This window comes from Actinomadura terrae (assembly GCF_022751215.1).
Lineage (GTDB): Bacteria > Actinomycetota > Actinomycetes > Streptosporangiales > Streptosporangiaceae > Spirillospora > Spirillospora terrae.
The window spans coordinates 226,767-283,220 of the sequence record NZ_JAICDG010000006.1 but is presented as its reverse complement, the minus strand read 5'-3'; the positions used below and the strand labels follow the sequence as shown (position 1 = coordinate 283,220).

General features: G+C 75.1%; 51 protein-coding genes (2 of these 51 running past the window's edge). 28 read left to right on the top strand and 23 right to left on the bottom strand.

The annotated features are described in order from the left end of the window. The 4 genes from K2F47_RS33240 to K2F47_RS33225 all read right to left on the bottom strand — a co-directional run. A protein-coding gene (locus tag K2F47_RS33240; protein ID WP_242910051.1) for a hypothetical protein crosses the window boundary here: on the bottom strand, positions 1–899 show its 5' portion. It extends 874 nt beyond the left edge of the window; only the first 899 of its 1,773 coding nucleotides appear in the window; it begins with the start codon at positions 897–899; the stop codon falls past the left edge of the window. Next, complete coding sequence (locus tag K2F47_RS33235) at positions 896–1,699, bottom strand: dolichyl-phosphate beta-glucosyltransferase (protein ID WP_242910049.1); 804 nt, start codon at positions 1,697–1,699, stop codon at positions 896–898. The genes K2F47_RS33240 and K2F47_RS33235 overlap by 4 nt, the downstream gene beginning before the upstream one ends. A 62-nt stretch (positions 1,700–1,761) precedes the next feature. Beyond that, a complete protein-coding gene (gene mctP / locus K2F47_RS33230; RefSeq protein WP_242910047.1) occupies positions 1,762–3,372 on the bottom strand; it encodes a monocarboxylate uptake permease MctP in 1,611 nt (536 codons plus the stop codon). Between the two features lie 5 nt (positions 3,373–3,377). Further along, complete coding sequence (locus tag K2F47_RS33225) at positions 3,378–3,620, bottom strand: DUF3311 domain-containing protein (RefSeq protein ID WP_242910045.1); 243 nt, start codon at positions 3,618–3,620, stop codon at positions 3,378–3,380. Between the two features lie 291 nt (positions 3,621–3,911). On the opposite strand from K2F47_RS33225, the gene K2F47_RS33220 reads away from it, so the two are divergent. The 3 genes from K2F47_RS33220 to K2F47_RS33210 all read left to right on the top strand — a co-directional run bounded on the left by K2F47_RS33220 (position 3,912) and on the right by K2F47_RS33210 (position 7,558). Then, positions 3,912–6,134, top strand: a complete 2,223-nt coding sequence (locus tag K2F47_RS33220) for an anthranilate synthase component I (RefSeq protein WP_272497807.1) — start codon at positions 3,912–3,914, stop codon at positions 6,132–6,134. Between the two features lie 278 nt (positions 6,135–6,412). Continuing rightward, entirely contained in the window at positions 6,413–6,559 is a 147-nt protein-coding gene (locus tag K2F47_RS33215; RefSeq protein WP_173390966.1) for a GPGG-motif small membrane protein, read from the top strand. Between the two features lie 81 nt (positions 6,560–6,640). Further along, positions 6,641–7,558 carry an SDR family oxidoreductase gene (locus K2F47_RS33210; protein WP_242910043.1) on the top strand — a complete coding sequence of 306 codons (918 nt, stop codon included), beginning with the start codon at positions 6,641–6,643 and terminating at the stop codon, positions 7,556–7,558. Here K2F47_RS33210 and K2F47_RS33205 read toward each other — a convergent pair. Continuing rightward, on the bottom strand, positions 7,542–8,549 hold the full coding sequence (locus K2F47_RS33205; RefSeq protein WP_242910041.1) for a helix-turn-helix transcriptional regulator: 1,008 nt from the start codon (positions 8,547–8,549) through the stop codon (positions 7,542–7,544). The two genes, K2F47_RS33210 and K2F47_RS33205, sit on opposite strands and share 17 nt — an antisense overlap. Positions 8,550–8,659: 110 nt before the next feature. On the opposite strand from K2F47_RS33205, the gene add reads away from it, so the two are divergent. Next, entirely contained in the window at positions 8,660–9,682 is a 1,023-nt protein-coding gene (gene add / locus K2F47_RS33200; protein WP_242910039.1) for an adenosine deaminase, read from the top strand. A gap of 15 nt (positions 9,683–9,697) precedes the next feature. On the opposite strand, the gene K2F47_RS33195 is transcribed toward add, so the two are convergent. From K2F47_RS33195 to K2F47_RS33185, 3 genes are all read right to left on the bottom strand, one after another. Beyond that, the gene (locus K2F47_RS33195; protein WP_242910037.1) at positions 9,698–10,930 is read right to left on the bottom strand and encodes a DUF1266 domain-containing protein; all 1,233 of its coding nucleotides are present in this window, start codon (positions 10,928–10,930) and stop codon (positions 9,698–9,700) included. 62 nt (positions 10,931–10,992) lie between these two features. Next, positions 10,993–11,304, bottom strand: coding sequence for a hypothetical protein (locus K2F47_RS33190; protein WP_242910034.1), 312 nt, complete (start codon positions 11,302–11,304; stop codon positions 10,993–10,995). 133 nt (positions 11,305–11,437) lie between these two features. Continuing rightward, complete coding sequence (locus K2F47_RS33185; protein ID WP_242910032.1) at positions 11,438–13,516, bottom strand: molybdopterin-containing oxidoreductase family protein; 2,079 nt, start codon at positions 13,514–13,516, stop codon at positions 11,438–11,440. 196 nt (positions 13,517–13,712) lie between these two features. Here K2F47_RS33185 and thyX point away from each other — a divergent pair, with 196 nt between their 5' ends. From thyX to K2F47_RS33170, 3 genes are all read left to right on the top strand, one after another. Then, positions 13,713–14,510, top strand: coding sequence for an FAD-dependent thymidylate synthase (thyX, locus tag K2F47_RS33180; protein ID WP_242910030.1), 798 nt, complete (start codon positions 13,713–13,715; stop codon positions 14,508–14,510). Positions 14,511–14,622: 112 nt separating this feature from the next. Then, complete coding sequence (locus tag K2F47_RS33175) at positions 14,623–15,417, top strand: helix-turn-helix domain-containing protein (RefSeq protein WP_272497855.1); 795 nt, start codon at positions 14,623–14,625, stop codon at positions 15,415–15,417. 80 nt (positions 15,418–15,497) lie between these two features. Continuing rightward, positions 15,498–16,580 (top strand): MBL fold metallo-hydrolase, encoded by a 1,083-nt coding sequence (locus K2F47_RS33170; RefSeq protein WP_242910026.1) that lies wholly within the window; start codon positions 15,498–15,500, stop codon positions 16,578–16,580. Between the two features lie 7 nt (positions 16,581–16,587). Here the strand turns inward: K2F47_RS33170 and K2F47_RS33165 are convergent, their stop codons facing one another. Continuing rightward, the gene (locus K2F47_RS33165; protein ID WP_242910024.1) at positions 16,588–17,760 is read right to left on the bottom strand and encodes a globin domain-containing protein; all 1,173 of its coding nucleotides are present in this window, start codon (positions 17,758–17,760) and stop codon (positions 16,588–16,590) included. A gap of 505 nt (positions 17,761–18,265) precedes the next feature. Here K2F47_RS33165 and K2F47_RS33160 point away from each other — a divergent pair. Genes K2F47_RS33160 through K2F47_RS33145 form a run of 4 tightly spaced genes read left to right on the top strand, consistent with a single transcriptional unit; the run spans position 18,266 to position 21,752 of the window. After that, positions 18,266–19,009, top strand: coding sequence for a gamma-glutamyl-gamma-aminobutyrate hydrolase family protein (locus tag K2F47_RS33160; protein WP_242910022.1), 744 nt, complete (start codon positions 18,266–18,268; stop codon positions 19,007–19,009). 16 nt (positions 19,010–19,025) lie between these two features. Further along, positions 19,026–19,988 carry an alpha/beta hydrolase gene (locus K2F47_RS33155; protein ID WP_242910020.1) on the top strand — a complete coding sequence of 321 codons (963 nt, stop codon included), beginning with the start codon at positions 19,026–19,028 and terminating at the stop codon, positions 19,986–19,988. Further along, positions 19,985–20,779, top strand: coding sequence for an enoyl-CoA hydratase/isomerase family protein (locus K2F47_RS33150; protein WP_242910019.1), 795 nt, complete (start codon positions 19,985–19,987; stop codon positions 20,777–20,779). Before K2F47_RS33155 ends, K2F47_RS33150 begins: the two co-directional genes overlap by 4 nt. A 7-nt stretch (positions 20,780–20,786) precedes the next feature. Beyond that, positions 20,787–21,752 carry a TAXI family TRAP transporter solute-binding subunit gene (locus tag K2F47_RS33145; protein ID WP_242910017.1) on the top strand — a complete coding sequence of 322 codons (966 nt, stop codon included), beginning with the start codon at positions 20,787–20,789 and terminating at the stop codon, positions 21,750–21,752. A gap of 7 nt (positions 21,753–21,759) precedes the next feature. Here the strand turns inward: K2F47_RS33145 and K2F47_RS33140 are convergent, their stop codons facing one another. The 6 genes from K2F47_RS33140 to K2F47_RS33115 form a co-directional block, all read right to left on the bottom strand. Beyond that, a complete protein-coding gene (locus K2F47_RS33140) occupies positions 21,760–23,109 on the bottom strand; it encodes a sensor histidine kinase (protein WP_242910015.1) in 1,350 nt (449 codons plus the stop codon). A gap of 16 nt (positions 23,110–23,125) precedes the next feature. Then, complete coding sequence (locus K2F47_RS33135) at positions 23,126–23,791, bottom strand: response regulator transcription factor (RefSeq protein WP_242910013.1); 666 nt, start codon at positions 23,789–23,791, stop codon at positions 23,126–23,128. A gap of 10 nt (positions 23,792–23,801) precedes the next feature. Further along, positions 23,802–25,139, bottom strand: a complete 1,338-nt coding sequence (locus K2F47_RS33130; RefSeq protein WP_242910011.1) for an MFS transporter — start codon at positions 25,137–25,139, stop codon at positions 23,802–23,804. 120 nt (positions 25,140–25,259) lie between these two features. Continuing rightward, on the bottom strand, positions 25,260–25,856 hold the full coding sequence (locus tag K2F47_RS33125; RefSeq protein WP_242910009.1) for a TetR/AcrR family transcriptional regulator: 597 nt from the start codon (positions 25,854–25,856) through the stop codon (positions 25,260–25,262). A gap of 44 nt (positions 25,857–25,900) precedes the next feature. Beyond that, positions 25,901–26,650, bottom strand: coding sequence for an ATP-binding cassette domain-containing protein (locus tag K2F47_RS33120; RefSeq protein ID WP_242910007.1), 750 nt, complete (start codon positions 26,648–26,650; stop codon positions 25,901–25,903). A 51-nt stretch (positions 26,651–26,701) separates the two neighbouring features. Next, positions 26,702–27,532 (bottom strand): SDR family NAD(P)-dependent oxidoreductase, encoded by an 831-nt coding sequence (locus K2F47_RS33115; RefSeq protein WP_242910006.1) that lies wholly within the window; start codon positions 27,530–27,532, stop codon positions 26,702–26,704. A 154-nt stretch (positions 27,533–27,686) separates the two neighbouring features. Between K2F47_RS33115 and K2F47_RS33110 the strand changes: the two genes are divergently transcribed. From K2F47_RS33110 to K2F47_RS33095, 4 genes are all read left to right on the top strand, one after another. Further along, positions 27,687–29,069 carry a M28 family peptidase gene (locus K2F47_RS33110; RefSeq protein ID WP_242910005.1) on the top strand — a complete coding sequence of 461 codons (1,383 nt, stop codon included), beginning with the start codon at positions 27,687–27,689 and terminating at the stop codon, positions 29,067–29,069. Positions 29,070–29,189: 120 nt separating this feature from the next. After that, positions 29,190–33,062, top strand: coding sequence for a Pls/PosA family non-ribosomal peptide synthetase (locus K2F47_RS33105; protein WP_242910004.1), 3,873 nt, complete (start codon positions 29,190–29,192; stop codon positions 33,060–33,062). Between the two features lie 89 nt (positions 33,063–33,151). After that, on the top strand, positions 33,152–34,429 hold the full coding sequence (locus tag K2F47_RS33100) for a M1 family metallopeptidase (RefSeq protein WP_242910003.1): 1,278 nt from the start codon (positions 33,152–33,154) through the stop codon (positions 34,427–34,429). A gap of 55 nt (positions 34,430–34,484) precedes the next feature. Then, a complete protein-coding gene (locus K2F47_RS33095; RefSeq protein WP_242910002.1) occupies positions 34,485–36,494 on the top strand; it encodes a HelD family protein in 2,010 nt (669 codons plus the stop codon). Here the strand turns inward: K2F47_RS33095 and K2F47_RS33090 are convergent. Further along, positions 36,484–37,167, bottom strand: coding sequence for a TetR/AcrR family transcriptional regulator (locus K2F47_RS33090; RefSeq protein ID WP_242910001.1), 684 nt, complete (start codon positions 37,165–37,167; stop codon positions 36,484–36,486). The genes K2F47_RS33095 and K2F47_RS33090 overlap by 11 nt on opposite strands. A gap of 82 nt (positions 37,168–37,249) precedes the next feature. Between K2F47_RS33090 and K2F47_RS33085 the strand changes: the two genes are divergently transcribed. Then, entirely contained in the window at positions 37,250–37,648 is a 399-nt protein-coding gene (locus tag K2F47_RS33085; protein WP_242910000.1) for a nuclear transport factor 2 family protein, read from the top strand. A 10-nt stretch (positions 37,649–37,658) separates the two neighbouring features. On the opposite strand, the gene K2F47_RS33080 is transcribed toward K2F47_RS33085, so the two are convergent. From K2F47_RS33080 to K2F47_RS33060, 5 genes are all read right to left on the bottom strand, one after another. Beyond that, positions 37,659–38,183 (bottom strand): SRPBCC family protein, encoded by a 525-nt coding sequence (locus K2F47_RS33080; protein WP_242909999.1) that lies wholly within the window; start codon positions 38,181–38,183, stop codon positions 37,659–37,661. Positions 38,184–38,207: 24 nt separating this feature from the next. Continuing rightward, positions 38,208–39,119, bottom strand: coding sequence for a 1-aminocyclopropane-1-carboxylate deaminase/D-cysteine desulfhydrase (locus K2F47_RS33075; RefSeq protein WP_242909998.1), 912 nt, complete (start codon positions 39,117–39,119; stop codon positions 38,208–38,210). Then, positions 39,116–39,760 (bottom strand): adenylate kinase family protein, encoded by a 645-nt coding sequence (locus tag K2F47_RS33070; protein WP_242909997.1) that lies wholly within the window; start codon positions 39,758–39,760, stop codon positions 39,116–39,118. Before K2F47_RS33070 ends, K2F47_RS33075 begins: the two co-directional genes overlap by 4 nt. Positions 39,761–39,842: 82 nt before the next feature. Continuing rightward, positions 39,843–40,412, bottom strand: a complete 570-nt coding sequence (locus tag K2F47_RS33065; protein ID WP_242909995.1) for a universal stress protein — start codon at positions 40,410–40,412, stop codon at positions 39,843–39,845. A 206-nt stretch (positions 40,413–40,618) separates the two neighbouring features. Further along, a complete protein-coding gene (locus tag K2F47_RS33060; protein ID WP_242909993.1) occupies positions 40,619–41,992 on the bottom strand; it encodes a B12-binding domain-containing radical SAM protein in 1,374 nt (457 codons plus the stop codon). 188 nt (positions 41,993–42,180) lie between these two features. On the opposite strand from K2F47_RS33060, the gene K2F47_RS33055 reads away from it, so the two are divergent. The 11 genes from K2F47_RS33055 (at position 42,181) to K2F47_RS33010 (ending at position 52,196) form a co-directional block, all read left to right on the top strand. Next, a complete protein-coding gene (locus K2F47_RS33055; RefSeq protein ID WP_242909991.1) occupies positions 42,181–43,158 on the top strand; it encodes a sigma-70 family RNA polymerase sigma factor in 978 nt (325 codons plus the stop codon). Between the two features lie 840 nt (positions 43,159–43,998). Next, positions 43,999–44,751 carry a CoA transferase subunit A gene (locus tag K2F47_RS33050; RefSeq protein WP_242909990.1) on the top strand — a complete coding sequence of 251 codons (753 nt, stop codon included), beginning with the start codon at positions 43,999–44,001 and terminating at the stop codon, positions 44,749–44,751. Then, complete coding sequence (locus K2F47_RS33045) at positions 44,751–45,416, top strand: CoA transferase subunit B (protein ID WP_242909989.1); 666 nt, start codon at positions 44,751–44,753, stop codon at positions 45,414–45,416. The genes K2F47_RS33050 and K2F47_RS33045 overlap by 1 nt, the downstream gene beginning before the upstream one ends. Further along, positions 45,413–46,078 (top strand): protocatechuate 3,4-dioxygenase subunit beta, encoded by a 666-nt coding sequence (pcaH, locus tag K2F47_RS33040; protein WP_242909987.1) that lies wholly within the window; start codon positions 45,413–45,415, stop codon positions 46,076–46,078. Before K2F47_RS33045 ends, pcaH begins: the two co-directional genes overlap by 4 nt. Continuing rightward, complete coding sequence (pcaG, locus tag K2F47_RS33035) at positions 46,078–46,683, top strand: protocatechuate 3,4-dioxygenase subunit alpha (RefSeq protein ID WP_242909985.1); 606 nt, start codon at positions 46,078–46,080, stop codon at positions 46,681–46,683. The genes pcaH and pcaG overlap by 1 nt, the downstream gene beginning before the upstream one ends. Further along, positions 46,673–47,866 (top strand): 3-carboxy-cis,cis-muconate cycloisomerase, encoded by a 1,194-nt coding sequence (gene pcaB, locus K2F47_RS33030; RefSeq protein WP_242909983.1) that lies wholly within the window; start codon positions 46,673–46,675, stop codon positions 47,864–47,866. The genes pcaG and pcaB overlap by 11 nt, the downstream gene beginning before the upstream one ends. Further along, the gene (gene pcaD, locus K2F47_RS33025; protein ID WP_308198508.1) at positions 47,863–48,678 is read left to right on the top strand and encodes a 3-oxoadipate enol-lactonase; all 816 of its coding nucleotides are present in this window, start codon (positions 47,863–47,865) and stop codon (positions 48,676–48,678) included. Before pcaB ends, pcaD begins: the two co-directional genes overlap by 4 nt. Further along, positions 48,675–49,070, top strand: a complete 396-nt coding sequence (gene pcaC / locus K2F47_RS41595; RefSeq protein ID WP_308198507.1) for a 4-carboxymuconolactone decarboxylase — start codon at positions 48,675–48,677, stop codon at positions 49,068–49,070. Before pcaD ends, pcaC begins: the two co-directional genes overlap by 4 nt. Then, positions 49,067–49,903, top strand: a complete 837-nt coding sequence (locus K2F47_RS33020; RefSeq protein ID WP_242909981.1) for an IclR family transcriptional regulator — start codon at positions 49,067–49,069, stop codon at positions 49,901–49,903. The genes pcaC and K2F47_RS33020 overlap by 4 nt, the downstream gene beginning before the upstream one ends. 54 nt (positions 49,904–49,957) lie before the next feature. Further along, positions 49,958–51,115 (top strand): 4-hydroxybenzoate 3-monooxygenase, encoded by a 1,158-nt coding sequence (locus tag K2F47_RS33015; RefSeq protein ID WP_242909980.1) that lies wholly within the window; start codon positions 49,958–49,960, stop codon positions 51,113–51,115. A gap of 271 nt (positions 51,116–51,386) precedes the next feature. Further along, the gene (locus K2F47_RS33010; RefSeq protein ID WP_242909979.1) at positions 51,387–52,196 is read left to right on the top strand and encodes a phosphatase PAP2 family protein; all 810 of its coding nucleotides are present in this window, start codon (positions 51,387–51,389) and stop codon (positions 52,194–52,196) included. Here the strand turns inward: K2F47_RS33010 and cphA are convergent. Together cphA and K2F47_RS33000 are read right to left on the bottom strand one after the other, a co-directional pair. Beyond that, positions 52,193–54,853, bottom strand: a complete 2,661-nt coding sequence (gene cphA, locus K2F47_RS33005; RefSeq protein WP_242909978.1) for a cyanophycin synthetase — start codon at positions 54,851–54,853, stop codon at positions 52,193–52,195. The genes K2F47_RS33010 and cphA overlap by 4 nt on opposite strands. A gap of 3 nt (positions 54,854–54,856) precedes the next feature. Beyond that, positions 54,857–55,690 (bottom strand): cyanophycinase, encoded by an 834-nt coding sequence (locus K2F47_RS33000; protein WP_242909977.1) that lies wholly within the window; start codon positions 55,688–55,690, stop codon positions 54,857–54,859. A 127-nt stretch (positions 55,691–55,817) separates the two neighbouring features. Here K2F47_RS33000 and K2F47_RS32995 point away from each other — a divergent pair, with 127 nt between their 5' ends. After that, positions 55,818–56,454 carry the 5' portion of a QsdR family transcriptional regulator gene (locus tag K2F47_RS32995; RefSeq protein WP_242909976.1) on the top strand. Its footprint extends 35 nt past the window's final position, so the window shows 637 of its 672 coding nt (coding positions 1–637); the start codon lies at positions 55,818–55,820; its stop codon lies beyond the right edge, outside the window.

Genomic DNA, 56,454 nt, shown 5'->3' with positions numbered 1-56,454 from the left:
GCGAGCGACTGGCGCGCGAACGCGGTGAGCGCCGTGACGTCGTTGCCGGACGGGTAGTGCTCCAGCCCGTCATAGCTCTGCCTGCCGAAGAACTGCCACACCAGCGCGTAGGTGGTGAGCGGCAGGAAGACCCCGGCGGCGACGCCGAGCCCGGGCGCGAGCCGCCGCGCCGCCGCCCGCGCCGCCGCCGGGCGCAGCGCCGCGTACGCCGCCGCGAACAGCGCGAGCCCGGTCGCGGCGAGCAGCAGCACCTCCTCGCCCAGGTAGATCTGGTACGCCGCGAGCAGGCCGAGCGGCGCGCCCTCGCGGACGGGCCCGCCCTCGCCCCGGGCCAGCCGGACGAGCCGTCCGATCATGAACGGGATCGCGGCGAGCACCACGAAGTTCGGGTGGGCGTTGGCGTGCGAGACGATCGGCGGCGCGAACCCGCAGAACCCGCCGCCCACCGCCGCGGCGGCCCGGGACGCCCCGAGGTGCCGCTGGAACAGCCGGTACCAGGCGGTGGCGCTCCCGCCGAGGCCGAGCGTCAGCACCAGCGCCCACGTCACCGAGGGCCCGAACGCCAGGGTGACCGGCGCCAGCGGCACCGACAGCCCGAGCATGACGGTGTTGCCCATCAGGTTCACGCCGGCGGGATGGTTCTGGAGCGTGGTGAAGAACGGGTCGTCCAGGTGGGTGACGGCGCGCGCGGTGACGGCGAAGAACCACTCCCACTGGGTCTGGTCCTGCCCGCCGTCGACGAGGTAGCGGCGGCCGGGGTCGGCCCACAGCCGTCCGAGGACGGCGACCGCGGCCAGCAGGAACCCGGCCGTGACCGCGAGGTCGGCCCGCCGCCCGCCGAGCCGCCGCCGGGGCCGCGCGCCGTCCACGCCGGGCCGGGCGCCCACGTCCGCCGTCACGCCGGGACCCGCCCGTCCCGGACCGCGGGGACCGGCGCCGCCTCCCGGGGCGGCGGGTCGACCCGCACCGGCCCGAGCCGCAACCCGATGAGGACGACCTCGGCGAGCACCTTCGCGTAGTCGACCGGACGGACCTTGGACCCCGGACGGTGCGTCCAGCGGACCGGCACCTCCGCGACCGGCCAGCCGAGCCGGGCGAACAGGCAGAGGATCTCGACGTCGAAGCCCCAGCCGTCCACCCGGGCCACGGTGAAGGCGGCCCGGGCCCGGCCGCCGTCGAACAGCTTGAACCCGCACTGGGTGTCCTCGATCCCGCGCACCGCGAGCGCCCGGATCAGCGTCCGGCCGAGCCGCGCGGGCGCCAGCCGCAGCGGATGCCGCCGGACGCGCGCCCGCGAGCCGATCGCCGCCGCGCACCGCGGGCCGAGCGCCGCGCGCAGCCGGTCCAGCTCCTCGACCGGGGTGGCGAGGTCGGCGTCGGTGACCAGCACGAGCCGCCCGCGCGAGGCGAGCACGCCGGTCCGGACGGCGTGCCCCTTGCCCCGGTTGGCGGGCGTGCGCAGCAGCCGGATCCGCGGGTCGCGCCGGGCGGCGGCCCGCACCGGCCGCGCGGTGCCGTCGGTGGAGCCGTCGTCGACGACGATCAGCTCCCAGCGGTCCGCGCCCCGGTCCAGGTGCGCCCGGACGGCGCCGAGCGTGCGCGGCAGGCGCGCCAGCTCGTTGTGGGCCGGGATCACGACCGACAGCTCGACGGGATCGCGTGGTGCGGCGCCCAGAAGGTCGCGCGGTGAGGCGTTCACACCTGGGAGACCCCGCCGGGCCGCCGTCCGGTTGTATGACATGGGTCACATGTCGGCATGGATCAGGTACTGCCGGCGAGCTCGATCGGCTTGACCTTCGGGTCGCTCGCGTCGGCGAGGTAGTCGTCCGGACGGGTCGCGTCCACGCCGTCGGCGAGCCGCGCCGCCCGGCAGACCAGCGTCCCGGCGGCGGCGACCGCCAGGTTGACGGCCAGCGCCAGCATGCCGACGTAGACGGTCATCTTCGTGTCGAGGCCGAGGTCGCCCAGCTTGTAGGCCGAGCCGCCGAAGTGCTCCTTGCCCTTCGCCGGGTTCGGGACCTCGTACAGCATCCACAGGCCCGCCGCCATGCCCGCCGCCCAGCCGGCCAGCAGCGCGCCGCGGTGGAACCAGCGCGTCACCAGGCCGAGCGCCACCGACGGCAGCGTCTGGAGGATGATGACGCCGCCGATCAGCTGGAGGTCGATCGAGAACTCGGGGTCCAGGAGCAGGATGCAGGCCACCGCGCCGACCTTGACCACCAGCGACACGAGCTTGCTGACCGTCGCCTCCTGCTTCTCGGTCGCGTCCGGGCGGAGGTACTCCTTGTAGATGTTGCGGGTGAACAGGTTCGCCGCCGCGATCGACATGATCGCCGCCGGGACCAGCGCGCCGATGCCGACGGCGGCGAACGCCACGCCCGCGAACCAGTCGGGGAACATCTTGTCGAACAGCAGCGGGACGACCGTGTTGGTGTCGGGCTTCCCGTCGGTCACCACCGGCTTCACGCCCGCGTCGATCGCCATCAGGCCGAGCAGCGCGATCAGCCCGAGCACGAGGCTGTAGGCGGGCAGCGCCGCCATGTTCCGCTTGATCACGTCGCGGTTCCGGCTCGCGAGCACGCCGGTGACGCTGTGCGGGTACAGAAACAGCGCGAGCGCCGAGCCGAGCGCCAGCATCGCGTAGTTGAGCTGGTTCGTGCCGTCCAGCAGGATCCCGTCGTTCGGCGCCGGGCTCTTCGCGAACTTCGCCTGCGCCGAGTCGAAGATGTCGCCCCAGCCGCCGAGCTTCGTCGGGATGTACAGCACCGCGACGATGATCACCAGGTAGATCAGCACGTCCTTGACGAAGGCGATCAGCGCGGGCGCCCGCAGCCCCGACTGGTAGGTGTAGGCCGCCAGCACCACGAACGCGATGACGATCGGCCAGTGCCCGTGCACGCCCATCGACTTCAGCACGGCCTCGATGCCGACCAACTGGAGCGCGATGTAGGGCATGGTCGCGACGATGCCGGTGACCGCGACCGCGAGGGCCAGCGTCGGCGACCCGAACCGGGCGCGGACGAAGTCGGCGGGGGTGACGAACCCGTGCACGTGCGACACCGACCACAGCCGGATCAGGACGAGAAAGACGATCGGGTACATCACGATCGTGTACGGGACGGCGTAGAAGCCCGCCGCGCCCGCGCCGAACACCAGCGCCGGGACGGCGACGAACGTGTAGGCGGTGTACAGGTCGCCGCCGAGCAGGAACCAGGTGATCCAGCCGCCGAAGCTGCGGCCGCCGAGCCCCCACTCGTCCAGGCTGTCCATGTCACCCGGCCGGCGCCACCGCGCCGCGACGAAGCCCATTCCGCTGACCAGCAGGAAGAGCGCGCCGAACACGATCATTTCGGTGAGGTGGTCGCTGGACACGCCGCTCAGCCCCGCTTCCGGGTCATGCGGTACACGAGGACCGTGCAGACCACGCCGAGCGGGATGAACGCGAACTGCATCCAGTAGAACGCGGGAAACCCGCCGAGGCGGGGCTCGTCGTCGTTGTACAGGAAGGTCAGCAGCGGCACCGCGGCGGGGACGGCGAGGAGCCAGTTCCAGCGGCTGCGGTCGGAGCGGGCGGGAGGCGGCGGCGGGGTGCGGTCCGTGCCGGGTTCTGTCGAGGCCAAGGGGCCCTCCTCGTCACGTGCGGTCGAGCGCGCGGCCCGCCTCGGGGCACGGGCCGGGCCATGATCGAAGCCGGGTGAGCCTATCCCCGGGCGGTCACGGACCGATCTCGCTTCGTAGGCCCCCTGGTCACGGGCCGGGTTCCCGGGCGTACGCGCCGTCGCGGGCGCGGCCGCCGTGGTAGCCTCGCCGCATGCGAACCGCGACCTTCCAGTGGTGGTGGCGCCGCTGAGGCGGCGCCGGTTCGTGCACGTTCAAGACCAAGGCGACCGCCCTCCCGGCGGTCGTTTCGCATGTCCTCCGCCGGCGCAGGGCCCGAACGACGAGGGGCCACCACGGTGGAGACCGTCTCACAGCAGCCGATGAGCAGCGAGTTCGTCACGGCCGGGGGCATCGGCGTGACCCGTACCGCGACGCCCGTCGATCCCGAGCGGGGGTCGGCGGTGCTCAACGCGCTCGTCGCCGCCGTGGGGGAGCGGCGCGGCGGGGTGCTCAGCTCGGGCATGGAGTACCCCGGACGCTACAGCCGCTGGCACATGGCCTACGTGGACCCCTGCCTGGAGATCGTCGCGCGCGGCCGGACGGTCACGGTGCGCGCGCTCAACGGGCGCGGCCGGGTCGTGCTGCCCGCGCTGGTCCCGGCGCTGCGGGCGACCGGCGAGGTCCGGGCCGACGAGCCGGACGTCTTCGCCGTGTACGTCCCGCCCACCGAGGAGTTCTTCGCCGAGGAGGACCGCAGCCGCCAGCCGACCGTGTTCACCGCCCTGCGCGCCGTCGCCGACGTCTTCCGCTGCGACGACCCCCGCCTCGGCCTGTACGGCGCGTTCGGCTACGACCTGTCGCTCCAGTTCGAGCCGCTCCGGACGCGGCTGGAACGCCCCGCCGACCAGCGCGACCTCGTCCTGCACCTGGCGGACGAGATGGTCGTCGTGGACCGCAAGCGCGAGACCTCGCACCGCCTGGCGTACGAGTTCGAGGTCGGCGGCGCGAGCACCGCCGGGCTGCCGCGCGCCACCGAGCCGACGCCGGTGCCCGAGGCGGCGGCCGACCTGCCCGCGCAGCCGGTGCCCGGCGTGTACGCGCGGATGGTCCGGGAGGCGAAGGAGCGGTTCGTCCGCGGCGACCTGTTCGAGGTGACGCCGGGGCACGCCATGTACGGGCGGTGCGACGCGCCCGCCGTGTTCTTCGAGCGGCTGCGCGAGACCAACCCGGCGCCGTACGAGTTCATGTTCAACCTGGGCGACGGCGAGTACCTGGTGGGCGCCTCGCCGGAGATGTTCGTCCGGGTCACCGGCGACCGGGTGGAGACGTGCCCGATCGCCGGGACGATCCGGCGCGGCGGCGACGCGCTGGAGGACGCCGAGCAGATCCGCGCGATCCTCACCTCCGCCAAGGACGAGTCGGAGCTGACGATGTGCACCGACGTCGACCGCAACGACAAGTCGCGGATCTGCGTCCCCGGGAGCGTGCGGGTGCTCGGCCGCCGGCAGATCGAGCTGTACTCGCGGCTGATCCACACCGTGGACCACATCGAGGGGCGGCTGCGGCCCGGGTTCGACGCGCTCGACGCGTTCCTCACCCACATGTGGGCGGTGACGGTCACCGGCGCCCCGAAGGCGTGGGCGATGCAGTTCATCGAGGACCACGAGGAGTCGCCGCGCCGCTGGTACGGCGGCGCGGTCGGGTTCATCGGGTTCGACGGCTCGATGAACACCGGCCTGACGCTGCGCACCGCGCAGATCCGCGACGGCGTCGCCACCGTCCGGGCCGGGGCGACGCTGCTCTACGACTCCGACCCCGAGGAGGAGGAGCGCGAGACGCACCTCAAGGCCAGCGCCCTGCTGGGGGCGCTCGCGGCGGCGCAGGCGGAGACCGGCGCCGCCCCCGCCCCCGCCGCTGCCGCCGGGGAGGCCGCGCCGGAGCCGGCGCGGCCGGGCGAGGGCCTGAAGGTCCTGCTGGTCGACTACGAGGACTCGTTCGTCAACACGCTCGCCGACTACTTCCGGCAGGAGGGCGCCGAGGTCGTCACGCTGCGGCACGGCTTTCCGGTGCGGATGCTGGACGAGCACGCTCCCGACCTGGTCGTCCTGTCGCCGGGGCCGGGCCGTCCCGAGGACTTCGGCACGGCGGCGCTCATGGACGCGCTGGACGAGCGCGACCTCCCCGTCTTCGGCGTCTGCCTCGGCCTCCAGGCCATGGTGGAGCACGCGGGCGGCGGCCTCGCGCTGCTGCCCGAGCCGTCCCACGGCAAGCCGGGGCAGGTGAAGGTGGCCGGCGGCGGCCTGTTCGAGGGCCTCCCGGACGAGTTCACCGCCGCCCGCTACCACTCCCTGCACACCACGCCCGACCGGCTGCGGGGGTTCCAGGTGACGGCGCTGACCGGCGACGTGGTGATGGGGATCGAGGACCCGCGGCGCCGCCGGTGGGCCGTCCAGTTCCACCCCGAGTCGATCCTCACGGCGGCGGGCGGGGCCGGGCACAAGATCGTCGCCAACGTGCTCCGGCTCTGCCGCTGACCGGGCCCTCATGCCGTTCGGGGGTGTTTCGGGCGGCGGCCCTAGTCCCGAGGCACTAGCCGGACGAGCCGGAAATGGTTCTGTGGTCCCTACCGTGCGGGGTCTGCGGACGGAAGACTCTGTGACGGCAAGAGTGCCACGTTTCCGTGACACGTGTTTGACCGCTGTTATCCCCCACGGAGGGGGGAGGCGTCCCCCCTCCGTACCAAATCCGCGTTTCGGGTGACCGAAATTAAGCCGAGTGTTTTGCCGGTCTTGTTGCGGGGATCCCGCTCCACATGATGACAATCCTGTGGCTCATCGCTGTGATCCTGGTCATCGCGGGGATCTATGTGATCCTCGCGCGGCGCGACCTGATCTGGGGCGCCGTCCTCATCGTGGTCGGCCTGCTGGTCGGCCCGGGCGGCGTCAGCATCTTCACCTGACCGAAAATCCATCCCCAAAACCGGCGACGCCCCGGGAAAGCCTGACGTGGGATGTCAGGTTTCGGTGCCAGCATCGTCTCCATGAACCGTGCACTGACTGGAAAGATCGCACTGGTCGCGGGGGCGACGCGGGGGGCCGGCCGCGGCATCGCCGTCGAGCTGGGCGCCGCCGGCGCGACCGTGTACTGCACCGGACGCTCCACCCGGGGGCGCCGGTCGGAGATGAACCGTCCCGAGACCATCGAGGAGACGGCGGAGCTGGTGACGGCCGCGGGCGGCGAGGGTATCGCCGCCCCGGCCGACCACCTCGACCCCGCCCAGGTCGCCGCGCTGGTCCGGCGCGTGGATAAGGAGCAGGGGCGGCTGGACGTCCTGGTCAACGACGTCTGGGGCGGCGACGGGCTCTTCGAGTTCGGCAAGCCGCTGTGGGAGCAGTCGCTGGAGGACGGCCTGCGCCTGCTCCGGCTGGCCATCGACACCCACGCCATCACCAGCCACCACGCGCTGCCGCTCATGATCCGTGAGCCCGGCGGGCTCGTCGTCGAGGTGACCGACGGGACCGCCGAGTACAACGCGAAGTACCGCAAGGACGTCGGGTTCTTCTACGACCTCGCCAAGAGCGCCGTCATCCGCATGGCGCTCGCCCAGTCCGTGGAGATCGCCCCGTACGGGGCGACGGCGCTCTCGCTGACGCCGGGATGGCTGCGCTCGGAGGCGATGCTCGACCACTACGGCGTCACCGAGGAGACGTGGCGCGACGCCACCGAGAAGATTCCGCACTTCGCGATCTCGGAAACGCCCGCGTTGGTCGGGCGCGCCGTCGCGGCCCTCGCCGCCGACCCCGAGCGGGCCCGCTGGAACGGGGCCTCGCTGTCCAGCGGGGGCCTGGCCAAGGAGTACGGGTTCACCGACGCCGACGGCAGCCGTCCCGACGCCTGGCGCTACATCGCCGAGGTCGTGGAACCGGACCTGCCCGCCGACGTCAGCGGTTACCGGTAGCGTCCGGCCTGCCGGAGGCGTCCGGCGCCCGGTCGTAGAGCGCCGCGAGGCGGGCGGCGGCGTCGGCCATCCGGGCGCGGAGCTCCGGCGGGTCCAGGACCTCCGCCTCCGGCCCGAGCCGGAGCAGCTCCGAGAACGCGACGGGCACCGACTCGACGGGCAGGGTGGTCACGACCCATCCCTTCCCGTCGGGCGGTCCCGCCGCTTCGGCCGCCCGCTCCGCCGCGTACGGCTCGACGGCCCACCGCAGCGCCCGCATCCCGGCGGGGCTGAGCCGCACCGTGACCTCGTCGCCGAGCATCGAGCGCAGGAATGCCGCCGCCTGCTCCCGCCAGTGCGCGGCCAGGTCGAACGACTCGTCGCGCTCGAACCGCTCGCCGGTGGGCCGGACCGCGGTGACCCGGCCCGCCCGGTAGGTGCGCGGCGTGCCGTCCACCCGCGCGACCAGGTACCAGGTGCCGTTCTTCAGCACGAGCCCGTACGGCTCGGCCGTCCGGACGACCTCCCGGTCCTTGCGGTAGCGCAGCTCGACGACCTCGTCCTCCCAGACCGCCCGCGCCAGCTCGCGCAGCAGCTGCGGCGGCTCGGCCTCCCCGAACCAGCCCGGCGCGTCCAGGTGGAACCGCTGCGCGGCCCGGGCGGGCGCGTCCCGCAGCGGCGCGGGGAGCGCCGCGAGCACCTTGAGCTCTGCCGACGCGACGGCGCCGCCGAGGCCCATCTCCCCGGCCGGGCCCGGCAGCCCCGACAGGAACAGCGCCTCGGCCTCCTCGCGGGTGAGCCCGGTGAGCCGCGTCCGGTACCCGCCGACCAGCCGGTACCCGCCGTTGCGGCCCTGGTCGGCGTACACCGGGACGCCCGCCGCCGACAGCGCCTCCACGTCCCGGTAGACGGTCCGCTCCGACACCTCCAGCTCGCGCGCCAGCTCGGCCGCCGTCATCGTCTCCCGCGACTGGAGGAGCAGGACGAGCGAGATCAACCGGGAAGCCCTCACGCTTCCATCCTGGCACCCGGCCCGACCGTCGAGACCATTCTTGACAATCTGATGTGAGGTTCGGCGGTTTCTCCTGTCGGTCGCGGCCCGGCGGCTGTTAGTTTCGCGGCGTGCTGACCGAACACCCCTCCATCGAGGCGTTCATCGACGCCCTCCCGAAGGTCGAGCTGCACGTCCACCTCGTGGGCTCGGCGTCCGTCCCGACCGTCCTGGAGCTGGCCCGCCGCCACCCGGACGGCCCCGTCCCGGTCGGCGAGCGCGAGCTGCGCGACTTCTACCGGTTCCGCGACTTCCCGCACTTCGCCGAGGTGTACGAGTCGGTGTCGAGCCTGGTCCGGACGCCCGAGGACGTCGCGACGCTCGTCCTCGGCACGGCCCGCGACCTCGCCGCGCAGAACGTCCGCCACGTCGAGCTGACCGTCACCCCCTACACCCACCAGCGGGCCGGGATGCCGATGCCGGAGATCACCGAGGCGCTCGACCGCGCCGTGCGGGAGGCGCGGGACGCGCACGGCGTCCGCGTCGCCTACATCTTCGACATCCCCTCCGAGTTCGGCGAGGAGGGCGCGCGCCGCACCCTCGACCACGCGCTCGCCCACCCGCCGGAGGCGCTGGTCGGGTTCGGGCTCGCGGGCATCGAGCAGTGCCGCCCGCCGCACCGCGACACCTACCGCGACGCGTTCGCGGCGGCGCGCGCCGCCGGGCTGCGCAGCGTCCCGCACGGCGGCGAGATGAGCGGGCCCGAGATGATCTGGGAGAACATCGAGGGGCTGCGCGCCGAGCGGATCGGGCACGGCATCAGCTGCCTGGACGACCCGCGCCTCGTCGCGCACCTGCGCGAGACGCAGATCCCGCTGGAGGTGTGCCCGACGTCCAACGTGTGCACCGGGCAGGTCGCGTCCCTGGCGGAGCACCCGCTGCCGCGCATGCTGGAGGCGGGCCTGTTCGTCACGCTCAACAGCGACGACCCGCCCATGTTCGACACCACGCTCACCGGCGAGTACCGGGCGGCGGCCGAGGTGTTCGGCCTGGACCGCGCGGCGCTCGCCGCCCTCGCCCGCAACGCGGTCACGGCCTCGTGCCTGGACGCGGCCGCCCGCCAGGCGATCATCGACGAGATCGACGCGCTCTGACCGTGCCGCCCGGAGCTAGCCCCAGGACATCCGGCGCCAGGGGCTGGCCGGGTCCTCCGCGAGCACGCGGTGGCCGGTGAGCGAACGCTCGTACCACTCGCCGAACTCGCCGTCGTCGAAGCGGAGCATCCGGCCGAGGATGTACCCGGCGGAGAACGACTCCCACGACGGGTATACCTGGTGGGCGCGGTGGCCGGCCGTCAGCACGCACTTCTCGGCCTCCTCCGCGTCGCAGTACCCGCAGTTCAGGCCCCAGCGGGCCATGTTCACCGCGCGGCCGAAGTCGTAGCCGTACACGCTCTCGACCAGGCCGCCCGGGGGCAGCAGGCCGTCGGCGCGGAACCGGGACTCGTACCGCAGGATCGTCGCGGACAGCCCGACGACCTCGCGGACGGTCTGCTCCCCGATGTCGCGCTCCTCGCACCAGGCGACGATCGCCGCCCGCCACGCCCGCGGGTCGGTGCCCCGGCCGCGCCGGTCGAGCACCATCTGGATCGCGGGGTCGCTGTTGTTCGCGTCGAGCAGCCGGTCCATCTGCTCGCGCCAGCTCGCCGAGTCGGTGACGCCCCAGTCGCGCTCCAGCAGCTCCCGGTCGTTGCCGTCGTCGGTGAGAGCGTTCCACGCGACGCCGTTGCCGACGGCCAGGTGCGCGCCGACGGCCAGCGCGGCGGCGAGCCGTCCCCACGGTGCGCCGTCGGGATCGGTGACGAGGATGTCGTGGTCGCGGTCGGGGCGGCGCTCGGCCTCGGCGAGCAGCTCCGCCACCCGCCGGTGCCCGTCCCCGCCGGGCGGCATCTGCGCCAGCAGCTCGCGCAGCGGCAGCAGCGCCTTGCGCGGGCCCGCGTCGCGCACGATGAGCCGCGCCGCGTGGACGCCCGCCGCGTCCGCGCGCCGGTGGTCCTGGAGCGACGCGAACCCGGTCATCGCCGCCCACGCCCGCCGCGCCGCCTCGCCGGTGCGCCCGGCGGCGGCCAGCACGTGCGCGGCCTGCGCGTCCAGGACCGCACGGACCTCCCCGCCCATGGACGCGGCGGCCCGCTCGACGGCGTCGAGGATCCGCTGCGCCTCACCGGTCTGCCCGGCCGCGGCGAGCGCGCGGGCGTGCCGGGCCCGCACCGCGACGGCGGACGTCCAGTCGCCCCGCGCCTCCATCGCCTTCGCCGCTTCCGCGTAGGCCGCAGCGGCCTCCCCGGCCCGCCCCTGCCGCTCGAACTTGCGGGCACGGTCGAGCATGGCCTGATAAGTCATGACTTTCCTCCGCGCCAAACCGTACCGGTTGGCCGCTCAGAGGAGGATCGACTTCGCCGGTGTCAGCGGCGGTCCTCGGGCACGGTGGGCTCGATCTCCAAGGCCCGCTCCAGCGCGGCGATGCGGCGGTCACGGTCCGCCAGGTCGGCGAGCAGCCGCCGACGCGTCGGAGGACGCCTGGCCATGACCGCGAACACCGGCAGCCAGAGCGGCCAGAGCAACGCGGACGTGCACGCGGCCACCGCGCCGGCGAACCTCATCACGAAGTCGTCCTCAGTGCCGTCGTCGTCCTCGTTCAGTTTGAGGTACGCGGCGCGCGCGGCGACGAACCACACCGCCGCATACCCGGCGGTCGCCAGCCAGAACACCACCAAGGAAAGCTCCTTTCCAGAGCGGGGCTCGGACGGCACGCCCCCCCGGCGAGCGGCGCCGAACGTCAGGGCGTGGCCGCACCGCGAACGGTATCGCGCCTTCCTCCGGGGTGACATCGGCGCTGGACGGGTGTGCTCAGTGTGCGTTCTCGGGGTCGTCAGGTATCGCGGTGATCTCGACGCGGGTGTCGTGGAAGACGGGGCCGCCGCCGAGGTCGGTGTCGCGCTCGTCCACGACGGCGTTGGCGTTGGCGCCGCCCGCGAACTTCGGCCAGTGGCCCTTGGAGGTCGCGGCGACGCCCGGCCGGACCTGGTCGGTGACCTCCAGGACGGCCTCGAACGCGCCCCGGTCGTTGGCGACCCGGACGGCCTGCCCCGAGATGAGGCCCCGGGCTTCCGCGTCGTCCGGGTGAAGCCGGACCGACAGCTCGCCCCGGCGCCGCCGCAGCTCGGGGTTGTTGGCGAACTGGGTGTTCAGGGACTCGTGCGACGCCGCCGAGATCAGCGCCAGCGGGTAGCGGGCGGCGCGCGCCGCGTCCGCGACCTCGGCCGGGGGCGTGTAGCCGGCGACCGGGTCGGCACCGGCGGCCGCCGCGAGCGCGGAGCGGAACTCCAGCCGTCCGGACGGCGTCGGGAAACCGTCGGCGTACGGCAGGAACGGGTCCGGCACGGACATCCGCACGAAACCCTCCTTGCGCAACCGGTCGAGCGTGACGCCCGCCAACCAGGGGTGGTCGGAGTCCAGCAGCTGCTCGGCGAGGCTCTCGTCGGAGTCGTAGAGGCTCGGCTCCTCCAGGCCCATCCGCCGCGCCAGCCGCCGGAACGTCTCGGCGGTCGGCAGGCACTCGCCGGGCGGGGCCACGGCGGGCTCGTTCCACGTCAGGTACAGGTGGCCGTAGCCCTCGTGCAGGTCGGCGTGCTCGTGCTGGAACGTCGCGGGCAGGACGATGTCGGCGTAGTCCACGGTGTCGGTGGGGAACTGGTCCAGCACGACGGTGAACAGGTCCTCGCGGGCCAGGCCGCGCCGCACCCGGCCCTGGTGCGGGGTGCTGCCCACCGGGTTCGCGGCGATCACGAACAGGGCCTTGACCGGGGGGTCATGGACGTCCAGCAGGCCCTCGCCGAGGCGGCTCATCGACAGCGTCCGCACCGGGCGCGGCCGCAGGTCGTCGCGGTACAGGGCCGCCTTGTTCAGCTTCACGTGCCCGGACGTGGAGAACGACAGCCCGCCGCCGAGCCGCGCCCAGTCGCCCGTCACGCCCGGGATCGACGCGAGGACGCGCAGCGTCGAGCCGCCGCCGGCGTTGCGCTGGATGCCCTGGGTCGCGCGGATCGCGGTCGGGCGGGTCCGCGCGAGCCGCTCGCCCAGCGCGCGGATCCGGTCCGCCGGGACGCCGGTGATCTCCGCCGCGCGCTCGGGCGGGAACCCGGCGATCCGCGCGCGGAACTCCTCCCAGCCCTGGGTGTGCCGGGCCAGGAACTCCTCGTCCTGCGCGCCGAGGCCCACGACGACGTGCAGGAGGGCCAGCGCGAGCGCGGCGTCGGTGCCGGGCAGGGGGGCGAGGTGCTCGTCGGCCTGCCGCGCCGTCCGCGTCCGGACGGGGTCGATCACGACCAGGTGCGCGCCCTTCCTCCGTGCCGCCTGGACGAACGCCCACAGGTGGTGCCCGCTGGTCAGCGGGTTGGTGCCCCACAGGATCAGCAGCCGGGCGTGCGCGAGGTCCTGCGGGTCCATGCCGCCCGCCGACCCGATCGTCGCCTCCAGCCCGGCGGCGCCCGCCGCCGAGCAGATGTTCGCGTCGTGCGCGGACGCGCCGAGCACGTTGAAGAACCGCCGCCCGGAGTAGCCCTCCAGGCCCTGGAGGTAGCCGAGCGTCCCGGTGCCCCAGTAGGGCCAGACCGCCTCGCCGCCGTGCTCGCGGACGACGCCGTCCAGCCGTTCGGCGATCTCGCCGAGCGCCTCGTCCCAGCTGACGCGCTCGAACCGGCCCTCGCCCTTGCGGCCCGTCCGGCGCATCGGATGGAGGATCCGGTCGGGCTGCTCCGCGCGTTCCAGCCACCGGTTGACCTTCGCGCAGAGGGCGCCGCGCGTGTAGGGGTGGTCGGGGTTGCCGCGCATGCGGACGGCCCTGCCGTCCCGGACGGTGACGACCCACGAGCAGCCGTCCGGGCAGTCCAGCGGGCACGCGCCCAGCACCTTCAGCTCGGCGGGCATCGGGCTCCTCTCCGTTCGGGCGGACCCGTCCAGTCTGCGCCATAGCCCTCATGAGTGTCACCATGGGACGCACATGACAGCGGAGGTCCCCGCCGTTCGGGCGGTGGTTCGCGCGTCCGGGGTGCCGGGTTACCGGCACCCGGACCAGGGTGGTTTCCTATGGGGCGGACCACTCGACCCAAGGGGAGATACGACAGTGAAGAGCGTCGAGCCTGAGGTGTTCCTCGTAGCGCGGCCCGAGCTGGACTACGGCGAGGTGGCCCGCTACCTGCGGGAGGTGGGCGGCGAGAGCTGGCTGGAGCGGCTCGACCGGGGCGACCTCGACGCCGAGCTGAACGACCCGCAGAACCTGGCCGAGTTCGCGGGGCGGCTGTGCTACCGGTCGTGGGAGCCGGGCCTCAACCCCAACGTGGTCAGGGTCCGCACCGACCAGGGGCAGTACCTGGAGAACATCCTCCGCAGCCTGCACGGCTCGGTGCTGGAGCACGTCAGCTTCAGCTTCGTCCTGCACAACGTGAGCCGCGTGCTCACCCACGAGCTGGTCCGGCACCGGCCCGGCGTGGCGATCTCGCAGGAGTCGCTGCGGTTCGTCCGCCTCCAGGACATCCCGTTCTGGTTCCCCGAGTGGGCCCGCGAGGACCCCGAGCTGATGAAGCGCGCGACCGCGATGCTGGAGCAGATGGAGGAGTTCCAGGGCTGGATGGCCGGGCACTTCGGGCTCGACGACGAGGGCGTGCCGTTCAAGGAGAAGAAGCACAAGACCTCGTTCATGCGCCGGTTCGCGCCCGAGGGCGTCGGCACCGGCCTGGTCTGGACGGCCAACGTCCGCACGCTGCGCCACACGCTGGAGAACCGCACCGCGCCCGGGGCCGAGGAGGAGATCCGGCTGCTGTTCGGCAGGATCGGCGAGGTCATGCGCCGGGAGGCGCCCGACCTGTTCGGCGACTACGAGGTCGAGGACGGCGCGTGGGTCCCGCAGTGGCGGAAGGTCTAGAGATCTACAACGTAAAGGCAGCGGCCGGTGCCCGTCCTCGTGCTCACGTCCATTACCTGGGGCGTCATCGCCGCGATGACCCCCGCTCGGTAGCGTCGGCGCGGTGACGACGATGACCTTGGGCGACGCGCGGCCGATCGGCGACCAGCTGCGGGCTTGGCGGCAGCGGCGCAGGCTGAGCCAGCTCGAACTGGCCTCGGAGGCGGACGTCTCGACGCGGCACCTCAGCTTCGTGGAGACCGGGCGGTCCGCGCCCAGCCGGGAGATGGTGCTGCGGCTCGCCGAGCACCTGGACGTGCCGCTGCGCGACCGCAACCTGCTGCTGGTCGCGGCGGGCTACGCGCCGGTGTTCGCCGAGACGCCGATCGAGGAGCCGAGGATGGACTCGGTCCGCGCCGCGCTGAAGCAGGTGCTGCGGGGGCACGAGCCCTACCCGGCGGTGGTCGTGGACCGCTTCTGGAACCTGATCGACGCCAACGAGGCCGCCGGCCTGTTCATGGAGGGCGCCTCGCCGGAGCTGCTGGAGCCGCCGCTGAACGTCCTGCGGCTCAGCATGCACCCGGACGGGTTCGCCAAGCACATCCTGAACCTCGCCGAGTGGCGCGCCCACATGATCGACCGGGTGCGGCGGCACGTGGCGCTGACGGCGGACGCGGCGCTGGAGCGGCTGTACCGGGAGCTGCGGAGCTTCCCGGGCGACGTGGGGGAGGCGATGGCGCCGCCGGCGGGCAACGAGGTGTTCGTCCCGCTGCGGGTCCGCAAGGACGGGCAGGAGCTGTCGTTCTTCGGCACGATCGCGACGTTCGGCACCCCGGTCGACGTCACGCTCGCCGAGCTGGCGATCGAGTCGTTCTATCCGGCCGACGAGCGCACGACCGCGTACCTGCGCGAGCGCGCGGGCTGGTGACCGCGCGGGTCGGGTGATCGCGCCGCTCCGGTGACGTGATAGACAGCTGTGCCGACCGTGCTTCCGTCCCCGGAGAACCGATGAAGATCACCGGCATCCTGCAGCACCAGGCGTGGCAGGAGCGCGTGCTCCCGCCGGTGGAGCAGGTGCGGCCGGGGCTGTGGTCGATCCCGGTGCCGCTGCCCGACAACCCCCTCCGGTACGTGCTGGTGTACGGGTTGGAGGTGCCGGACGGCATCGCGCTCGTGGACGCGGGCTGGGACACCCCCGAGGCGTGGGACGCGCTGTGCGCGGGCCTGGGCGTCGCCGGATACGAGGTCGGCGACGTCAAGGCCGTGCTGGTCACGCACCTGCATCCCGACCACTACGGGCTGGCGGGACGCGTGCGGGAGGCGTCCGGCGCGTGGGTGGCGCTGCACCCGGCCGACGCGGGACTGCTGCGCGACCGGTACCGCGACTTCGACGGGCTGATCGAGGCGATGCGGCGGCAGATGGCGCTGCACGGCGTCCCGGACGAGGAGGCGGGGCCGCTCGCCGAGGCGTCCCGGGCGATCCTGCCGCTCGTCCGGCACACCGACCCGGAGCTGCTGCTGGAGGACGGGGAGCAGGTGCCGATCGCGGGCTGGAACCTGCGGACGGTGTGGACGCCGGGGCACTCGCCCGGGCACGTCTGCTTCTTCGAGCCGGACCGGCGGCTGCTGCTGTCGGGCGACCACGTGCTGCCGCGCATCACCCCGGCGATCGGCGTGCATCCGCAGCAGCGGCACAACCCGCTCGCCGACTTCTACGACTCGCTCGACAAGGTGCGGGGCCTGGACGCCGAGGAGGTCCTGCCCGGGCACGAGTACCGGTTCGCGGGCCTCGCCGACCGGGTCGGGGCGCTCGCCGAGCACCACACGGCGCGGCTGGACGAGATCGCGCTGGAGGTGATCCGCGCGGGCGTGGACGGGGCGACCGCCTGGGACCTCGCCCGGCGGCTCACCTGGTCGCGGCCGTGGGCGGAGATCCGGCCGTTCATGCGCCGCGCGGCGATGCTGGAGACGCTCGCGCACCTGGTCATGCTGGAGGCGCAGGGCCGGGTGGACACGGTGGAGGGCGACGGGGTGGACGGCGGCGCGCCGTGCCGCTGGCGGGCCACGCCCGTCCCGCCCGGCACGTCCTGACCGGGCGCTAGACGCGGGCGTGCGGGCCGTCGGCGGAGGGGACCTCCTCGGCCTGGAGGAGGTCGTGGTGGATGTCGGTCAGCGGTATGCCCAGCCGCTGTAACACGGCCACGGTCTGCCGCACCATCGGAGTCGGCCCGGCGACGTAGGCGTCGTGGCCGTCCCAGCCGCCGAGCCGTTCCAGGACGTCGGGCAGCAGGCCGTGCGGCCGGTGCGGGACGTCCGGGCCGGGGTCCCCCTCCGGGGTCTCCGACAGGACGGGCACGACCTTCAGCCACGGGTGCGCCGACTCCAGCCGGCGCAGGTCGGCGAGGTCGTACAGGTCGCGCGCGGTGCGGGCGCCCATCAGCAGGTGGACGTCGCGCCGGTGCCCCCAGGCGGCGAGCTGCTCGACGAGGGCCTTGGCGGGGGCGAGGCCGGTGCCGCCCGCGACGAGCAGCAGGTCGCGGTCCGAGGCGGGGTCGAGCGTCATCGTGCCCATGGCCGGGCCGAGCAGGACGGTGTCGCCGGGCTTGGTGTGCCGGACGAGGGCGCCGCTCACCCAGCCGGCGGGCAGCGCGCGGACGTGCAGACGCAGCAGCCCGTCCGGGCGCGGGGCGTTGGCGATGGAGTAGGGCCGCCAGACCCGGGGCCAGCGCGCGGTCTGCACGGGCAGGTACTGGCCGGCGGTGTAGGGCAGCGGGTCGTCCGGCCGCAGGGTGAGGACGGCGAGGTCGGCCGCGCGGCGGTCGTGCTCGACGACCTCGGCGACCCACCAGGGCGGCGCGGTCGCGGCGTCCCGCTCGGCGGCGGCGATCATGGTGTCGCACGCGGACCGGTAGGCGGCGCTCCAGGCGGCCTCGGCCTCGGCGCTCCAGACGTCGGCGGCGAACGTCCGCAGGGTGGCGATCAGTGCGGCGCCGACGGCGGGGTAGTGCTCGGGCAGCACCCCGAACCGGCGGTGGTCGCGGCCGAGCCGGGCGAGGTAGGCGCTCAGCTCGTCGGGGCTGTCCTGGCTCCAGACGATCCTGCCGAGCGCGTGGAGGAGGCGGTCGTGCTGGGCGCCCATCGCGGGCGGGAACAGCGCCCGCAGCCGCGGATTCTCGGCGAACAGGCGGCCGTAGAAATAGCGCGCCGCCTTTCCCGGCTCGTTTTCCAGGCGGCTGAAGCTCTCTTTGAGAATGCGGGGATCCAATGACATGTCAGGCTCGCCCTCTTGGGTCATCGGGCGCCGGTTCCGCCCGCGCGCGGCGTCGGGTGCCCGGCTCGGTGAGATTCTCGCATCCGAATCGACCGGTCCTCAAGCGGTTCACGGCAACTCCGAGCCGATATGACGGAGCGTAGCCGCGCGCTGGGCGGGTTTGGTGCGAACTTTTCTGACAAAGAGGACGAATACCGATCAGTACCGAAAGAGCGTGATTGGTCGGTTATGTAGTGCGCGGAAATTCGGTGACATGGCGCCGCGCGGAATTTTCCGCCGCGCCGCCGCGCGCCTCCCGAGAACGGACCGGGCGGCGGCGGGAGAGTAATCTCCACCCCGGTAGAGAAAGGGCGGCGTGATCTGTTCGCTACGGAGTGCGGCCTTGGGGCGGGGCGGAGCGTCACGGGGGGCGGCCGGTGGTGCACGATGATGACGTCACAAAGGTGGCGACTCGCCACATATCGTGACCGAAGCGCGGCCAGCGCCGTGGAGAGGGGAACCACGCATGTCAGAGGCGATCCGAGGAGCACCGGAACCGAGCGCCGGCGCGCCGCCGCTCATCGGCGTCACCACCTACCAGGAACCGGCCCGCTGGGGCGTGTGGGTCCGCGAGGCCGCGCTGCTGCCGGTGTCCTACCCGCGCTCGGTCGAGCGCGCGGGCGGCGTCGCCGTCCTGCTGCCCCCGGCCGCGACGCTGCGCGGCCTCGGCGCCTTGGTCTCGCGTCTGGACGGCATCGTCGTCGCGGGCGGCGGCGACGTCGACCCCGACCTGTACGGCGCGGAGCGGCACGCCGAGACCGGCCCGCCGCAGCCCCAGCGCGACCGGTACGAGCTGGCGCTCGTCCGCGCGGCCGTGGACGCCGACCTGCCGTTCCTGGCGATCTGCCGGGGCATGCACGTGCTGAACGTCGCGCGGGGCGGGGCGCTCGTCCAGCACCTGCCCGAGGCGGTCGGCCACAAGGGCCACTCCCCGGAGACCGGGATCGTCGGCTCGCACCGGGTGCGGATCAGCGCGGGCAGCACGATCGGCAAGATCCTCGGGGACGAGTCGGACGTGCCGACCTACCACCACCAGGCGGTGAGCCGCCTCGGCAAGGGGCTGTCGGCGGTCGCGTGGGCCGAGGACCAGGTCGTCGAGGCCGTCGAGCTCCAGGGGCACCGGTTCGGGCTCGGCGTCCAGTGGCACCCCGAGGAGGGCGACGACCGGCGCCTGTTCGAGGCGCTGGTCGCCGAGGCCGCCGCGGGCTGACCCGGAGGCCGCCGCGATGCCCCTGCACCCGCAGACCGCGGGCTTCCTGGAGCTGCTCGCCTCCTGGACGGACGGCGCCCCGCCGGACGAGCCCCCGATCGAGGAGATGCGCCGCGTGCTCGCCGCCGCGTTCCCGCTCGTGACGCGGGAGCTGCCGCACGTCGCCGACCTGACCGTGCCGGGGCCGGGCGGCCCCGTCCCGGTGCGGCTCTACCGCCCGCTGCCCGAGGGCGAGGGCGCGCTGCCCGCCGTGGTCTACCTGCACGGCGGCGGGTGGGTGCTGGGCGGCGTCGACAACGTGGACGCGGCGTGCCGCGAGATCGCGGCCGGCGCCGGATGCGCGGTGCTCGGCGTCGACTACCGGCTGGCCCCCGAGCATCCGTTCCCGGCGGCGGTGGAGGACGCGTGGGCGGCGCTGGCATCCCTCGCCCGCGACCCGGGCCGTTACGGCGCGCGGCCCGGCGCGGTCGCGGTCGCGGGCGACAGCGCCGGGGGGAACCTGGCCGCCGCGCTCGCGCTGCTGGCCCGCGACCGGGGCGTCCCGCTGGCGCACCAGCTGCTGGTCTATCCGGTCACCGACACGGCGATGGACACCCCGAGCTGGGCCGAGTACGGCCGGGGCTACGGGCTGGACGCCGCGACGCTCGCGCGCTTCCTGGAGCTGTACCGGGGCGGCGCCGACCCCGCCGATCCCCGGCTTGCCCCGCTGCGCGCTCCCACCCTCGCGGGCGCCGCGCCCGCTACCGTGATCACCGCCGAGTGCGACATCCTGCGGGACGAGGCGGAGGCGTACGCGCGGCGGCTGGCGGCGGAGGGCGTCCCGGTGGAACTGCGCCGTTTCGACGGCGTCGTCCACTCGTTCTTCCTGCTGCCGGAGATCTTCGACGCCGGGGCCGAGGCCATGCGGCTGGCCGTGCGGCGGCTGCGCGCGGCGTTCGAGGACCTCGACGACGAGGCACGGGAGGGCGGGGCGGCATGAGCGGACGGTACGAGGCCTACGAGCGGCTCGGGATCGACTGGGCGGCCGAGGGGGTGCTCCGGGTGACGATCAGCACGCCCGGCAGGCTCAACGCGGTCGACGCCGTCGGGCACCGGGAACTGGCGGAGATCTGGCGGGACGCCGACGCCGACGAGGACGTCCGCGCCGTCCTCGTGCGCGGCGCGGGGACGGCGTTCTCGGCGGGCGGCGACCTCGCGATGATCGAGCGGATGATGGACGACCACGCCGCGCGGCGCCGGATCATGCGCGAGGCCCGCGACATCGTGATGAACGTGCTGAACTGCTCCAAGCCGGTGGTCAGCGCCGTGCAGGGCCCGGCGGTGGGCGCGGGGCTCGCGGTGGCGCTGCTGGCCGACATCTCCGTCGCCGGCCGCACGGCGCGGATCATCGACGGGCACACCCGGCTCGGGGTCGCGGCGGGCGACCACGCGGCGATCGTGTGGCCGCTGCTGTGCGGGATGGCGAAGGCGAAGTACTACCTGCTGCTCAACGAGGTCATGACCGGCGAGGAGGCGGAGCGGATCGGGCTGGTGTCGCTGTGCGTGGACGACGCCGAGGTGCACGAGCGGGCGCTGGACATCGCCGCGCGGCTCGCCGCCGGCCCGGCGGAGGCGCTGTCGCTCACCAAGCACGCGCTGAACAACTGGCTGCGGCTGGCGGGACCGACGTTCGAGGCGTCCCTGGCGATGGAGTTCCTCGGCTTCACCGGCCCGGACGTCCGCGAGGGCGTGGCGGCGCTGCGCGAGAAGCGCCCGCCCGCGTTCGGATGAGCCCCGTATGAGCACCGCATTAGCACCGTATGAGCACCGCATGAGCGGCGCCGCGTCCCGGCGGGCGTTCCTCGCGCTGGCCGCCGGTGCCCCCGCCGCCGTGGCGGGCTGCGGGGGCCGGTCCGGGCCGAGGGCGCGGCTCAGGCTGGCGGCGGGGGAGGCGGGCGGCGCCTACGAGGTGCTCGGCCGGCGGTTCGCGGACGAGCTGCGGCGCCGCGGCCTGGACGCGCGGGTGCTGCGGACGTCCGGGAGCGTGGAGAACCTCGCCATGCTCGCCGACGGCCGGGCCGAGCTGGGGTTCTCGCTCGCCGACAGCGCCGACCGGGCCGTCCTCGCCGAGCACCGCCCCGTGGCCGCGCTCGCCCGCATGTACATGAACTACGTCCACCTGGTGGTGCTCGCGGGGTCGCCGGTCCGCTCGCCCGCCGACCTGGCCGGGCGCCGGGTGTCGATCGGCGCGGCGCTCTCGGGCACGGCGGTGAGCGCCGAGCGGGTCCTCGCGGCGGCCCGGCTGCGCCGTCCCGCGGTCGTGTCCACGCTCGGCCTGGACGCCTCGGCGCGGGCGCTGCGCGCGGGCCGCGTCGCGGCGTTCTTCTGGTCGGGCGGCGTGCCGACCCCGGCGCTCGCCGCGTTCGCGCGGGCGACGCCGGTCCGGCTGCTCCCGCTCGACGGGCTGGTGGCGCCGCTGCGCCGCGCGCACGGCCCGGTCTACGAGCACGCCGCCGTCCCGGCGGGGGAGTACGGCGGGGCGGGGCCCGTCCCGACCGTCGGCACGCCGAGCTACCTGGTGTGCCGCGCGTCGCTGCCGGGCGACGTCGCGTTCACCGTGACCCGGATCCTGTTCGCGAGCCGGGACCGGCTGGAGGCCCCCGACGCGCCCGGCGGGCGCCTCGACCGCCGCTACGCGATCGGCACCGGCGCCGTCCCGCTGCATCCGGGCGCGGCCCGCTACTACCGCTCCACCTACGGGTGACGGCCCGCTAGGCCGGGAGGCGCAGCTCGACGACCAGGCCGGACGGGCTGCCCGGCAGCAGGCGCAGGGTCCCGCCGCTCGCCCCGGCCAGCTCCGCGGCGATCGCGAGGCCGAGTCCGCTGCCCGGGACGTTCGCGTGGTCGGGCGAGCGCCAGAAGCGGGACGCGGCGTCGGCGAGCCCGTCCCCGCTCAGGCCGGGCCCGTCGTCGGCGACCCGCAGCACGGCCCCCTCCGGCGTCCCCTCCAAGGTCACCGTGACCGTGCCGCCCGAGGGGACGAACTTGTGCGCGTTGTCCAGGGCGGTGTCGGCGACGCGGGCGACCGCGTCCGGCACGGCGTGGACCAGGAGGGACTCCGGCAGCTCCGCCGCCAGCGTCAGCCCCTTGGCGGCGAACACCTCCCGCCACCCCGCCAGCCGGGGCCGCAGCTCGGCGGTCGCGTCGACGTCGCGGACCGCCGCGCCCGACTCGACCCGCGCGAGCGTGAGCATGGCCTCGACGAGCGCGGCGAGCCGGTCGATCTCGGCCATCGCCTCCTCGTGCTCGCGCGTCCCGGCGGCGTCCAGGTGCGGCAGCAGGTTCTCCAGCCGCAGCGACAGGACGGTCAACGGGGTGCGCAGCTCGTGCGAGGCGTCGGCGACGAACGCGCGCTGGCGCTCCATCGCGGCCGACACCGCGTCCGCCATCGCGTTGAACCGGGACGTGAGGCGGCGCAGCTCCGCCGGGCCGACGCCGGGGTCGACGCGGGCGTCCAGCCGTCCACCGGCGATCTCGCCGGTGGTGCGGTCGAGGTCGGTGACGGGCCGCAGGATCCACCGGGCCAGGACCCGCGCCGCGAGCGTCGAGCAGGCGAGCACCGCGAACGCGCCCAGTGCCAGCGCCGCCCACACCAGACCGATGTCGCGGCGGGCCCGCCCGGTCGGCGCCAGCAGCAGCACCGCGCCCGACAGCTGCGCGTCCCGCCCGGCGGGCTCGGCGATCAGCACCGCGCGTGGGCCGAAGGGGCCGAGCGCGGGCAGGTCCTCGGTGGTGCGCCCCGACAGCGCGACGCGGGTCGCGGCGGTGTCGTCGACGTCCATGCGGCCCGCCTCGGCGAGCAGCCTGCCGTCCCGGTCGCGGATCCGCACCGCCGCCCCGTACAGCTCGGCGTAGCGGGTCACCTCGGGGACGAGCGAGCTGCGGTCGCCCTCGCGCGCGGCCCGGTCGGCCAGCTCGGCGAACCGGGTCGCGTCCGCGCGGCGGTCGAGCAGCAGCCGGTTCGCGCGGTGCGCGGCGTAGGCCAGGCCGAGCGGCACCGCCAGCGCCGCGACCACCAGGACGATCAGCACCGTGAACGTCGCCACGAGCCGGGGCCTCACGGCGCGCTCACCACGCTCACGGGGAGGTCCCGAGCCGGTACCCGGTGCCGCGCAGCGTCACCACCAGCCCCGGCCGGCCCGTCTTGGCGCGCAGCCCCGCGACGTGCACGTCCAGCGACCGGGACGCCGACAGCAGCGGGTCGCCCCAGATCGCGTCCAGGATCTCCTCCCGCCCCCGCACCACGCCCGGCTCCCGCGCCAGCAACGCCAGCAGGTCGAACTCGCGGCGGGTCAGCGGCACCGGGCGGCCCGCGACGACCACCCGCCGCCGCGCGAGGTCGATCCGCACGTCCCCGACCACCACGACCGGCGGGCGCACCGGCAGGGGCCGGGTGCCGCGCCGGACGACGGCATCCATCCGCGCCATCAGCTCCGCCGTCCGGAACGGCTTGACCAGGTAGTCGTCGGCGCCCGAGCGCAGCCCGCGCAGCACGTCCCGCTCCCGCGTCCGGGCCGTGACCACGATGATCGGGACGGCCGACACCCGGCGGACGCGGCGCAGCGCGTCCATGCCGTCCATGTCGGGGAGGCCGAGGTCGAGGAGCACGAAGTCGGCCCCGCCCGCCAGCCGGAGGGCGTCGACGGCGAGCCCGGCGCGCTCGACGGTGTGGCCGTGCCAGGTGAGGGCGGTGGTCAGCGCGGACGCGAGCCGGTCGTCGTCCTCGACCAGGAGTACCCGCATGCCGACAAGGTTAGACGTGCGCCGGGACGTCGCCGGGCGCCTGCTCGCGCCTCGACAGCGCCGCGTCCCGGGTCTCGCGCATGCACACGTACACGACCAGCGACACCGCCGCGCAGCCCGCCACGTACCAGTAGAAGCCCGACTCGGCGCCCGCCTTCTTGAACCACAGCGCCACGTACTCGGCGGTCCCGCCGAACAGCGCGTTCGCGACCGCGTACGGCAGCGCCACGCCGAGCGCCCGGACGTGGGTCGGGAACAGCTCCGCCTTCACGACCGCGTTGATCGAGGTGTAGCCGGTGACGATCACCAGGCCCGCGAGCGACAGCACGAGCGCGCCGCCGAAGCCGTCCACGCCCGACAGCGCGGTCATCAGCGGGACGGTGCCGAGCGTCCCGCCGATCCCGAAGCCGATCAGCAGCGGGCGGCGGCCGATCCGGTCCGACAGCGCCCCGGCGAGCGGTTGCAGCCACATGAACGCGAACAGCGCGCAGAAGCTCACCAGCGACGCCGTGCTCTTCTCCAGCCCGGCGGTGTTGGACAGATACTTGGTCAGGTAGGTCGTGTAGGTGTAGTACGCGAGCGTCCCGCCCATCGTCAGCGCGACCACCAGCGCCGCCTCCCGCCGGTGCGCGGCCAGCTCCCGCAGCGTCCCGCGCCCGGCGCCGGTCTCCTCGGGCCGCCGCTCCTGCTCGTCGAACGCGTCGGTCTCCAGCAGGCTCCGCCGCAGGTAGAACACGACGGCGGCGGCGACCGCGCCGACCGCGAAGGGGATGCGCCAGCCGTAGGACTTCAGCGCCTCCTCCGTCATCGTCTGTTGCAGGACGATCTGGAGCCCGAGCCCCCCGAGCTGCCCCGCCGTCATCGAGACGTACTGGAAGCTGGAGGCGAACCCGCGCCGTCCCGGCGGCGTCGCCTCGGTGAGGTAGGTGGCGCTGGCCGCGTACTCCCCGCCGACCGACAGGCCTTGCAGCAGCCGCGCCACCAGCAGGACGAGCGCGCCGAGGTAGCCCACCGCGCCGTAGGTCGGCGCGACCGCGATGAGCAGCGCGCTCCCCGACATCAGCGTGACGGTCAGCGTGAGCGCGGCCTTGCGGCCCCGCCGGTCGGCGAACCGGCCGAGCAGCCAGCCGCCGACCGGGCGCATGAAGAACCCGACGGCGAAGATCCCGGCGGTGTTCAGCAGCTGCGCGGTCTCGTTGCCCTTGGGGAAGAACGCCGAGGCGAAGTAGGTGGCGAAGCTCGCGTAGACGAACCAGTCGTACCACTCGACCATGTTGCCGACGGAGCCGCCGATCACCGCCTTCCAGGGGACGCGGGCGGGACGCGCGGGGGAGAGGGGAGCCGTCACGGGGACCTCCTGCTGCCGGTCTGGCGGGTCTGTGCAAGGAGGCTCACCCGCCGGGCGGGCCGGGTCCAGAGGGACGGCCGGAGATCTAACCTCGCCTTAACGAAGGCGGACGGGGCGGGGTCAGCCCGCGAGGGCGGGGTCCGCGCCGGTGACCGGCGCGCCGACGTAGCGGGTCACCATCCGCGCGATGAGGTGGGCGACCTCGTCCGGCGGGGCGGAGGGGAGCATGATGTGGCTCGCGGTCAGCCGGACGGCCGCGTCGGTGATCTCGGTGAGCGCGGCGCGGTCCAGGTCGGGCCACTGCGCCAGCGCGTGCTCGGCGATCCGGGCGCTGGCGGTGAACAGCACGGGCTCGGCGCGGGTGGTCAGCAGCGGGAGCAGCTCGTCGCCGCCCGCTCCGGTCAGCACCGCCTTCTTCAGCTGGTCGTCGGCCGACACCTCCAGCGTGAACAGCACCGCCGCGGTGACGGCCGAGTACAGGTCGGCGTGCTCGGACAGCACCCGGTCGATCCCGTCGAGGTAGCGGTCGTTGTCGCGGACCACGACCGCGCGTGCGAGGCCCCACTTGTCGCCGAACTCGTTGTAGACGGTCTGGCGGCTGACGTTCGCGGCGGCGGCGACGTCCCGCATCCGCACGCCCCGGTAGCCGCGTTCGACGAGCAGCTCGGCGGCGGCGTCCAGGAGGCAGTCGCGCACGGAGCGGCCTGCGGTGCCCATGGTGGTCCCTCCGGTGCTGATCAGGGGACGGAGCCCCGGCCCCATTATCCCCGGCGGGAGAGGCAGGGCGCGGCGGCCGCGCGGACCTCCACCGGGGGACCGGCGGCGACGACCCGCCCGGCGTCCAGGACGTGCAGGACGTCGCAGACCCCCATCGCCGGCTCCAGTCCGGCGCAGGCGACCAGCACCGCCAGGCCCTCGGCGGCGAGGTCGCGCAGCAGCACTTCCAGCGCGCGCGAGCGCCGCTCGGGCAGGGCCGTCCACGGCTCGTCCAGCAGCAGGACGGACGGCCCGGACGCCAGCGCGCGGGCGAGCCCCGCCAGCGCGGCGACCTCCGGCGGCGTCTCGGCGGCGCGCCGGCCGGCGAACTCGGCGACGCCGACGCGGGCGAGGAGCTCCTCGGCGAGCCCCGCCGCGAGGTGGCGGTGCCGCCGGTCCCGGCCGAGCCGGTCCCGCGCGGCGCGTTCGGCCGCCGCGCGCACGCCCTCCGCCAGGGTCGGGGAGGGCCACGGCCTGCGGCGCTCGGGCCGCTGGAACGCGCGGGCGATGCCGTGCCGGGCCCGTGCCCGCGCGGCGGTGCCGGTGAGGTCCGCGCCGTCGAGGTGGACGGTCCCCTCCGCCGGGCGGCGCAGCCCCGAGATGACGTCGCACAGGGTCGTCTTGCCCGCGCCGCGCGGCCCGACGAGGCCGGTCACCGCGCCGGGCGGGGCGAGGAGCCCGGCGCCGTCCACGGCCGTCAGCGGGCCGAACCGCACCGTCACGTCCGCCACCCGCAGCCCCTCCGGCACAGGCATCGCACCTCCCAGGGCCCGTCGATGTGACGTGGGTCACGTCGGACCCTCAGCCTACCCAGGGTCCCCGGACCGGGCAATCCTCCGCTCGCGCGCCCATTCCCGGACGCCCGCGACGAACGCCTCGACGTCGGCGGCCTTGCCCGCGGCCATCTCCGCGAACCACTCCGGCACGTACCGCTCGAACCGGCCCGTCTCCACGACCTCCAGCACGGCGGCGGCGACGTCCTCGGGTGGCAGCGCGTCGGACAGGTCGCTCAGCGGAGGCTCGTTCCCCGGACGCGAGAACAACTCGGTGTCGATGATCGCGGGCTGGACCACGTGGGCGTGCACGCCGGTCCCGTCCAGGTCGACGGCCATGCTCTCCCAGAACGCGGTCAGCGCCGCCTTGGACGCGGCGTAGGCGGCCTCGTGCGGCGGCCCGAGCCGCGCCGCCACCGAGCCGACCGCCACCAGGTGCCCGCGCCCCCGGGCGGTCATCCCCGGCAGCAGCGCCAGCGCGAGCCGGACGGGGGACAGGTAGTTGAGCCGCATCAACTCCGCGGCCTCGGCGGCCGACAGGTCCTGGACGCGGCGCCGCTTCGGCATCCCGGCGCACGCGACCAGCACGTCGACGCCGCCGAGCGCGTCCTGCGCCGCCGCCGCGAGCGCCGGGACGCCGTCGAGGTCGGCCAGGTCCGCCGTCCACATCGCCGAGCCGGGGGAGTGCGCCCGGCAGTCCTCCAGCACCCGCGCGAGCCGGTCCGCGCGCCGCGCGACCAGGCCCACCCGCGCGCCCGCCCGGGCCAGGGCCCGCGCGGTGGCGGCGCCGATCCCGGACGAGGCGCCCGTCACCAGGGCGGACCGGCCCGCGAACGTGTCCGTCCCATCACTTAGCGTGGTCATGGGGCCACGGTTCCGCACGGATCCCCGTGCGGCAAGCCGCGGCGCGCCGGTCACGGTTCGGTTGCGGGACTTGCACGATCTTGTCCGGAATGCCGGTTCTGCATAGTTTCGCGGCCATCAGGCGCCCCCTGTCGACACCACCCGAGGAGACGCCATGCCCGAGTCCCCCCGCCGCCCGCTCGACCGGCTTCCCCGCCGCGACCTGCTGGCCGGCGCCGCCGCCCTCGCCGGGCTCACCACCGTGGGCCTGCTTCCCGGCACCGCGTCCGCCGCCGGACGGCAGCGTCCCGGCGCGGCGCGCGGCCCCGCCCTCACCGCCGCCGACAAGGAGATCGTCACCCGCGTCAGCGCCCGCCGCGCGCTCCGGCACCTGCGGGTGCTGAGCGACGACATCGGCTGGCGCGTCGCCGGCACCCGCCGCGAGCACCGCGCGGCGCACTACATCGCCGAGATTCTCCGTGATCTCGATTACACCGTCGAACTCCAGCCGTTCGCCGTCCCCGACAAGAAGCTCGCCGAACTGCGCGCCGACGGCGAGCACTGGCAGAGCGCCGCCGCCGCGCTCGGCGCGGCGGGCCGGGCCAAGGGCCGGATCACCGACCTCGGCGAGGCCACCGAGGTCACCGCCGACCTCACCGGCCGGATCGCGCTGTTCACCCGCGTGCCGGGCAAGGAGCAGGCCCAGGCGCAGGCCGCCGCCGCCAAGGGCGCGCGGGCCGTCCTGCTCGTCAACGTGCGCAGCACCACCTACCCCGAGCGCAAGGCCGCCTCGTTCTTCCCCGCCCTGGAGGCGCCCGTCCAGATCCCGGTGCTCGGACTCGCCGAGCACCACGGCGAGGTGATCCGCGAGGGCGTGCGCGCGCTGTCCCTGGAGGTCACCGCGCACACCGGGTTGACCTCGCACAACGTCATCGCCGAGCGCCGCGCGACGGGGCCCAACCCCGGCGGCAGGGCCGTGATCGTGGGGGCCCACTACGACAGCGTCCCCGGCTCGCCCGGCGGCAACGACGACGGCAGCGGCACCGCCCTGTGCCTGGAGCTGGCCCGCGCCACCCGCCGCCTCCACACCAACCAGGACCTGCGGTTCTGCCTGTGGGGCGCCGAGGAGCTCGGGCTCGTCGGGGCGCGGCACTACGTCAAAAGCCTCGACGACGCGGCCGCCGCCCGGATCACCGGCTGCTTCCAGAACGACATGGTCGCCACCAGCCACCCGCCCGCGGGCACCTACTGGCTCCTGTCGGTCGACGGCAGGCCCAACACCACCACCACCGCGATCGCGGGCGCCGCCGAGCGGCTCGGCTACACCGGCCAGACCAAGGGCCCCGCCGCGCGCGGCTCCAGCGACCACGAGGCCTTCCACGAGCGCGGCATTCCCGCGGGCAACTTCAGCTGGCGCGGAGGGGAGGTCCCGAGCCAGCTCGAACCCGTCTACCACACCCCCGAGGACACGATCGACGGGAACGTCAGCCTCAAGCGCCTCCAGGTGTCCCTTGAGCTGATCGGCTGCGCCGCCTACGACGTCGCGCGCAGCGGCTGACCGGCACGCTCGGCTACGGGGCGCGCGCGTCCCGTAGCCGAGCGGTTCACGGGCGTCAAGTACAGTGTCCGGTTTGGCGGCGGAAGAGGGGCCGCCGGCCACCTGGACACCGGGGGAGACTTGAGTCCGCTTCTCGCTGAGACCGCGCGTGCCGTCTACCGATCGGCACGGAGCGCGCCGCCCCCGCGCACCCTGCTCGACGTCCTCGACGCGACCGCGCTGCGGCACCCGCACGCCCCCGCGCTGGACGACGGCGCGGCGCCGCTCGACTACGCCGAGCTGCGCGCCGAGGCGTCGCTGCTGGCCAAGGAGCTGGAGGCGGCCGGCGTCGGACGCGGCGACCGGGTCGGCGTCCGCGTCCCCTCCGGGACCGCCGACCTCTACGTCGCGATCCTCGCCGTGCTGACGGCGGGCGCCGCCTACGTGCCGGTGGACGCCGACGACCCCGACGAGCGCGCCGCGCTGGTCTTCGGCGAGGCGGGCGTCTGCGCGGTCGTCGGCGAGGGCCGCGCGATCACCCTCACCGGGGTCCCCGGCGGCCGCGCCGGACGGCCGGAACCGGACGACGACGCCTGGATCATCTTCACCTCCGGCTCCACCGGCCGCCCCAAGGGCGTCGCCGTCACCCACCGCTCCGCCGCCGCGTTCGCCGACGCCGAGGCGCGGCTGTTCCCCGCCCGCCCCTCCGACCGGGTCCTCGCGGGCCTGTCGGTGGCCTTCGACGCCTCCTGCGAGGAGATGTGGCTGGCGTGGCGGCACGGCGCCTGCCTGGTGCCCGCGCCCCGCGCGCTCGTCCGCGCGGGCGTCGACCTCGGGCCCTGGCTCGCCGAGCGGGCGATCACGGTCGTCTCGACCGTCCCGACGCTCGCCGCGCTGTGGCCCGCCGGGTGCCTGGACGGCGTCCGGCTGCTGATCTTCGGCGGCGAGGCGTGCCCGCCGGAGCTGGCCGCCCGGCTCGCCGTCCCCGGCCGGCAGGTCTGGAACACCTACGGCCCCACCGAGGCCACCGTCGTCGCCTGCGCCGCGCCGCTCGGCGGCGGCGCCCCGGTCCGGATCGGGCTGCCGCTGGACGGCTGGGACCTCGCCGTCGTCGACGCCGCGGGCGAGCCCGTCGGGCCCGGCGAGACGGGCGAGCTGGTCATCGGCGGCGTCGGCCTGGCCCGCTACCTCGACCCCGCCAAGGACGCCGAGAAGTACGCGCCGCTGCCCTCCCTCGGCTGGGACCGCGCCTACCGCAGCGGCGACCTCGTCGTCGCCGACCCCGCCGGGCTGGTCTTCGCCGGACGCGCCGACGACCAGGTCAAGCTGGGCGGCCGCCGGATCGAACTCGGCGAGGTCGACGCCGCGCTCCAGGCGCTGCCCGGCGTGACCGGCGCCGCCGCGGCCGTCCGCGCGACCCCCACCGGCCACCAGCTGCTCGTCGGCTACCTCGTGACCGGCGAGGGCTTCGACGGCGCCGCCGCCCGCGAGCGCCTCCGCGACGCGCTGCCCGCCTCCCTCGTCCCGCGGCTCGCGACCGTCGGCACCCTCCCGACCCGGACGTCCGGCAAAGTCGACCGGGACGCGCTCCCCTGGCCGCTGCCGGGCGCCGACGGGGCGGAGGAGGGCGCCGAGCCCCTGACGGGCGCCGAGGAGTGGCTGGCCGCGCGGTGGGCCGAGGTGCTGGGAGAAGAGCCCGACCGGCCCGGCGCCGACTTCTTCGCGCTCGGCGGCAGCAGCCTGGGCGCCGCCCGCCTGGTGTCGGCGCTGCGCCCGCGCCACCCGTCCGTCGCCGTCGGCGACGTCTACGAGCACCCCACCCTGCGGGGCCTCGCCGAGCACCTCGGCGACGGCGAACCGCAGGACGAGACCTCCGGCCCGGACCAGGCGGTGCCGGTGCGGCCGGTGCCGCGCCGGTTCGCCGCCGCCCAGACGCTGCTGATGGTCCCGCTGCTCACTCTCGGCGCGATGCGCTGGGCCACCGGCCTCGCCGCGCTCGGCAACCTCGCCGGGTTCGCATGGGCGCCGAGGGTGTCGTGGTGGGCGGTGCTCGCGGGCGCGCTGCTGTTCGTGACGCCGGTCGGCCGGATGGCGCTCGCCGCCGCCGGGGCCCGGCTGCTGCTGCGCGGCCTGCGCCCCGGCGACCACCCGCGCGGCGGCGCCGTCCACCTGCGGCTGTGGACGGCCGAGCAGCTCGCCGCCCGGCTGGGCGCGGCCGAGCTGTCGGCGGCGCCCTGGTTCGCCTTCTACGCCCGCGCGCTCGGCGCCCGCGTCGGCCCGGACGTCGACCTGCACGCCCCGCCGCCCATCACGGGGATGCTCCGGATCGGGCGCGAGGCCGCGATCGAGCCCGAGGCCGACCTGACCGGCTACTGGCTCGACGGCGACGTCCTGCGGGTCGGGGAGATCCGGGTCGGCGCCGGAGCCGTCGTCGGGGCCCGCGCGGTGCTGTTCCCCGGCGCCCGCGTCGGCAAGAACGCGCAGGTCGCGGCGGGCGCCGCGGTGACCGGACGGGTCCCGGCCGGGCAGCGGTGGGCGGGCGCGCCCGCCGTCCGGCGCGGCAAGGCCAGGCGGCCCGAGGGCCCCGGCCGCCCGCCGCGGACCCGCCGCTGGGCGTTCGCCTACGGGGCGACCGCCGTGCTCCTCGGCCTCCTCCCGCTGCTGGCCGCGCTGCCGGGCCTGGCCGTCCTCGGCCTGTCCCTGCGCGGCACCGCGACGCTCGGGGACGCGCTCGGCGCCGCGCTGCTCGCCGTCCCCGCCGCCACGCTCGCGGGCCTCGCGACGTTCGCCGCCGCGACCCTCGCGGCCGTGCGGCTCCTCGGCGCCGGGCTGCGCGAGGGCGAGCACCCCGTGCACAGCGCGCAGGCGTGGCGGGCGTGGGCGTCCAGCCGCCTGATGGGGATGGCGCGGGTCCGGCTGTTCCCGCTGTACGCGAGCATCCTCACCCCCGCCTGGCTGCGCGCGCTCGGCATGCGCGTCGGGCGGGACGTGGAGGCCTCCACCGTGCTCGCGCTGCCCGCCATGACCTCGGTCGCCGACGGCGCGTTCCTCGCCGACGACACGATGGTCGCCCCCTACGAGCTGGGCGGCGGGCGGATGCGCGTCGCGCGGGCCCGCATCGGCAAGCGCGCCTTCCTCGGGAACTCCGGGATGGCCGCGCCCGGCCGCAAGGTCCCCAAGGGCGGGCTGATCGGGGTGCTGTCGGCCGCGCCGAAGAAGGCCAAGGCGGGCGCGTCCTACCTCGGCCTGCCGCCGGTGCGGCTGCACCGCACCGCCGACACCGCCGACCAGTCCCGCACCTACCGGCCCTCCCGGCGGCTGAAGGCGGCGCGCGCCGCCGTCGAGGCGTGCCGGGTCGTCCCGGCGATGGGAAGCGTCGCCGTCGGCGTCCTGGCCGCCGCCGCGCTCGTCTGGCTCGCCTCCGCCTACGGGCTCGCCGCCGCGGCGCTCGCCTCCGGCCTGGTGCTGGCCGTCGCCGGGGCGCTCGCCGCCGCCGTCGCGACCGCCGCCAAGTGGGCGCTCGTCGGCCGGATCGCCCCCGGCGACCGGGAGCTGTGGAGCTCGTTCGTGTGGCGCAACGAGCTGGCCGACAACTTCGTCGAGGTGCTCGCCGCGCCCTGGTTCGCCGAGCCGTGGCTCGGCACCGCGCCCCTCAACCTGTGGCTGCGCTCCCTCGGCGCCCGCATCGGACGCGGCGTCTGGTGCGCGACCTACTGGCTGCCCGAGGCCGACCTCGTCCGGCTCGGCGACGGCGCGTGCGTCAACCAGGGCTGCGTGCTCCAGACCCACCTGTTCCACGACCGGATCATGAGGGTCGACACCGTCGTGCTGGAGGGCGGCGCGACGCTAGGCTCGAACGGGGTGGTCCTGCCCGCGGCCTCGATCGGTGCGGACACCACGGTCGGACCCGCGTCCCTGGTCACGCGCGGCGAGCAGCTGCCCGCCGGCACCCGGTGGCTCGGCAACCCGATCGCGGCCTGGGCCCCGCCCGCCCGCGACCGGCACCCTGCCTGACGCCCTACCCGACACCGCCTCGACACTGCCCCGACGCCGCCCGACGCCCTGCCCGACGCCGCGCCCGACCCGGAGGACCCGACCGCCCCGTGAACTACTTCCCCGACCACGGCGACGACGGCTACCAGGTCGGGCGCTACGACCTCGGTCTGGACTACCGCGTCGGCCCCAACCGGCTCACCGGCACCGCGCGGCTGTCGGCCGCCGCCACCGAACGGCTCGACCGGTTCGTGCTCGACCTCGGAACGTTCCGCGTCGGCCGCGTGCTCGTGGACGGCGCGCCCGCCCGGTTCCGGCACCGGCGCGGGAGACTGCACCTCACCCCGGCCCGGGCGGTCGCGCCCGGCGCCGAGTTCACCGTCGAGGTCCGCTACACCGGCAACCCGTCCCCGGTGCCGAGCCCCTGGGGCGGGCTCGGCTGGGAGCAGCTCACCGACGGCTCGATCGTCGCGGGCCAGCCGACGGGCGCGCCGTCCTGGTTCCCCTGCAACGACCGCCCGGACGACAAGGCCCGCTACCGGATCAGCGTGACCACCGCGTCGGCCTACGAGGTCGTCGCCAACGGGCGGCTGACCGGCCGCCGCCGCACCGGCGCCAACACGACCTGGGTGTACGAGCAGGACGAGCCGATGGCGCCCTACCTGGCCAGCGTGCAGATCGGCCGCTACCAGTTCCTCGAACTGGACGGGCCCGTCCCGCAGCACGTCCACTTCCCCTCCGCGGCCGAGCGGGACGTCCGGCACGACTTCGGCCGGCAGGGCGCGATGCTCGACGCGTTCACCCGCCTGTTCGGCCCCTTCCCGTTCGCCGCGTACACGGTCGTGGTCGCCGACGACGAGCTGGAGATCCCCGTCGAGGCGCAGGGCATGTCGATCTTCGGGACCAACCACGTGGACGGGGCGCGCGGCCAGGAGCGGCTCGTCGCGCACGAGCTGGCCCACCAGTGGTTCGGCAACAGCCTCACGGCGGCGTCCTGGAGCGATATCTGGCTGCACGAGGGCTTCGCGACGCACGCCGAGTGGCTGTGGTCGGAGGAGTCGGGCGGCGAGCCCGCCGCCGCGCACGCCCGCCGCTGGCACCAGCGGCTGGCCGCGCAGCCGCAGGACCTCGTGCTGGCCGATCCCGGCCCCCGGCGCATGTTCGACGACCGCGTCTACAAGCGCGGCGCCCTCGCCCTGCACGCCCTGCGGCACGTCATGGGCGACGAGGCGTTCTTCGGCGCGCTGCGCGAGTGGACCTCGGCGAACCGGCACGGGACGGTGACCACCGACGCCTTCACCGCCCTCGCCGGACGCCACGCCGGCCGCCCGCTCGACGGTTTCTTCACGGCCTGGCTGCGGGAAAAGGCGCTGCCGCCGCTGCCCTGAGTCGGTAAGGTCGTGGGTTTCGCCCACTTCCCTTCGCCTCAGGAGGTATGCGCGCATGCCCGCCGAACCGTCGACCCTCGCAGCCGAACGCGCGCATCTCGCCGAGTCCCGCGCCGCGCTGCGCCGGATGCGCGAGCACGCGCAGGGACTGTCCGCCGACGTGGCGGCGGACTGGGTGTCGAAGCAGTTCCTGGAGTCCCTGCTCGACCAGCGGATCGCCGCGCTCGCCGACCATCCTGACACGCCCCTGTTCTTCGGCCGCATGGACCGCGACGAGGACGGCCCGTCCGACCTGCCCGCCGTGATGTACGTGGGGCGGCGGCACGTCCACGACGGGCCCGAGGGGCGGCCCCTCGTCCTGGACTGGCGGGCCCCGGTGTCGCGGGCGTTCTACCAGGCGGGCCCGTCCGACCCGATGGGCTGGCGGCTGCGGCGCCGGTTCGGGTTCGAGGGCGGCGAGCTGACCGCGTTCGAGGACGAGCCGCTCGACCAGGGCGAGCGGCACGGGTTCGGCTCGTCGCAGATCCTCACGCGGGAGATCGAGCGGCCCCGCACCGGCCCGATGCGCGACATCGTCGCGACGATCCAGCCCGAGCAGGACGTCATCGTCCGCGCCGACCTGCCGCAGACCGTGTGCGTGCAGGGCGCGCCCGGCACCGGCAAGACCGCCGTCGGGCTGCACCGCGCCGCCTACCTGCTGTTCACCCACCGCGAGCGGCTGTCGCGCTCCGGCGTGCTCGTCGTCGGCCCGAACCGCGCGTTCCTCGCCTACATCGCGGCGGTGCTGCCCGCGCTCGGCGAGGTCCGCGTCGACCAGGCCACGATCGACGACCTGCTGGGCGCCCCGGCGGGGGAGGAGCCGCCCGCCGTGGCGGCGCTGAAGGGCGACGCGCGGATGGCCCGGGTGCTGCGCAAGGCGCTGTGGGCGCACGTCCGCAAGCCCGAGGAGGGGCTGGTCGTCACGCGCGGCGCGTCCCGCTACCGGCTCGCCGACCACGAGGTCCGGGAGACGACGGCGGCGCTGCGCGGCACCACCCGCTACGGCAGCGGCCGCGCGGCGCTCGCCCAGCGGCTCGCCCACCAGATCCTGGTGCGGATGGAGCAGCGCGGCGAGGCGCCCGACGACCGCGTCCAGGACCAGGTCGCCCGGAGCAGGCCCGTCAAGCAGCTCCTCGACCAGGTGTGGCCCAAGGTGACCCCCGAGCAGGTGCTCCACCGGCTGCTCTCGGACGCCGACTTCCTGCGCGCCGCCGCCAAGGGCGTCCTGGACGAGGACGAGCAGGCCGCGCTGCTGTGGGCCAGGCCCGCCCGCTCGCACCGCTCCGCCCGCTGGACCGCCGCCGACCGCGCCCTGCTCGACGAGCTGGCCGACCTGACCGAGCGGACCGCGTCGATCGGGCACCTCGTCCTGGACGAGGCGCAGGACCTGTCCGCGATGCAGCTGCGCGCGCTCGGCCGCCGCTGCGGGACGGGCTCGGCGACCGTCCTCGGCGACCTCGCGCAGGGCACGACGGCGTGGTCGGCGCGCTCGTGGGAGGAGGTGCTGACCCACCTCGGGCAGGAGGGCGAGGTCACGGAGCTGACCCTCGGGTTCCGCGTGCCCGGCACCGTCCTGGACTACGCCGCCCGGCTGCTCCCGCACGTCGCGCCGGGCCTGGAGCGGCCCCGCTCGCTGCGGGCCGGGGCGGGGGCGCTGGACGTCCGCCGCGTCCCCGACCTGGTCGCGGCCGCCGTCGAGGCGGCCCGCGCGGCGCTGGAGCGGCCCGGGTCGGTCGGCCTGATCGTGCCGGACGCGCAGGCCGCCGAGCACGCCGCCGCGCTGAAGGAGGCCGGGCTCGCGCACTCCGTCCTCAGCACCGACTCCGACGGCTCGGGGCGCCTGCTGGTGATCCCCGCGACGCTCGCCAAGGGCCTGGAGTACGACCACGTCGTCGTCGCCGGGCCCGCCGCGATCGTCGCGGCCGAGGCGCGCGGCCTGGCCCGCCTGTACGTCGTGCTGACCCGCGCGGTGACGTCGCTGACCGTCCTGCACCGGGGCGACCTGCCCGCCGAGCTCACCGCCTGACCGGACCGCCCGGGGCCGGGACGCGCGGCGCGCCGCGCGGCGTGGGCCCCGCGGGGGGCGCGGGGCGCGCGGGCGGGCGCAGGCCGTCGAAGGCGATCCTCAGCACGTCCTCGCCCGCGCCCGCGTGCGCGGCGGCGTGCGACAGGCCCGCCAGCAGCGCCATCACCTGCGCGGGGCCGACGTCGGCGCGGACGGCGCCGGCCTCCTGTGCCCGCGCGAGCAGCGCCGCGACCGCCGACCGCAGCGCGGGACGCGCCTTGCCCCCGGTGTTCTCGGCGCCCGCCTCCGCGAGCGCCTCCGACAGCGCGTGCTTCGCCCCCGCCTGCCCGACGACCCGCGCGAAGAAGCCGAAGAACGCCGCGCCCGGGTCCTCGGCCGCGAGCAGCCCCCGCGCGTCGTCGGCCAGCCGCTCCAGCAGGCTCGCGAGCACCGCCTCCAGCAGCGACTCCTTGGTCGGGAAGTGCCGGAACACGGTCCCGATCCCGACGCCCGCCTCCCGCGCGACCTCCTCGGTCGACGCCGAGGTGCCCCGCGCCGCGAACACCGACTCCGCCGCCGCGAGCACCTTGGCGCGGTTGCGCAGGGCGTCGGCGCGCAGCGGACGGCCCGGCGCGGCACTCGATGTGGCTCCTGGCACGGCGCCGGACGGGGCGCCGGAGGCGGCAGGGGTCATCGTCGCCTTCCGATTGACAAGCGGAGTCGTGACTCCATATTTTCCTACGCAGCAGGAACTCCGATTGTAGGGAAGAGACGCCATGTCCGAGTTCGCCAGCCCCCGCGCCGTCCTCATGCGGCTGCTCGACGGGATGACCGCGCGCCGGCACGAGGGGCTGCCGAAGCTGTACGCCGAGGACGCGGTGGTCGTGCACCCCCTCGCCGAGCCCGCGGCCCGGATCGAGGGCCGCGCGGCGCTGCGCGAGCACTACGCGCGGCTGGAGCGCCTGCCGGTGGAGATGACGGCGCGCAACCTCGTCGTCCACCAGACGACCGACCCCGAGGTGATCGTCGCCGAGTTCGAGTACGCGGGCCGCAACACCGAGACGGGGCGCGGCTTCGTCGTCCCGAACGTGTTCGTGCTGCGCGTCCGCAGGGGGCGCATCGTGGAGTCGCGCGACTACACCCAGCACCGCGCGTTCGACGAGGCGATGGCCTAGCCCCAGGGGCTCAGGCGTGGGCCGCCTCCGCCTCGGCCAGCGCCTTCACGCCGTTGAGGTTGTCGGACATGCTCTGGCGCAGGTCCCGCATGCGCCCCGCGACCAGCTCGACCTCGCGGTCGGGCATCGCCTCGATGACGGTGCTGAGGTGGGAGCGGCCGGGGCCGAGCCGCATCGACTGCCGCACCCGCGTGCCCGCGCCCTCCGCCGTGAGCGTGTACTTCCAGGCCGAGGAGGGCTGGACGCCGTCCAGGTCGCCGACGGTGAAGGCGAACACCCGCTCCGGCTCGCACTCGACCACCGTGCAGTGGCTCGTCCAGGCGCCGATCGCCGGATGCTCGTTGCTGCCCTCGAAGCGGTTGCCGGGCGCCGGGCCGTCCGCGCCGCCGACCCAGCGGGCGCCCTTGAACTCCGAGCTGAACCGGGCGGGCAGGCCGGGGTCGGACACCAGCTCCCACACGGCGGCGGGCGGGGCGTCGATGAGCACGGCGACCTCGATGACAGGGCAGTCGGCGTAGCGGGGCGCGTCGGTCATGGCCTCACGGTAGAGAGGGCCCGATCACCGCGCAACAGTTCGGGACACGCCCGAAAGGCCGGTGTCGGACGCGTCCGCCGGACCCGTCACGACGGCCGCGACGCGGGTGCCGCGCGGGAACGCCCCCCGCGCGGCGAGGGCGTAGACGCCGAACATCATCTTCGCCACGTAGACGCGGTCGAGGGCGAGCCCGTGCCGGGCGGCGAAGCCGTCGGCGAACTCCTCCAGCGCGGGCGTGCGGCGGGCGTAGCCGCCGAAGTGGAAGCCGTGCTCGACGCTCCACTCGCCCCGCCGCGCCCCGTAGGCCTCGCGCTGGAGGCGCTCGACCTCGCCGTCCATGAAGCCGCCCCGCAGCACCGCGAACCCGAGCGCGCGCTGCCCGGACGCCAGGCCCGCCGCGAGTCCCGCCAGCGTGCCGCCCGTCCCGCACGGGCAGCACACGACGTCGAATCCGCGCAGCTCGGCGCCCAGCTCCGCGCACCCCCGGACGGCGCGCGCGTTGCTCCCGCCCTCCGGCAGCAGGTAGAAGCCGCCCCACCGCTCGCGCAGCGTCGCCACCACGTCCGGTTCGTGTTTGCGCCGATAGGTGGCGCGGTCCAGGTAGGACAGGCGCATGCCCATCCGCTCCGCGTAGGCCAGGGAGTCGTTCAGCGGCAGGTGCTCCTCGCCCCGGATCACGCCGATCGTGTCGAAGCCGTAGAGCCGTCCGGCCGCCGCCGTGGCCCGGATGTGGTTGGAGTAGGCCCCGCCGAAGGTCAGCAGCGTCCCGTGCTCCCTCGCGGGGGCGATGTTGTGCCGGAGCTTGCGCCACTTGTTGCCCGGCAGCTCCGGGTGGACGAGGTCGTCCCGCTTGAGGAAGAGTCGCACTCCGTGCGCCGCGATCCGGTCGTCCTCCAGCTCCACCACCGGCGAGGGGGCCGCCTCGGCCGGGGTCATCGCGGGGCGGGCAGCCCGAGCCGCTCCCGGATCGTCCGCTGGACGGTCGGGATGTCGGGCGTCGCGTCGACCGTCACCACGTACTCCTTGCGGCCGAACAGCTCCAGGATCGGGTCGGTCTTCTCGCGGTAGGTCCGCAGCCGCTCCGCGACCGCCTCCTCGGTGTCGTCCTCGCGGGCCACGAGCTCGCCGCCGCACACGTCGCAGCGGCCCTCCTGCGTCGGCCGGTCGGCGATCAGGTTGTAGTCCATCCCGCACCGCGAGCACAGCCGGCGGGCCAGCACGCGGCGGCGCACCTCCGCGTCCGGCAGGTTCAGGTGGATCACGCCGTCGATGTCGTAGCCCTCCAGGAAGAACTCCGTCTGCCGGCGGCTGCGCGGGAACCCGTCGATGATGAACCCGTAGTTCCAGTCGTGCTGGTCGAGCCGGTCCCGGACGACGCCCTCCACGAGGTCGTCCCCGACCAGGTCCCCGGCCGCCATCGTGCGCCGGACCTGCGCGCCGAGCTTGGTGTGGCTCTTGACGTGCCAGCGGAAGATGTCGCCGACGCTGATGTGCACCAGGTCCAGGTCCCGCGCGAGCAGCAGGGACTGGGTCCCCTTGCCGCTGCCCTGGGCGCCGATGATGACGTACTTGCGCATCCCCGCACCCTATGCGGGCGGGCCCCGCCGGCACGGCAGGCGGGCCGGGGGCCGGCCGCCCGGTTCAGGTCGGCCGCCCGGCTCAGCGCGGCAGGCGCAGGCGGCGGCCGAGGCGCCGGAACCGGAACCGGTCGGGCGCGCGCCCGGCCTCGTGCCGCGGGGCGGTGTCCTGCGCGGCCAGGCACTCCAGCAGCGTGTCGAACGCCGGCGGGCGGACGCAGACCAGGGTCGCGTGGGCGCGGCGGGCGCAGTGCAGCCGGACCGACGGGCGCAGCAGCCGCGAGAACGGGCCCCGCGCGCCGTGCCCGACCACGAGGATGTCGTCGTCGCCCGCGAGCCGGACCAGCGTCGCGCCGGGCTCCCCGACGAGCGCCAGCGCCGTGAGGTCCACGCCCTCCGGCGGCCCGCCGCACACCTCCTCCAGGAGCCGGGCGATCAGCTCGGCGCCCGAGGCGCGCAGCGCGTCGGTGACGCCGGAGCCGAGCTGGCCCGCCGCGGAGACGTGCGGCGGCAGCGGCGCGGCGTGCGCCACCAGCAGCGGCAGCCGGCGGAGCCGGGCCTCGCCGACCGCCCAGGAGAGCGCGCAGCGGGCGCCCGCGGAGTCGTCGACCCCCACGACGACCCGGGGGCCGCCCTCCGGTCTGGCGATCACGGTCCCTCCCGAGGCCGACGGTGCGGGGTTCCTAGGGTGCAGGCATACCCGCTCCGGCGGAAGTGTTTCGCGCGGAGGAATGCAGAGTTCCCGTGAAAAGACGCGGCCGTGGCCAGTGAGAAGACCGGGATTTCCTGTTTGTGTGGAATGTAAGGACCATTGCGCGGGACGGCCGGGGCGGGCGGCCGGAGGGCGGCGCGTCCCGGTCAGCGCGCCCGCTGCGTCCCGAAACCGGACAGGATCGACTCCAGCAGCGGCAGCGCCCGTCCCGCCCGCTTCGTCCGGATGAGCACGTCCCACGCGGGTTCGAACTTCTTCCAGCCGCCCGCGTACGCGGCGTGCCGCGCCTTGCCCCGCAGCGTCGGCTTGGACGCGGCGCCGCGCATGATCGACCCCCAGCGGTAGAAGTCCTTGTAGGCGCGCCAGTAGCCGTCCTCCAACTGCCGCGCGGTCATTTTCGCGGGCTTGAACACGACGGTGCGGGTGTCGTAGCGGTCCCAGTCGCTGTGGAGCAGCCGGTCCGCCTTGGCCATGCGGTCGTAGAGCCGCGTCCCCGGATAGGGGGTCAGGATGTGGAACGTGGCGGTCTCGACGCCCTGCGCGACCGCCCAGTCGACGGTGCGGCCGAACACGTCCGGGTCGTCCTCGTCCATGCCGAACACGAAGCTGCCGTTGACCATGACGCCGTGGTCGTGCAGCCGCCCGATCACCTGGCCGTAGTCGCGGTCGATGTTCTGCCACTTGCGCTGCTCGGCGAGGTTGGCGGCGTTGACGGTCTCGAACCCGACGAACAGGCTCCGCAGCCCCGACTCGACCGCCTTCTCCAGCAGCCCCGGACGCAGCACCGCCTGGACGGTCCCGGCGGCCTGCCAGAGCCGCCCCATGCCGCGCATGCCCTCGAACAGGGCGCCCGCGAACCGGGCGTTGCCGAACAGGTGGTCGTCCAGGAAGTACAGGTGGCGTCCGGGCAGCCGGTCGATCTCGGCCAGCGCCGCGTCCACGGTCTGCGTGTAGAACGACTTGCCGCCCTCGAAGAACGCCTCCTTGTAGCAGAAGTCGCACACATGGGGGCAGCCGCGCGACACCACGATCGAGTTCGGCACCAGGTAGCGGCGCCGGTCGATCAGGTCGCGGCGGACGGGCGGCAGCCCCGCCAGCGTCCGCTCGGTGGATTCGTAGCGCGGCGCCGGGCGTCCGGCGCGCAGGTCGGCGAGGAAGCGGGGCCAGGTGTCCTCGCCCGGCCCGAGGAAGACCGTGTCGGCGTGCCGGGCGGCCTCGTCCGGCAGCGAGGTCACGTGCAGACCGTCCAGGCACACGTGCGCGCCCCGCGCCCGGTAGCGGTCGGCGAGCGCGTACGCCCGGCGCGCGGAGGTGATGTAGACCTGGATCACCACCAGGTCCGGCTCGTCGTCCGGATCGAGGGCGTCGACGTGCTCGTCGACCAGCGTCACCTCGTCGTCCGGGTCGAGGTACCCGGCGAGGGTCGCGAGGCCCAGCGGGGGGAACAGCGAGTACTTCACCGGCCGGAAGAACGGGGACGTCGCCTCGGTCAGGGCGGGCAGGATCATCGTGACGCGCATGGCCTCACGATCGCGCCCGCCCGCGCGTGAATCGTGGCCGCCGTGTGGAGATTCTGTGCAGGTCAGGGCGTAGGATGGGGGCTCGCGCACGCGTTTTGTCGGTGCCGGCGCCTAACGTCTCCCGCGAGACCTCCGGAGGCGGACGAGCGGTGCCGCCCGGGCGACGCCGAGTGAAGGTGATCACCAGTATGGCGAACAGCACCCTGGACACAGACCACGACTTCCAGACCCAGGCCGACCCGTACCGGCGGGAGCTGCTGGCGCACTGCTACCGGATGCTCGGCTCCATCCACGACGCCGAGGACCTCGTGCAGGAGACCTACCTGCGCGCCTGGCGCTCCTACGGCGACTTCGAGGGCCGCTCCTCGCTGCGGACCTGGCTGTACCGGATCGCCACCAACGTCTGCCTCACCGCGATCGACCAGCGCGGGAACCGGCCGATGCCCTCCGGACTCGGCGGGCCCACCGACGACCCCGAGCGGCCCGTGGTGGCCTCGCCCGAGGTGCCGTGGCTGGAGCCCGCGCCCGACGCCGTCCTCGGCGCCGACCCCGCCGACCCCGCGACGATCGTCGCCGCGCGGGAGAGCACCCGCCTGGCGTTCGTCGCCGCGCTCCAGCACCTCCCCGCCAAGCAGCGGGTCGTGCTGATCCTGCGGGACGTGCTGAAGTGGCGGGCGGCCGAGGCCGCCGAGCTGCTCGGCACCTCCACCGCCGCGGTCAACAGCGCGCTCCAGCGGGCCCGCGCCCAGCTGGAGGAGGTCGCCCCGCTGCGGGACGAGCTGGTCGAGCCCACCGACCCCGCCCAGCGCGACCTGCTGGAACGCTACGCGAAGGCGTTCGAGGACGCCGACATCGCGAGCCTGGTCGACCTGTTCAAGAAGGACGCGGTCTGGGAGATGCCGCCCTTCCCCGAGTGGTACGTCGGCGCCGACACGATCATCCGGCTCATCCTCGCCCAGTGCGACCCCGACCCCGGAGAGCTGCTCACCCGCCCGGCCGCCGCGAACGGGCAGCCCGCCTTCGGCGTCTACAAGCGCGACGAGTCGGGCGTGCACCGCCCCTACCAGCTCCACGTGCTGTCGGTCACCGGCGAGGGCCTCACGCACGTCTCCGCGTTCTTCGACACCACCCTGTTCCCCACCTTCGGCCTCCCCGAGACAATCTGACCGCGCCCTCACGTCCTCCCCCCACCCCGCCCGCCCCCGCACTCGGGTCGCCTCTCCGCGCTCGAGCACCCCCGCGTTCGGTGACCCTCAGCGCATTCGGTCACCCTTCGCGTGTTTGGGTCATCTCCGCGCGTTCGGGGCACCCCCGCGCGTTCGGGGCACCCCCGCGTTCGGTCACCCTTCGCGCGTTCGGTCACCCTTCGCGCGTTCGGTCACCCTTCGCATGTTTGGGTCACCTTCGCGCGTTCAGGTCACCCCCGCGCGTTCGGTCATCCTTCGCGTGTTTGGTCACCCTTCGCGTGTTTGGGTCATCTCCGCGCGTTCAGGCCACCCCCGCGCGTTCGGTCATGCCTCCGCGTGTTCGGTCACCCTTCGCGTATTTGCGTCATCCTCCGCGTTCAGGTCGCCCACTCGCGTTCGGTCATCCTCCGCGCGTTCGGGTCGCGCTTGAGTCACCTCCACGCTTTCGGGTTGTCGCCGCGCGTTCGGGGTCGTCACTCCGTGTTCGGGTTGGCTTCCCGTGTTCGGGGCGCCTCCACGTCGTCCGGTCGCCTGCCTGAGGGCCGGTTGTCCTTCCGCGTTCGGGTGGTCTCTGCGCGTTCGGGTCGCCTTCCCGGGTTCGGGGCGTCTCTGCGGTGTCCCGTCGTCTGCCCGGGTTCTGTTCACCTTTCGGATCGCCGGTCGCCTTGGGGAGGCCCGTTCCGGGGCCGGATTTTCCACTGACCGGAAAGCCGGGCGCCTCACCGGCCGGGGCGGCTGCCAGGGTGGGACAGGTCGGCGGTCCGCGTGGCGCGCCGGGCAGGCGTGCCAGGACGGCCCGCCGGGGGGAATGGGAGGCACATGGACAAGGTCGTGGCCTCGGCGGCGGACGCCGTCGCCGACGTGGGGGACGGCGCGTCGCTGGCCGTCGGCGGGTTCGGGCTCTGCGGGGTGCCGACGGTCCTGATCTCGGCCCTGCACGATCATGGCGCGCGGGACCTGCGGATCGTCTCCAACAACTGCGGGCTGGACGGGCGCGGCCTCGGGCAGCTCCTCGGCGCGGGGCGGATCGCCCGCGCGATGGGCTCCTATGTGGGCGACAACAAGGAGTTCGCCCGCCAGTACCTCGCCGGTGAGATCGAGGTCGAGCTGATGCCGCAGGGCACGCTCGCCGAGCGGCTGCGCGCGGGTGGCGCGGGCATCCCCGCCTTCTACACCCCCGCCGGGGTCGGCACCCAGGTCGCGGACGGCGGCCTGCCGTGGCGGTACACGCCGGGCGGCGGCGTCGCGGTCGCCTCGCCCGCCAAGGAGGTCCGCGAGTTCGACGGCCGCGAGTACGTGCTGGAGGAGGGCATCCGCACCGACTTCGCGCTCGTCCGCGCGGCGGTCGGCGACCGGCACGGCAACCTCGTGTTCGACAAGGCCGCCCGCAACTTCAACCCGCTCGCCGCGATGGCGGGCCGGGTGACGCTGGCCGAGGTCGAGCGGCTCGTGGAGCCCGGCGACATCGACCCGGACGCCGTGCACCTGCCGGGCGTGTTCGTTCAGCGGGTCGTCGAGCTGACCCCCGAGCAGGCCGCCGACAAGCCCATCGAGAAGCGGACGGTGCGCTGATGCCCTGGTCCAGGAACGAGATCGCCGCGCGCGCCGCGGCCGAGCTGCCCGACGGCGCCTACGTCAACCTCGGCATCGGGCTCCCGACGCTGATCCCCGGGTACGTCCCGGAGGGCAGGCACGTGGTGCTGCACGCCGAGAACGGGATCCTCGGCGTCGGGCCCTACCCGACCGAGGACGAGGTCGACCCCGACCTGATCAACGCGGGCAAGGAGACGGTGACGGCGCTGCCCGGCGCCGCCTGCTTCGACTCCTCGCTGTCGTTCGGCATGATCCGCGGCGGCCACATCGACATCGCCGTCCTCGGCGCGATGCAGGTCTCGGCCCGGGGCGACCTGGCCAACTGGTCCGTCCCCGGTAAGATGATCAAGGGGATGGGCGGGGCGATGGACCTCGTGCACGGCGCCCGCAAGGTGGTCGTCGTGATGGGGCACACCGCCAAGGACGGTTCGCCCAAGATCGTGGAGGAGTGCACGCTGCCGCTGACCGGCGCCCGCTGCGTCGACCGGATCATCACCGACCTCGGCGTCCTGGACGTGACCGGCGGCGGCCTCGTCCTCGTCGAGACCGCGCCCGGCGTGTCGCCGGAGGAGGTCCAGGCGGCCACCGGGCCCGCGCTGGACGTGCGGATTCCCGAGACCGCCGCGGAAGGAGGCACGGCATGACGCACCCCCCGTACCTGTCGCCGGACTACCGGAGCACGGTCCTGCGCGCTCCCGCCCGGGACCTGGTCATGCCGAAGCTCGGCCCCGACAGCGTCGAGCTGACCTCGCCGGTGTTCGGCCACCACGAGCTCGGACGGCTCGACGAGGACCTGACCCGCCAGCATTCCGGCGAGCCGCTCGGGGAGCGGATCGTCGTGACCGGCCGGGTGCTGGACGGCTCCGGACGCCCCGTCCCGGACGCGCTGGTGGAGGTCTGGCAGGCGAACGCGGCGGGCCGCTACGCCCACCTCGGCGACCAGCACCCCGCGCCGCTCGACCCGAACTTCACCGGCGCGGGCCGCTGCCTCACCGGCTCCGACGGCCGCTACCGGTTCGTCACGATCAAGCCGGGCGCCTACCCGTGGCGCAACCACCCGAACGCCTGGCGGCCCGCCCACATCCACTTCTCGGTGTTCGGCACCGCGTTCACGCAGCGGCTCGTCACGCAGATGTACTTCCCGGGCGACCCGCTGTTCGCCTACGACCCGATCTTCCAGTCGATCCCGGACGTGAAGGCCCGCGAGCGGCTCGTCTCCCGGTTCGACATGGACACCACCGAACCCGAGTGGGCGCTCGGCTACCAGTGGGACATCGTGCTCGGCGACACTCCGATGGAGACCTGATGACCACCCCAGCACAGGCGGCGCCGTCCGAGGCGGCCGGGACGCCCGCGACGCCGCGCACGACCCCGGGGCTGACGCCCTCGCAGACCGTCGGGCCGTTCTTCGGCTACGCGCTGCCGTATCCGGCGGGGCCCGAGGTCGTCCCCGGCTGGCGGCCGGACGCGATCACCGTCCGGGGCCGGGTGCTCGACGGCGCCGGAGACCCGGTGCCCGACGCGCTGGTGGAGATCTGGCAGGCCGACGAGACCGGCGAGGTCCCGCGCCGGCCCGGCGCGATCGAGCGGGCCGGGCACGGGTTCTCCGGCTTCGGCCGCTGCGGCACCGACGCCGCCGGGGGCTTCTGGTTCCGCACGGTCAAGCCCGGCGCGACCGGGGCCGGCGCGCCCTACATCGCCGTGCTGGTGTTCGCCCGGGGGCTGCTCAAGCCCGTCGCGACCCGGCTGTACTTCCCCGAGGACGCGGCGTCCCACGCGTCCGACCCGCTGCTCGCCGAGGTCCCCGAGGACCGCCGCGCGACGCTGGTCGCCGAGCCCGCCGGGGACCGCGAGTACCGGTTCGACGTGCGCCTCCAGGGCGAGCGGGAGACGGTCTTCCTTGCGTTCTGAGGGGCCTTCCGAGGGTTCGCCCCCCGCGCCGGACGCGGGGCTGCTGTCGCCCGTCCGCGCCGGGACGGAGGCGGAGGCCGCCACCGGCGACGGCGCCTACCTCACGGCGATGCTGGACGCCGAGGCGGCCCTCGCCCGCGCCCAGGCGCGCCTCGGGATCGTCCCCGCGGACGCGGCGGACGCGATCGCGGCGGCCGCCGCGTCCGGCCGGATCGACCTGGTGGACGTCGCGCGGCGGGCCCGGGGGGCGGGCAACCCCGTCGTCCCGCTGGTCGCGGACCTGCGGGGCCTGGCCGGGGACGCGGGCAGGCACGTCCATAAGGGCGCCACCAGCCAGGACATCGTCGACACCGGCGCGATGATCGTCGCGTCCCGCGCCCGGCGCGGGACGCTCGCCCATCTCGACCGGGCCCTGGACGCGCTGGCCGGGCTCGCCGAGCGGTACCGCGACACGCCGATGGCGGGCCGGACGCTCGGGAGGCAGGCGCTGCCGACGACGTTCGGCGCGAAGGCCGCCGGCTGGCTGGTCGGCGTCCTGGAGGCCCGCGACCGGCTCGGCTCCGTGCCGCTGCCCGCGCAGCTCGGCGGCGCCGCCGGGACGCTGGACGCCCACGGCGACCGGGCCCTCGACCTCGCCGACGCGTTCGCCGACGAGACGGGCCTGGCGCGGCCCGTCCTGCCCTGGCACACCCGGCGCGGCCCGGTCGCCGACCTCGCCGCCGCGCTGGCGCTGGTCGCCGGGGCGCTCGGCAAGATCGGCACCGATGTGTGGCTGCTCGCGCAGAGCGAGGTGGACGAGGTCGCCGAGGCCGCCGGGCCCGGCCGGGGCGGCTCCTCGGCCATGCCGCACAAGCGGAACCCGGCGCTGGCGACGCTGGTGCGGTCGGCCGCGTTGCAGGTCCCCGCCTACGCGCAGGTGGTGCTGGCCGCGCAGGCCGCGCCGCTGGAGCGGCCCGCGGGGGAGTGGCACGCCGAGTGGCAGCCGCTGCGCGAGTGCCTGCGTCTCACCGGCGGCGCCGCCGAGACCGCCGCCGAGCTGGTCGGCGGGCTGGAGGTCCGCCCGGACCGCATGCGCGCCAACCTCGCCGGCCTGCTGGACGTGCTCGGCGCGGACCCCGGCCCCGGCGCCGCGCCCGGCCTCGTCGACCGTGCCCTTGACGCCTACCGGAGGAACCTCGCGTGACCCAGCCAGACCAGCCCGGCCGATTCAGGGCGTTCGGCCCGTCCGGCGTGCCCCGGTACCGGCTCGACGGCCCGGACGACGCGCCGCTCGTCGTCCTCGGCCCGTCCCTCGGCACCTCGGCGGACCTGTGGCTGCCGCAGCTGCCCGAGCTGGCCCGGACGCGCCGCGTCCTGCGCTACGACCTGCCCGGCCACGGCGCCGCGCCGGCCCCGGACGGCCCGTTCACCGTCGAGGACCTCGCCGACGGCGTCGCCGCGCTCCTGGACGGGCTCGGCGTCGCCGAGGCCGCCTACGCCGGGGTGTCGCTCGGCGGCGGCGTCGGCACGGCGCTCGCGCTGCGCCACCCGGCCCGCGTCGCCTCCCTCGTCCTGTGCTGCACGTCGCCCACCTTCGGCGAGGCGGGGCCGTGGCACGAGCGGGCCGCGCTGGTCCGGCGCGAGGGCGTGGGGTCGCTCGCCGACTCGGCTCCGGGGCGCTGGTTCACGCCCGGGTTCACCGGCGCCGCGCCGTACGTGGCGATGCTCCGCGCGACCGACCCCGAGGGCTACGCCGCCTGCTGCGAGGCCCTCGCCCGCTTCGACGCCGCCGGGCGGCTCGGCGAGATCACCGCGCCCACCCTCGTGGTCGCCGGGGCCCGGGACGTCGCGACCCCGCCGTCCGGCCACGCCGACGTGCTCGCCGCCGGCATCCCGGGGGCGGAGCTGACGGTCGTGGAGGACGCCGCGCACCTGGCGAACGCCGAGCGGCCCGGCCCCGTCACCGCGGTGATCACCGCGCACCTCGACCGCACGGCGAAGGGACCCGCCCGATGAGCGACGAACGCGAACTCACCGACAGGCAGCGCCACGCCCAAGGGATGGTCACCCGACGGGAGGTGCTCGGCGACGCCCACGTCGACCGGGCCGTCGCCCGCACCGACGCCTTCACCGCCGACTTCCAGGACATGATCACCCGGTACGCGTGGGGCGAGATCTGGTCCCGCCCGGGCCTGGACCGCAGGACCCGCAGCTGTATCACGCTGACCGCGATGGTCGCCGGGGGCCACCTGGACGAGCTCGCCATGCACGTCCGCGCCGCGCGCCGCAACGGCCTGACCCGCGACGAGATCAAGGAGGTGCTCCTCCAGACGGCGATCTACTGCGGGGTCCCGGCCGCGAACTCGGCATTCGGCGTCGCTCAGCGGGTACTGGCCGAGGAGGAGTGAGAGCCGCGACCGCGGCGACCGGGAGGGGAACGGCGGTGGAGCGGGGGCGTCCGAGCAGCGTGACGGGCAAGGTGATGGCGATCCTGAACGCCTTCGCGCTCGGTGACGTCCGCCTGAACCTCAGCGAGATCTGCCGCCGCGCAGGGCTGCCGCTCGCCACCGGCCACCGCCTCGTCGGGGAGCTGGCCGCCGGCGGGTTCCTGGAGCGGGTGCCGGACGGGACGTACCGCATCGGCACCCGGCTCTGGCGCATCGGCAGCCAGGCGCCCGCCGTCACCGGCCTGCGGGAGCTGGCGCTGCCGCACATGGAGGACCTCTACGAGGCCACGCACGACAACGTCCAGCTCGCCGTGCGGCGCGACCTGCGGGTGCTGGTCGTCGAGCGGCTGCGCGGCACCCGGTCGGTGCCCGTCCTCACCCAGGTCGGGCAGACGCTGCCGCTGCACACCACCGGCCTCGGCAAGGTGCTGCTCGCGCACGCGCCGCCGGAGGTGCTGGAGGAGCTGATCGCGGCCGGGCTGACCCGGCACGCGGCCCGCTCCATCACCGACCCCGCCGAGCTGCGCGAGAGCCTGGAGCAGGTGCGCCGCACCGGTTTCGCGATCACCCGGGACGAGATGACGCTCGGCGCCTCGTCCGTCGGCGCCCCCGTCCGCGACTTCGACGGCGAGGTCGTCGCCGCGCTGTCGCTGGTCGCCCGGACCCGCGGCGCCGATCCGCGCCGGCTGCTGCCACCCTTGACGACGGCGGCGCGGGCGCTGTCCCGCGACGTCGCCGCGCACTGGCGCGGGCGTCCGGACATGTTTTCCGTTGACCGGAACGCCAACGCCTGAACCAGCGGCGATACCAGCGAGCATCGCTGGGTGAGGCGAAGACGAGGAGGCTCGATGCGTACCCAGGTCGCGATCGTCGGCGGTGGCCCGGCCGGACTGCTGCTGTCCCATCTGCTGCACCGGCGGGGGATCGCGTCGGTGGTGCTGGAGGGCCGCGACCGCGACTACGTCGAGCGGCGGCAGCGCGCCGGGATGCTGGAGCAGGGCACGACCGACGTGCTGCGCGAGAGCGGCGCGGGGGAGCGGCTCGACCGGGAGGGCCTCGTCCACCACGGGCTTGAGCTGCGGTTCGGCGGGGCGGGCCACCGGATCCCGCTCACCGACCTGACCGGCCGGACCGTCACCGTCTACGCCCAGACCGAGATCGTCAAGGACCTCGTCGCGCTGCGGCTCGCCGACGGCGGCGACGTCCGGTTCGAGGCGGAGGTGCTGGAGATCGACGCGTCCGCGCCCAGCGTGACGTACCGGCAGGACGGGCGGACCCACACGCTGGAGTGCGACTACATCGCGGGCTGCGACGGGTTCCACGGCGTCAGCCGCCCGACCGTCCCGGGCCTGCGGACGTTCTCCCGCGAGTACCCGTTCGCCTGGCTCGGCATCCTCGCCGACGTCCCGCCGTCCACCGACGAGCTGATCTACGCCAACCACGATCGCGGGTTCGCGCTGCACAGCCTGCGCTCCCCGAAGGTCAGCCGCCTGTACCTCCAGGTCTCCCCGGACGAGGACCTCTCCGCCTGGCCCGACACCCGCATCTGGGACGAGCTGGCCGCCCGGTTCGCGACCGACGACGGCTGGGAGCTGCGGCAGGGCCCGGTCACCGACCGGTCGATCACGCCGATGCGCAGCTTCGTCGCCGAGCCGATGCGCCACGACCGGCTGTTCCTGGCCGGGGACGCGGCGCACATCGTCCCGCCGACGGGCGCCAAGGGCCTGAACCTGGCGGTGGCGGACGTGACGGTCCTCGCGCGGGCGCTGACCGAGCGGTACGCGTCGGGCTCGGAGACGCTGCTGGACGGCTACTCCGCCGCCTGCCTGCGGCGCGCCTGGCGGGCCGAGCACTTCTCGTACTGGATGACCACGCTGCTGCACGTCGATCCGGCCGCCGATCCCTTCGCGCTGCGGCTCCAGCGCTCGCACCTGGACTACGTGGCCTCCTCCGAGGCCGCCGCGACGACGCTCGCCGAGAACTACGTCGGCCTGCCCCTCGCCTGACGGTGCGGCCCGGCCCCCGGCCGGAAGAGGTCTTTCTTTCCCCCACCGAACTGATCACTGAGATACAGGTCACGTAATCTGGCAGTTCGTGAAACTTTGCCGCGACTGCAAGACGGCTCTACGGTGGTCTCCTTGCCCTCCTCCCACCGGCCGCGCCCGGGACGACCGGCGCGCGCCGTCACCCGTGCGGGCGCCGGAGATGAGAGGCTTCGGCATCCGCCGGGCGAACCGCCGCCCGGCGGCGGCGCCCTGACGGGAGGAAGGACGGCGGATGAGGCTCCTGGACCGGCCGTCCCGGCCCGCCCGGCCGTTCCCGCGGCTGCGCGGGCGGGCGCGGCCGTCGCCGGGCGGCCGGCCCCGCCCCGTCCGGGAACTGCTGCTGATCGCCGCGCTGTTCGGCGTCTACAAGCTCGGACGGCTGCTGTCCAGCGGACGGGTGGCGGAGGCGTTCGGCAACGCGCGCCGCGTGTGGGACCTGGAACGCGCCCTGGAACTGCCGAGCGAGACCGGGGTCCAGCACGGGCTGCTGCACAGCGACCTCCTCGTGCACGCCGCCAACACCTACTACGCGGCCGTGCACTTCCCGGCGATGGCGGCGTTCCTGCTCTGGATCTACCTGCGCCGCCCCGGCCACTACCGGTGGGTCCGGCGGATCGTGGTCGCGCTCACCGGCGCGGGGCTCGTCCTGCACCTGGTCGTCCCGCTCGCCCCGCCGCGGATGCTGACCGCGACGGGCATGATCGACACCGGCGCGCGGTACGGTCCCGCCGTGTACGGGGCGCCGCAGACCGACACGATGGCCAACCAGTACGCGGCGATGCCGTCGCTGCACATCGGCTGGGCCGCCGTGATCGCGCTCGGGCTCGTCGCCGCCTCCCGGACGCGGTGGCGGTGGCTGTGGATCCTGCATCCGGTCGCGACGACCATGGTCGTGGTCGCCACCGCCAACCACTACTGGCTGGACGGCGTCGTCGCGCTGGCGCTGCTCGCGGTCGCCACCGCGTTCCTGCGGCCCCCGCGCGAGCTCTGCCGTCCCGGCGATCCCGGTGCCGGGACGGGCGCGGGCCAGGGCGCGGGCTAGGGCGCGGGGACGGCGCCGAGCGTGTCGAGCAGTTCGGCGACCGGCTCCAGCTTCTCGTAGAGCAGCAGCACCGGCTCGCCCGGGGCGGCGAGGTCGAGCGCCGAGGTCAGCGCGCCCTTGAGGTCGCCCGCCGGATGGTGGCGCACGTCCGGGCGGCGCTCCCGCAGCCCCTCGACGATCAGCCGGGTCATCTCCCCGGACCGGCGGCCCCGCAGGTCCTCGTCCTCGTAGACGACGACGCGGTCGAACGTCCCGGCGACGGCGCGGGCGGTCTCGGCGACCAGCGCGTCGCACCGGTCGCCCGGCAGCGTGACGGCGGCGACGCCGGTCCGCCCCCAGCGCCGCTCGACGAACGCGCCCATCGCGGCGACCGCCGCCGGGTTGTGCGCGTAGTCGACCAGGACGGGGTGGTCGCCGACCCGGTACACGCAGCCCCGGCCGGGGTTGCGGGTGTGCGGCTCGAACGACCGCAGCGCCTCGGCCAGCACCTCGACCGGGACGCCGAGGGCCCGCGCGGCGGCGGCCGCAGCCAGCGCGTTCGCGACGACGTGCCGCGCGTGCCCGCCGAACGCGCCCGCCACCTCCTCCACCGGCAGGATCTCGACGCGGCGGTCGCCGCTCGCCTCGGTCAGCCGGCCGCCCTCGACGAAGTAGGCGGTGCCGCCGTCCCGCAGGTGCGCGGCGATCCCCGGCGCGTCCGGCGACAGCGCGAAGTAGCGCAGCACCGGTTCCCGCTCGCGGACCGCCCGGCGGTCGGCGAGGCCCGCCGCGCCCGCGTCCTCGGCGTTGAGGACGAGGTGCCCGCCCCGGCGGATCTCCTCGGCGACCAGCGCCTTGATCTCCACCAGGTCGGCCAGCGACTCGGTGCCGTCCATGCCGAGGTGGTCGCGGGTGATGTTGGTGACGACCGCGACGTCCGCGCGGTCATAGCCGAGGCCGCGCCGGACGATCCCGCCGCGCGCCGTCTCCAGCACCGCCGCCTCCACCGACCGGTCGCCGAGCACCATCTCCGCCGACCTCGGCCCGGACGCGTCGGACCGGTGGACGAGCCGCCCGCCCACGTACACGCCGTCGGTGCTGGTCATTCCGGTGCGCGTGCCGCTCAGCTCCAGCATGCGCGCGATCATCCGGACCGTGGTGGTCTTGCCGTTGGTGCCGGTGACCGACACGACCGGCACCCGCGACGGCGTCCCCTCCGGGTACAGCAGCCCGACGATGTCGGCGGCGACGTCCCGCCCGGGGCCCTCGTGCGGGGCCAGGTGCATGCGCAGCCCCGGCGCGGCGTTGACCTCCAGGATTCCGGCGGCGCCGCGCTCGGCGGGCGGCGCGGAGGCGATGTCGGGCAGCCGCAGGTCGATGCCGCACACGTCCATCCCGACGGTCGCGGCGGCGCGCACGCACAGGTCCGCCACGTCGGGGTGGACGTCGCCGGTCACGTCGCGGCCGGTGCCGCCGGTGGACAGGTTGGCGTTGCGGCGCAGCCACACCGTCTCGCCGTCCGCGGGGACGGTCAGCGGCCCGTGCCCCTGCCGCGCCAGCAGCGCCAGCTCCGCCGGGCCGAGCGCGAGCCGGGTCAGCGGACGGTCGTGCCCCGCGCCGCGCGCCGGGTCGGCGTTGACCCGCTCCACCAGCGCGGCGATCGTCGCGGCGCCGTCGCCGGTCACCCGCGCGGCGGTCAGCTCCGCCGCCGCCGCCACCCGCCCGCCGACCACCAGGACCCGGTAGTCGCGGCCCGGGACGTAGGACTCGACGAGCACCTCGCCGCCGCCCCCGTCCCGGCCGCCCCCGGCCCCCGACGCCGCCGTGAACGCGGCCACCACCTCGGTCGGCCCGGTCAGCTCGATATGGACGCCCTCGCCCTGGTGCCCGGCCAGCGGCTTGACCACCACCGGCCCGCCGATCTCGCGCAGCGCCTCCAGCGCCTGCGCCGCCGATCCCGCCACCCGCCCCTCCGGGACGGGCAGGCCCGCGTCCGCGAGCAGCCGGTGCGTCAGCCGCTTGTCGGCCGCGACCTCCATCCCGATCGCGGACGTGGCGTCGGTCATCGCCGCCCACACCGTCCGGCGGTGGCGCCCGTATCCGAGTTGGAGCAGGTTCAGCCCGCCGACCCGGCGGACCGGTATCCCGCGCCGCCGCGCCGCCCGCGCCAGCGCGGCCGTGCTCACGCCGAGCCGCCCGGCCTCGTGCCCGGCCGCCACCCGCGCGAGGTCGGCGGACGGGTCGGGCACCGACCCCGCGATCGCGCCGTTCACCAGCCGGATCGCGATGCCGATCAGCTCCTCCACCACCGCCGAGCCGGGCGGCTCGTCGCGCGGGCACTCCAGCACCACCTCGTAGTCGCCGGGCCCGCCCGCGCGCACCGTCCGGCCGAAGTACACCTCCCGGCCGATCAGCCCGGACAGCTCCAGCGTGACGTGCTCGGTGACATGGCCGAAGTAGGTGCCCCTGGCCATCGCCTCCAGCAGCCCGCCGGGGCGGCCCGCCGAGCAGTGGTGCGAGGTCAGCCCCGGCAGCGCCGCCACCAGCCGGTCGGCGAACCCCGGGTGGTCGGTGGTCTCGCGGCCGGTCAGGCCCCGCAGGTCCAGCCGCGCGACCGCGACGGGACGGGACAGGTAGACGTTGGGGCCGCTCAGGCGGCGCACATGGTCGAGCCGCACGGGCTATCCCTCCTCCGGGCCGCGCATCGTGCCGATCGCCGGGAGCCGGTCGTTCATCTGGAACGAGCAGCCGGCGGGCAGCAGGTGCAGCGACACATCGAACATCGCCATCGGCTCGTCGTCCGAGGCGGCGTAGGCGACGGTGGCCTGCCCGGCGTCCACGACGGTGACGACGCCGGTGCCGACCACGCCGAACTGGCCGTCGCCCACCACGATCGCGGTGTCCTCGTCGATCCCGACGCCGAGCAGCCGCGTGTCCAGCGCGATCCCGCTCATCAGCCGCGGCAGCCGGCCCCGCTCGTTGAAGTGCATGTCGATCAGGACGTTGTCGAGCAGCGCGAGCCCGGGGCCGACCCGCACGCTGGACGCGGCGACCTCGTGCCCGTGGCCGCCGAGGATCATCCAGTGGCCCATCGCGGTCGCCCCCGCGCTCGTCCCGGCGACGACCAGGCCCTCCTGGCCGAGGCGGCGCTTGAGCAGCTCGTTGGTGCGGGAGCCGACGAGCGTCCGCAGCCGGGACTGGTCGCCGCCGCTGAACAGCACCCCGTCGGCCGCCTCCAGCACGCGCAGCGTGGCGGCGTCGTCGGCGGCGGCCCGGCCGAGCAGCCGCAGCTCGCGGACGGAGGCCACGCCGAGCCGCCCGAACACGCCGGTGTACTCCTCGACGACCTCGTCCGGGACCTCGGTGGCCGTCGTCACCACCACGATCCGGGCGTCCTCGCCGCCCGCGAGGCCGGCGAACGTCTCCAGCGGGCCGGCGCCGCAGGTCCGGTTCTCGGCGCCGCCGATGATGAGCAGCCGGCCCTTGCGTCCGGCGCCCCCTTGTTTCGCTGTCACATCCCCCAACTACCCTTTGATCACACTGAGTAGTCTTTTGATGGCGATCGGTCATCGGCCTGCCCGATCCGAGGCGGGTCGTCCCGGGCCCTCCCCGCGCCCGTCCGCGGCGTGCCATGCTGAGCGCATGAGCGGCAGCCCGCCCCCCGGCCGCGCGCCGGGCCGCGCGCCCGGCCGTCCCGGCGTCCGCGCGCACGGGCCCGAGGGGGCGCTCGCCGCCGCGTCGGCCCGCTACCTGCGCGGCGAGCCGATCGACATGTCCGCGCTGGCCGCCGACCTCGGCGTCGGCCGCGCCACCCTCTACCGCTGGGTGGGCAGCCGGGAGCGGCTGCTCGCGACGGTGCTCGCCGAGATGACCGAGCGGACCTACCAGGCCGCAGCGCGGGACGTGGAGGGCAGCGGCCCCGAGCGGATCCTCGCCGTCCTCGACCGGTTCATGCGCTCGGTGGTGGACGCGGCGCCGCTGCGGGCCTTCACCGAGCGCGAGCCCCGGCTGTTCGTCCGGCTGGCGACGATGCCCGGCGCCGTCGAGGACCGCGCCGCCGGGCTGCTCGCCCGCGAGCTGCAAGCCGAGATCGACCGGGGCGCGCTGGCGGCGCCGCTGCCGACCCGGACGCTCGCGCAGGCCATCGTCCGTGTCGCCGACTCGTTCATGTACGCCCACTACCTGGGCGGAAACCGGCCCGAGATCGACACGGCGCTGGAGGTCGTGGCGCTGCTGCTGCGGTCGTCCGGGGACGGGGCCGCGGAGGCGGGCACCGACG

Bases quoted from the DNA above. Each gene is read 5' to 3' on its own strand.
- K2F47_RS33220 (WP_272497807.1), top strand. From the start codon at position 3,912: ATGTCCTCCGCCGGCGCAGGGCCCGAACGACGAGGGGCCACCACGGTG.
- K2F47_RS33215 (WP_173390966.1), top strand. From the start codon at position 6,413: ATGATGACAATCCTGTGGCTCATCGCTGTGATCCTGGTCATCGCGGGG.
- K2F47_RS33210 (WP_242910043.1), top strand. From the start codon at position 6,641: ATGAACCGTGCACTGACTGGAAAGATCGCACTGGTCGCGGGGGCGACG.
- K2F47_RS33195 (WP_242910037.1), bottom strand. From the start codon at position 10,930: ATGACTTATCAGGCCATGCTCGACCGTGCCCGCAAGTTCGAGCGGCAG.
- K2F47_RS33185 (WP_242910032.1), bottom strand. From the start codon at position 13,516: ATGCCCGCCGAGCTGAAGGTGCTGGGCGCGTGCCCGCTGGACTGCCCG.
- K2F47_RS33175 (WP_272497855.1), top strand. From the start codon at position 14,623: ATGACCTTGGGCGACGCGCGGCCGATCGGCGACCAGCTGCGGGCTTGG.
- K2F47_RS33170 (WP_242910026.1), top strand. From the start codon at position 15,498: ATGAAGATCACCGGCATCCTGCAGCACCAGGCGTGGCAGGAGCGCGTG.
- K2F47_RS33165 (WP_242910024.1), bottom strand. From the start codon at position 17,760: ATGTCATTGGATCCCCGCATTCTCAAAGAGAGCTTCAGCCGCCTGGAA.
- K2F47_RS33160 (WP_242910022.1), top strand. From the start codon at position 18,266: ATGTCAGAGGCGATCCGAGGAGCACCGGAACCGAGCGCCGGCGCGCCG.
- K2F47_RS33155 (WP_242910020.1), top strand. From the start codon at position 19,026: ATGCCCCTGCACCCGCAGACCGCGGGCTTCCTGGAGCTGCTCGCCTCC.
- K2F47_RS33150 (WP_242910019.1), top strand. From the start codon at position 19,985: ATGAGCGGACGGTACGAGGCCTACGAGCGGCTCGGGATCGACTGGGCG.
- K2F47_RS33145 (WP_242910017.1), top strand. From the start codon at position 20,787: ATGAGCACCGCATTAGCACCGTATGAGCACCGCATGAGCGGCGCCGCG.
- K2F47_RS33135 (WP_242910013.1), bottom strand. From the start codon at position 23,791: ATGCGGGTACTCCTGGTCGAGGACGACGACCGGCTCGCGTCCGCGCTG.
- K2F47_RS33125 (WP_242910009.1), bottom strand. From the start codon at position 25,856: ATGGGCACCGCAGGCCGCTCCGTGCGCGACTGCCTCCTGGACGCCGCC.
- K2F47_RS33120 (WP_242910007.1), bottom strand. From the start codon at position 26,650: ATGCCTGTGCCGGAGGGGCTGCGGGTGGCGGACGTGACGGTGCGGTTC.
- K2F47_RS33115 (WP_242910006.1), bottom strand. From the start codon at position 27,532: ATGACCACGCTAAGTGATGGGACGGACACGTTCGCGGGCCGGTCCGCC.
- K2F47_RS33110 (WP_242910005.1), top strand. From the start codon at position 27,687: ATGCCCGAGTCCCCCCGCCGCCCGCTCGACCGGCTTCCCCGCCGCGAC.
- K2F47_RS33095 (WP_242910002.1), top strand. From the start codon at position 34,485: ATGCCCGCCGAACCGTCGACCCTCGCAGCCGAACGCGCGCATCTCGCC.
- K2F47_RS33090 (WP_242910001.1), bottom strand. From the start codon at position 37,167: ATGACCCCTGCCGCCTCCGGCGCCCCGTCCGGCGCCGTGCCAGGAGCC.
- K2F47_RS33085 (WP_242910000.1), top strand. From the start codon at position 37,250: ATGTCCGAGTTCGCCAGCCCCCGCGCCGTCCTCATGCGGCTGCTCGAC.
- K2F47_RS33080 (WP_242909999.1), bottom strand. From the start codon at position 38,183: ATGACCGACGCGCCCCGCTACGCCGACTGCCCTGTCATCGAGGTCGCC.
- K2F47_RS33075 (WP_242909998.1), bottom strand. From the start codon at position 39,119: ATGACCCCGGCCGAGGCGGCCCCCTCGCCGGTGGTGGAGCTGGAGGAC.
- K2F47_RS33070 (WP_242909997.1), bottom strand. From the start codon at position 39,760: ATGCGCAAGTACGTCATCATCGGCGCCCAGGGCAGCGGCAAGGGGACC.
- K2F47_RS33060 (WP_242909993.1), bottom strand. From the start codon at position 41,992: ATGCGCGTCACGATGATCCTGCCCGCCCTGACCGAGGCGACGTCCCCG.
- K2F47_RS33055 (WP_242909991.1), top strand. From the start codon at position 42,181: ATGGCGAACAGCACCCTGGACACAGACCACGACTTCCAGACCCAGGCC.
- K2F47_RS33050 (WP_242909990.1), top strand. From the start codon at position 43,999: ATGGACAAGGTCGTGGCCTCGGCGGCGGACGCCGTCGCCGACGTGGGG.
- K2F47_RS33045 (WP_242909989.1), top strand. From the start codon at position 44,751: ATGCCCTGGTCCAGGAACGAGATCGCCGCGCGCGCCGCGGCCGAGCTG.
- pcaH (WP_242909987.1), top strand. From the start codon at position 45,413: ATGACGCACCCCCCGTACCTGTCGCCGGACTACCGGAGCACGGTCCTG.
- pcaG (WP_242909985.1), top strand. From the start codon at position 46,078: ATGACCACCCCAGCACAGGCGGCGCCGTCCGAGGCGGCCGGGACGCCC.
- pcaC (WP_308198507.1), top strand. From the start codon at position 48,675: ATGAGCGACGAACGCGAACTCACCGACAGGCAGCGCCACGCCCAAGGG.
- K2F47_RS33015 (WP_242909980.1), top strand. From the start codon at position 49,958: ATGCGTACCCAGGTCGCGATCGTCGGCGGTGGCCCGGCCGGACTGCTG.
- K2F47_RS33010 (WP_242909979.1), top strand. From the start codon at position 51,387: ATGAGGCTCCTGGACCGGCCGTCCCGGCCCGCCCGGCCGTTCCCGCGG.